Origin of the sequence: Mesorhizobium sp. B3-2-1 (genome assembly GCF_006439515.1) — a bacterium.
In the GTDB taxonomy this organism is placed as follows: domain Bacteria; phylum Pseudomonadota; class Alphaproteobacteria; order Rhizobiales; family Rhizobiaceae; genus Mesorhizobium.
The window spans coordinates 57,495-115,165 of the sequence record NZ_VFTI01000020.1; the positions used below are offsets into that span (position 1 = coordinate 57,495).

The following is a 57,671-nucleotide window of genomic DNA, read 5'->3' on the forward strand; positions in this document are numbered from 1 at the left end:
GACTCGCTCCTCGTCGGCCTCGTCGAGCGCACGCCGGATGCTCGGGGCGCGGCGAGCCCATGCCCGGATCGCGAAATCCAGCCGGGGGTCGAACAGCTTTTCGTCCACCCAGCATTCGAAAATGCTCATCACCCCGCGTATGACCGTCGCGGAAGGGCGTTGGGCGCGCTCGACGATGAATCGGGTATTGGTCTGCCGCCAGTGGTCCAGCAACTGGTCGAGCAGGTCCTGGCGGCTCTTGAAATACCAGTAGAAGCTCGAGCGCGAGACGTCGAGCTGCTGGCCTAGCGTCAGCACGCGGACGCGTTCGACGCCGTCCGAGATCAGGGTTTCAAGCGCAAGCTTCAGCCAGTCTTCGCGCGTGGCCTTGATGTTGCCGGTGGCGCCGGCGCGCTGGATCGTCGTCTCGAGTGCTGCCATCTAGACGACGCATGACACGCCGCACGAGCCAAAGCAAGATTGTGGACATATCTGTACAGGGCAATTCGACCTTGACCCGGAGAGCTATCCACCGATGTTAGCTGGATTGGTCGTCGACGCGGCACAGTCGCCGCTGCAGCGAAAGCATGAGCGCAGGCCCGGGGACTTTTGTCGCGGCCTTCGAGCCCAGTGCGTGCTTTCCCGCAAGGCAATTGTCTGGCAAATACCACTTCAGACAGATGCCGCCGCGCGGCCAGCAGCCAGGGAAGGCAAGGACATGACAGCGTTTCGAAAGAACCTCATCGATGGCGAGTGGGTTGGCGATGCCGGCTCCCGCAACGTCAACCCCTCGGATACCGGCGATGTCGTCGGCGAATATGCCTCGGCGGGTGTCGAACAGGCGGGCCAGGCGATCGCGGCTGCCAAGGCGGCGTTTCCGGCATGGTCCCGCTCAGGCCCGCTGGCGCGCCACGCGGTGCTGAAGAAGGCGGCCGACGAGATCATGGCACGCAAGGACGAACTTGGCCGCAACCTGGCGCGGGAGGAAGGCAAGACGCTGGCCGAGGGCATTGGCGAGACCATCCGTGCCGCCCAGATATTCGATTTCTTTGCCGGCGAAACATTGCGCCTGTCGGGGGAAGTGGTGCCAAGCGTGCGGCCGGGCGTCGGCGTCGAGATCACGCGCGAAGCGGTCGGCGTGGTCGGCATCATCACGCCATGGAATTTCCCGATCGCCATTCCAGCTTGGAAGATCGCTCCGGCGCTTGCCCACGGCAACACCATCGTCTTCAAGCCGGCCGAACTCGTTCCCGAAAGCGCCTGGTCCATCGTCGACATCCTGCATCGCGCCGGCCTGCCCAAGGGCGTGCTGAACCTCGTCATGGGCAAGGGCTCGGTGGTCGGCCAGGCAATGCTCGACAGCCCCGACGTCAACGCCATCTCCTTCACCGGCTCGGTGGGAACCGGCAAGCGCGTCGCCGCGGCAAGTGTCGAGCACATGCGCAAGTTCCAGCTCGAAATGGGCGGCAAGAACCCGCTGGTCGTGCTCGACGATGCCGATCTCGCGGTCGCCGTCGATTGCGCGCTGAACGGTGCCTTCTTCTCGACGGGCCAGCGCTGCACGGCCTCGTCGCGTTTGATCGTCACCAACGGCATCCACGACCGTTTCGTCGACGCGCTCAAGGAGCGCATGGAAAAGCTGGTGATCGGCGATGCGCTCGATGCGCAGACCCAGATCGGCCCGGTGGTCGACGCGACCCAGCTCAAGCAGGACGAGGACTATATCGCCATCGGCGTCCGGGAAGGCGCCACGCTCGCCTTCGGCGGCGAACGGCTGGACCGCAAGACCCCGGGTTTCTATCTCAAGCCGGCGCTGCTGACCGGGGCCACCAACGCCATGCGCAGCTCGCGCGAGGAGATTTTCGGGCCCGTCGCCAGCGTCATCCGCGTCCAGGACTATGACGAAGCGCTGGCCGTCGCCAACGACACGCCCTTCGGCCTGACCTCGGGCATCTGCACCACCAGCCTCAAGCACGCCACGCATTTCAAGCGCAACTCCGAAGCCGGCATGGTGATGGTCAACCTGCCGACAGCGGGTGTGGACTTCCATGTTCCCTTTGGCGGGCGCAAGGGCTCGAGCTTCGGTCCGCGCGAGCAGGGCCGCTACGCCATGGAGTTCTACACTACGGTAAAGACCGCTTATACGTTCGCGGGATGAACTGGCGCGCCGGCTGACCGGCCGGCGAGCCGTCACCAGCAATCGGACCGGTGCAAGGGATGACATTGCAGGACCTGACCTGGCTCAACCCGCCGCCGCACCACGCCACCGAAGGTGATGCCGTGCGCGTGCGCACCGGCAAGGAGACCGATTTCTGGCGCGAGACTTTCTATGGTTTTTGGCGCGACAACGGCCACTTCCTGTCTCGGCAGGTCGAGGGCGACTTCACCGCGGAGGTCACCGTCAAGGGCGACTACAAGGTGCTTTACGACCAGGCCGGGCTGATGGTTCGGCTGAGCGAAACACACTGGATCAAGGCCGGCATCGAATACACCGACGGCCTTGCCTATGTCTCCGTCGTCGTCACCAACGACACCTCGGACTGGTCTCTGGTGGCGATTGCCGCCGGCCCGGACGGCGTCAGGATCCGCCTGACCCGCCACGGCGAAGCGATCCGTGTCCAGTATCTCGACGCTTCCGACGGTCATTGGAAGCCGGTGCGGCTCGCCTATTTCCCGATCTCGAAGATGGTCGACGTCGGCATGATGTGCTGTTCGCCGCAGCGTGAGGGTTTCGAGGTCACGTTCTCCGGATTCTCGGTCGGTCCGCCGATTGCGCGGGACCTGCACGACTGACGTCTGGCTGGAGCCTCTGCGCGAGGAGCTTCGCCGGGCGGTCGCCTCGCCAGGGGACGTGTAGGATTTCCAGCTTGGGCAGGCCCACCGGCGGGATGCCGAGGTCGTTGGCAAGGAGGCGCCTCATCGGCGGCTCATGGGATGATGGGAAATGACCGGTCGTCGTCGCCGTTGTCCAATGCAAGTCCGGCGCGGACAGCATCGCGGATGGCTTGCGGGCCAAACTTGGCCCATACGGCCTGATGCGCGCGAAAGCGCTGCCTTGCCCGGCGCTCGGCGTCGAGAGAAAGGTCGACGGCCATGGCGGCCAGTCCTTCGTCGCTGGCCGACAGAAGCACCTGGTCATTCTCGACCAGGCCTAGGCCCTCGGCCGCGAGCGGTGTCGCGATCACCGGCACCCCCCAGGCCATCGCCTCCAGAATCTTGATACGCGTGCCCCCGCCGGCCCCGAGCGGGATGATGCTGAGATGCGCGCCGGACAGGAGCGACGCCACGCTTTCGGGATTTTCGACGAGCTCGACGCCAGGCAATCCGGCCAGCGCCCGCACGGTTGTCTTCGGGCTGCGCCCGGCGAGAACGAGTTTGGCGTCGGGCAAAGTCTGCCGGATACGAGGCAATATGGCATGAGCCAATCGCTCGGCGGCATCGACGTTTGGCGGATAGCCGAGATGCCCGATGAACAGGATCACCGGATAGCCGCTGTCGGCCGGTGCTTCCGCCGGTAGCACATCGGGAATGGCCTCGACGCTGGGAATCCCATTGGGGACGACATCGACGGGCATCGTGCGCCCGGCAAGCGCCATCAGCCTCTCGCGATCCTCGTTCGAGCAGACCCAGACCCTGTCGACGATGGATTGTGCTTTTCTCTCCAGCCGCCGGATGCCAAGAACCGCCGGAGATCGCGCTGGACGGATATGGCGCAGCTGTGCCGCCAGTTCGGATTCGACATTGTGCATGTCGAGGATGAGCTGTTTCGTCAGGGGGCGCAAAGGTCGCAACAGCTTGAAAAGGCCGATACCCTCGACGACGATCGTGTCGGGTTTGAAGGTTTGCACCAAGCTCCGCAGCCGCACCAGTGCCGTGCGGGGAATACGGTTCTCCTCCGCGATCCTCCACCAGCCGAGAGAGGCCGAACGCGGTTCTCCATCGATCGTCAGGCCAACCGCATTGATGCGCGCATCGGACGGCTGTGACGGGTTGCCTGGGGGCCTGACCGAGACAAGCCGGACCGGGCCATACTCGGCCGCTAGGCTGGCATTGTTGAAATTTCTCAGGTCCGCTCCGGAAACCGGCGGAAACGCCGGGTCGAAGGACACGATCAGCGTGCGTCTTTCCGTGTCCGCGCCAGCGCGCGACGGGTAGTCAGGCCTTTCCATCATGGCTCCGAAGCGAATTCGAATACGATATTGCGTTGCCTTCCAGCTCCGCCCCAGACTCTTGTGGGCGCGAACGGCACGCATCATGCTCATCGCATAGCTGTATCGGTTGTGCTTGATAAGCTGCCTTGAAATCCGCAGAGCTATCCAGGCCTTCCGCCACTGCAGAACTTCCTTGGCAATGCCTGAATCGGCAAGCTTGTCCAACTCGACAGCTATCGCGAGAAAAGTGGCGCGCGGAGCCAGAACGAACCGCCGCGCCATCCTTTCTTCGTCATGGTGATAGAGAAGCACCGGAGCGGGAATTGTTGCCACCTGGGCGCGGGCGAGCAGGGCCGCCCAGTAGCACGTGTCCTCATCCAGGCTGGTGGTCTCCGGAAAGCGCACGGTGGCCGTTGCCGAGGTTGCGACCAATGCGCTGCCCATGGCGATCGGCCATGCCTCGTTGAGGAGATACCGGCGGGCGTTCGACGCCCGGTCGCTCGTGTACCCATGTGGAGTCTTGAGCTTGTCCGGCCGGCCCCTGGCACGTCGAATGCTGGCCCCTACCGACAGGCCGGCCTCCGGATGGCGCAGGAGCGCATCATGCAATAGCCCCAACCCTCCCGCCATCACCTCGTCGTCGGCATCGAGGAAGAATATGAACTTGCCCTTGGCCCGCGCAATTCCGGCGTTCCGGGCAGCACCCGCGCTGCCCAGCCGCACGGCCAGGATCTCCAGCGGCAATCCATACCGCAGGGCGCTTTGCACCGAGATCGCTGCGGTTTGATCGCTGGAGCCATCTTCGACCAGAAGAACCTCACCGATCAGGCTCCTTTCGGGCAGAAGGCTTCGCAACGTGGCGTCGATCGTCACCGCGGCATTTCTTGCCGGGATGATGATGCTGATGTCGGGTTGCGCTCGCCCCGGGATGCTCATTGTGGCAAGAAAAAGCCGCGCTTCAGAACGCGGTCATAGCAATGTTTGAATGGCGAGACCGCGCGAAGTGAAAGACTGGCCAGGCTTTCGACTGGCTGCGGGTCGACGTCGAACGGCGACTGGTCCTTCAACCAGCTGTAGCAGGAGCCGTCCTTGAGGACGGAAGGACTTCCAACGATGTAACCGCCAAGCGCCTTGACGTGGCCGACACGCCGCACGCCGCTATAGAGGCTGGACGAAACCGCCGGTTCGCGGGTCCTGAGATAGACGTGGAATCCATTCGGCGATCTTGCGACCGGCGTGCAACTCGAAAGGCGTGCGTACTTACAGGACCAGGCCAGATAGCCCGCTGAATCATCGAAATCCAAGATGAGAAGGTTGCCGTGTCCCGCTACGATCCCGACATTTCCGGCAAATTCACGAAACCAGCGCCGGGTTTCCTCACGTGTCGGTGGCTTCTGCGAAAGCTGAAAGGCAATCGAGCGGAACGCCAATTCTTTGAGGTCTTTTCGACGGCCCTGCAAATGTAGCGGGTGATATTCCATCGCCTGAAGATCGAGATGCTTGCCACCTTCTCGCAGCGGCACACAGATGTACCCCTTAGCCAAGAGCTCGATTGCGTATTCCGTTTCGACTAGAGGCTGCATCCACGAATGTTCCGCGGCCGAAGACGTCGTCTCAATCTCATTAGCCTCGCAGGGTTCCGTCAAGCGCCGCCGCGCACTTGGTCGTGTATTTGTGAGCATTTCGGCATATATACTGGGTCTTGGGCGGGTTATCGCCTTGACCAGGCCAGCCAGCGCGCCGCCAGGCGCCTGCGCAACGAGGTGAGCCGTGTCCGCCTATAGGCGTCGCCGGCCATCTTGATGCCTTGCGCCTGTGTCGGGAAGGGATGGATGACGTCGGCCAACGCATGCAATCCCATGCCCGATCGAATGGCGAGAGTCACCGTGTTGATCATCTCGCCGGCATGGCTGGCGACGACCGTCGCCCCCAGGATGCGGTCGGACCCCTCCCTGACATGGATCTTGACGAACCCTTCCTCCTCGCCGTCCATTACGGCGCGGGCGACATCGTGCATCAGCACGGTGTAGGTCTTGACCGGAATGCCGTTGCTGCGCGCCTCCAGGGGATAGAGGCCGACATGGGCGATCTCCGGATCGGTATAGGTGCACCAGGGGACGACGAGTTCACTGAGCCTTTCGCGGCCGCGAAACAAGGCATTGCGCACGACAATGCGCGCCGTTGCCTCGGCGGTGTGGGTGAACTTGTATTCGAGGCAGACGTCGCCCGCCGCGTAGATGTGCGGGTTGCTGGTTCGCAGATAATCATCCACCTTGATGCCGCTGGCGTCATACGCCACGCCAGCCTCTTCGAGGTCGAGACCGGCGACATTGGGTGAACGGCCGACGCCGGTGATGATCTCGTCCACCGAAATCGTCGTCGTGTCGCCATCCCGCATCAGGTCGGCGAGCTTGTTTGCGCCTTCCCTGCGCACCGCCACCACTTCGGTGTTCAGGCGCACCTCCACCCCTTCGCGCGCCAGCGCATCCGAAAGGATCTGCGCGGCGTCGCGCTCCTCGCCGGGCAGGAACATCGGATCGCTCTGCGCCAGGATGACCTTCGCGCCGAGCAGGCAGAAGGCTTGCGCCGTCTCGCAGCCAAGCGGCCCGCCGCCGATGACGAGGAGGCGTGGCGGGCATTGCGTAAGATCGAACATCGTCTCGTTGCTGAGATAGCCGGCTTCGACCAGCCCCGGAATGGCAGGGAAGGCCGGATGTGCGCCTGTTGCAATCAGCGCCTTTTTGAAATGCAGCGTCTTGTCCGCGACCGTGATCGTATCGTGTCCGGCAAATCGCGCCTCGCCGAAATAGAGATCGATCCCTTCCGAAACCAGGCTCGCGGCGGAATCGGCACGGCTGATCCGCTGCCGGATCTGCCTCATTCGTGTCATTGCGCGTTGAAAATCGACACGAAGATGGTCTGGCGGGTCGCCGCCGAAACTCTCGGCATCGCGCATGTCGGCATAGAGCCTGGCTGTGCGGATGATCGACTTCGACGGAACGCAGCCGACATTGATACACGCACCGCCAATCAGCCCACGCTCGATCAGCGCGACTTTCGCACCAAGGCTCGCCGCGTCACGCGCGGCGGCCAACCCGGCCGGCCCGGCGCCGATGACGACGAGATTGTAGGGGCCGTTCGGGGTCGGATTCTTCCAGTGCGGGGGATGCGCGCCCCTGATCAGTTCGACGTCGTTGCGGTCGACAGGGAAGGCGGCGGTTCTCGTCGGTTCACGTGACATCGCGTCCCCCGGATGCCGGCGTTGCCGGCCGCGACAACCATCCGCCGGTGAAGCCGGCCTTGCCCAGGCCGCGACGGATATGGGGATTGGAACGCATGAGCTCCCAGATCAGGCCGGAACGGTGGTTTTCGATCATCATCACCGCGATGCCCTGGTCCAGTCCGAAATGGCCTTCCGACACCCAGCCATTGCGGCCGAATTTTCGCCGATTGGCCAATGTCGGGTTGAAACCGCTAGGCAGCCGGAAATTGTCGAGCACTTCCGGGTAACGATCGACGAGGTGACGCAGCGCCGCCAGGCAGATGTCCGGCGCGAACGGCAGCGACGCCGAATAGGACCAGGGCGCGATCGTGCCGTCATCCGGACCAAAAGGCGCGCCACGCGCCGCATAACCGGAAAACCGGTGGCGCCGTCGCTCCACGCTGGCGCGGAAGCTGCCTGGCCCGTCGCCGGCCGAAAGACCCCACAGATTCTCGCCATAGCCGTCAAAGCCGTAAGGGTTGTGCCGGGCGTAGTCGCGGTGAAGATATGTCGAGCGGCGGCTGTTTTCGAAATAGTCCGAATTCTTCTCGCGCATGAAAGCGTCGCGGATGCCGGCGAAATCGATCCAGGCATGCGAGAACTGGTGCATGAACAGCGGCCCGCCATAGAGCACGTCGCGGCCGTAGATATTTTCCCATTGATAGGTCGCCGTCCAGGCCTCGTAGCTGTCGTCGGAGCTCGGTCGGCCCGGCGAGGCCATGGACAGCACATAGAGGATCGTCGCCTCGTTGTAGCCTTCCCAGCCATAGTGCAGAAAGCCGGTCCTGGCCTTCCAGCCCTGGCGGAGCGTCGGGCTGCTGCCTTGCGCCCATCGCCAGTCGACTCGCCTGTAGAGCGCCTCGGCCAGTTGGCGGATTTCGGCCTCATCGTCATTGTCACCGGAAAAATAGGCGCCCGCCACCAGCATGCCGGCGATCAGTAAGGCGGTATCCACCATCGACAGCTCGCAGCGCCAGACGCGCAAACCGGTCCGCATGTCGAGGAAGTGATAGTAAAAACCCTTGTGGCCGGTAACGTCCGGGCCGCTGCCTTGCGTGCTGGTCTGGAAAAAGCGTAGCGCCGCAAGGGTCAGCCTGGCAGCCGCGTCGCGCGCCACCCAGCCACGTTCGACGCCGATCGGATAGCAGGACAGGGCGAAACCGACGACAGCGATGCTGCACGGTGAATTCGGCCGCGACGTGTCGGCGACCAGCCCGTTGCCGGGGTTCACATTCTCCAGGAAATAGCCGAAGGCGGCGCTTTGATAGCGGTCCAGAAGCTCGTCGTCGGCCAGCGCGGCGGGATCTGCTCTAAGCAAACGACGCAAACTCCAACATGATGTTCGCGGCGCCCGTCGATCGCACGCCACCGGCACGGTGGCCGCAGGGCATCGCAGCTGTCGGGCTCTCTCGTCGTGTCATGGCATACCCCTGTTATGGCATTCAGACGTCAGCTACCATAAGCCTTTCCAGCACCAATCGTTGCTTCGTCACGCGGAATTGTAGTTGGCTCGGGCCAACTCGGATCTGCCTCGATCCGGCTCAATAAGTGGCGCGGCCGCCCGAAACGTCGAACACGGCGGCCGTGGTGAACGAGCATTCCTCCGAGGCGATCCATGAGATCAACGCCGCCACCTCCTCGACTTCGCCGAAGCGCGCCATCGGTATCTTGGACAGCATGAAGTCGATGTGCTCCTGGCTCATCTGCTTGAAGATCGCGGTGCGCACGGCGGCCGGCGTTACGCAATTGACCGTCACCTTGGTCTTGGCGAGCTCCTTGCCGAGCGACTTGGTCAGGCCGATCACCGCCGCCTTCGAGGTGCTGTAGGCGGAAGCGTTGGGATTGCCTTCCTTGCCGGCGATCGAGGCAATGTTGACGATGCGACCATAGTTGCGCTCGAGCATGTGCGGCACCAGCGCCTTGTTGCAGTAGAAGACGCCGTTGATGTTGATGTCGATGACCCTTTGCCAGTCCTCGGTCGAATAGGACCAGGTCGTCATGTTCGGGCCGGTGATGGCCGCGCTGGTGACCAGTATGTCGACGCCGCCAAGGGCTTCGATCGTCGATTGTGCGGCGGCCTCCACACTTGCCGCATCCGCAACGTCCACCATCACCCCATACAGGCTGGGAACAATGGCTTTCGCCTGTTCGATCTGCGCGGCATCGCGGTCCCAGACGCTGACGCGCCCGCCTTCGTTGACGATCCTCTGCGCGACGGCCAAGCCGATGCCCGAGGCGCCACCGGTAATCACCGCCGACCGGCCGGCGAATCGTCCCGCGAAGTTCATCGGCATGTCATTCCCCCTGTCCATCCTGGCTGAAGTCGGCCTATGTAATGGCCGTGTTCGGGGACTGTGAGGTTACCGCAGGCCGAGTTCAAGCCCGCATGCGGCCGGATCGTCTGGGCCAAAACCGGCTGGACTACGGCGTGCGATCTCTCGGCGATAGCCGCGCTGTAAGACAAGGTGACCGGATTTGCCATTGAGCATGGGGTGCGATAGGTTATATTGCACTGCACAATGGAGATGCCGTTTCTTGTACGCCCCTGTTTGCGGATATGCCGGCCGGTTTGCGGCCTGCCGGTCTGGGGTCGTGTCGACGGGACCCTGAGATGAAAATTCCCAAATCCCTGCTCGTCGATCCCGAAAGGAATTCGGTCTATGGCAGCTTTGCCGTTGCCGTCTCGATCTGGGCGTTCTCCTATTCCGTCATTTTCGGCCAGGTGCTGATCCTGGCCTACTACGCCGTCTGGCTTCCACTTATTCTGGTCGACTACCGGCGGTTCCTGCGGCAACTATCCAGTGCCTGGCTGCCGCTGTTGTTCGCGGCCTATGTCTGCTTCTCCGTGTTCTGGTCGCAGGCTCCCGGCATCACCGCCAGAACGGCGGTTCAGTACCTTTCCCATATCACCTGCGCCTATGTCGCGGCACGCACCGTCAGTGTGCGCACCCTGACGATAGGCGCCCTGGTCGGCATATTCTTCGTCCTGCTGTATTCGATGAAAGTCGACGGCTATTCCGAGGACGTCCTCGACGGCACCTATAATTTCGTCGGCGCCTTCGCCTCCAAGAACCAGATCGGCTTCGTCGGCTCGCTCGGCATCTATTTCTCCGTCGTGTTTCTTGCTTTCCTTCGGCGTGGCCGGCTGAGCTTCATGCTGACCGTGCCGGTCGTGCTGTTGTCGGTCTATGTACTGATCGTATCGCATTCCGCCACCTCGATAGCCTCGATACCGGCGGTTCTGGCGCTGGTGGCGCTTCTTGCGATGAGCAAGCTTTTGTCGCGGCGCTACCGTCGGGTGATCTTCGTGATCGGCACCGGCATGATCGTCGTGGTGGCCATTGTCGCCCTCAATCTCGGGCTCATGGATTTCGTGCTTGGCCTATTCGGCAAGGATTCGACGCTTACCGGGCGCACCTATCTTTGGGAGCAGGGCTGGGACGCCGCGATGCGGTCGCCGATCCTCGGCGTCGGCTATGCCGCCTATTGGGTACAGGGTTTTGCCGAGGCCGAGCGGCTGTGGAACGAATTCTACATCACCACCCGCACCGGCTTCCATTTCCACAACACCTATGTCGAAGCCCTTGTCGAACTCGGCTTCACCGGGGTGGTGCTGATATCGCTGATCATGCTGCGTACGCTCTTAGGCCATATCGCGGCGGTGGTCTTCAAGACATGGCAGGCCGAATCGGTGGTCCTTATCGGCGTGATGGTGCTGCTGCTCATCCGCTCCTTCGTCGAGGTCGAGATTCTCAACCCCTACATCATGGGCTCCTTCCTGATGTATTTCAGCTTCTTCAAGCTGGCGCGGTTGCCGGTCACCCGCACGCGATGGTCGCCGGCCTTCGAGCCTGCGGATGCGAAGGGGGGAGAGGCAGCCTGGCCCCATCGTCCAGCGGCGGCCGAGTAATGACGAGGGCCCGCTGGAGCCCTTCCAGGAAAAGTGCTTAGCGGTTTTTCGTCCGGTGCTGCGCAAGTTGGAGCGGGCCGGAGCCATTCCAGGAAAAGAAAGTGGGACGGTTCTCCGTCCCGTGTCCCGTGCTGGAAATCCCAATGCATGTCGCCCGGAAGTGTCCTCGGTTCCGGTATCAGCAAAAACCTCCGCCGGCAGGCCAGCGGAGGTTCAAAGTCTTTGCGCCATGGGTTTCGAAAGCGGCAGGCAGGCCGCGCGAACTTCTGCGTCCTACTGGCTGGCCAGCGGTGCCAGCTTGACCTTGATCACATCGCCAGGCAGCACCAGCGTGTCTTCCTTGGCGGTGATTTCGCTGGTCTTGCCGTCGACTTCGCGCACCAGCGAATAGAGCAAGGTAGGCTGCTGGTCGTTGGTGATGGCGGCCGTCGTCGCCGGATCGGTGGCCTGGGCGATCAGGCCCTTCTGCATATTCGCCTTCAGCGCGGCCTCGTTCAGGTCGGCTTCGGTCTGCTGTCGGTCGGAGGCGAGCCTCGAGCTCAAGGTGTTCTGGGCGTCGATGGCGTCCTGCGTCGCCTTGCTGATTGCCTGCTTGGCGGTGAGGATGGCCGTCTCGTAGTCCAGGATCTTGCCCTGCAGGTCGGTCACGGACTGCTGCGAATCCAGAAGTCTGGCATTGGCGACCAGGCCCTTCTGCGCCAGCGGACCGATGCTGGCCAGCTGTTGCTGCGCCAGGTCGACCTGCTTCTGCTGGTTGACGATCTTCTTCTGCAGCGATTCGATTTCCGCCTGCAGCACGCCCTTGAGATCGTCGAGCGCCTCGAGCTTCAGCTTCAGCGCCTTCTGGTCGGCGGTCAGGATCGTCATCTCGTCGTTGACGATGGTCGGCAGCCGCGGATCGCCCTCGACCTCTTTCGGCGCTTCGAAGCTCGTCTTGCCGGCCATATCGGCGTCGATACGGGCGCGCTTGACGATCAGCCGCACGCGCAGGTCGTCGGAAATATCGAAATTTCCCTTGGCGGTGACCAGGTCCTTGCCGAGCTGCGGGCCGTAGTCGGCGTTGCGCCTGATGCCGCCGGCGACGCTGATCGCCTTCAGCACGGTAAGTTCGGGCACATAGGGAAACTGGCCGGGATTCTGCACTTCGCCCGAAATGTAGAACGGCCGGAATTGCGCCATTTCGACCGAGGCTTCAGGCTTGTCCGACAAAGCGAGCTTGTGCTGCAGCGCCTCGCCGATCGCCGCGGCGACCTCCGCCGTGGTCTTGCCCGCCGCCGGCAATTCGCCGACGAAAGGCACCGACAGCGTGCCGGCCGGACCGACCGTGTATTGGCCATTGACCGACGACCAGTCGCGGAACGCGCTTTCGACGGTCTGCCATTCGGCGATGCGGATGGTGAGCTTGTCCTGGGAGCCCAGACGGTAATCGTCGGCGGCGGCCAGCTGGGGAAAAGCGAGCGACATCGTAAGGCACGCCGCCAAGAGCCGCGAGCGGCCGGAAAACGGGCCGCTGCCAAAGACTTCGAACATGTCTGTTTTCAACTGAGCGTTCCGATCCGTTATAGCCCCCATCGCCCGATGAGCTTGCCGCCGGATGCCTGAGTCAGGCGGGCCTATCAGTAAGACCCGCGTGACATCCAGACGGCCGGCACGGTCCTGATGATGATGCGAACGTCCTCGAACAGAGACCAGTTCTCGACATAGTGTCGATCGAACGCGACGCGGCTGTCATAAGAAACGTCGTTGCGACCGCTGACCTGCCACAGGCCGGTCAGGCCGGGCCGGGACTTCAGATAATAGACGGCTGCGCTGCCGTAGATTTCCAGTTCGTCGCGTACCACCGGGCGAGGCCCGACGAGGCTCATATCGCCCTGGAGGATGTTGATGATCTGCGGCAACTCATCGAGGCTGAGCTTGCGCAGGACCGCTCCGACGCGGGTGACGCGTGGATCGTTCTTCAGCTTGCGGGTCGCCATCCATTCCGCATTGGCGTCTGGATTGGTCGCAAGATAGGCGGCCAGCACCTTGTCCCCGTTCGGAACCATGGTGCGGAACTTGAGGCAGGAGAAGAGCCGTCCGCCGCGCCCGATTCGCCGATGACCGTAGAAAATCGATCCGCCATCGGAGAATTTGACGAGCAACGCTATCATGATGAACAGCGGGCCGAGCGCGATCAGTCCGGCCAGCGAACCGGCGATGTCGAAGCTCCGCTTGATGAGGCCGCCGATCGGCGGCGGGAAGTCGGTGTCAGCCTGCGAAAAGCCCGCCGTGGCTGACTTGGCAATGTCCCTCATGCGGAAAACTCCATGCGTTGAACGAATGGTTTACCGCACGATATCAAAAAAATGTTGCAGCGCAACACACAATTTTCCATATCCTTGAAATAGTCGCGTCATGAATTGACTAAATAATAAGCTCGTTTTGCACAAATTTCAGGATGTTTAGCACATTTGTGACAATAAATGGGCAAGGACAAAAAAATCTGGACATTTTTGGGGCGGTTCCTGGGCGGCGCGTTCCTCGCGCAGGGGTCCGGAGCATATTAGTGCTTTAGGAGGACGCCACATTGGAAACTATTCACCTAAAATACTACTTAATATTATAAGTATACTCGAATTTTTTTGGCGGCTGCAGGTAGAGTGAAATGCCGGCGTGTGCATTGCAGCATGGCAGAGTCGAACGCGTAAGCTCAATCAAAAATTTGTGCGGTTGCCCTTGCCGCCTTCCGCCCGCCTTAATAGAATTGCAAATTATACCTGTCATGGTCGCGACAGGTTGAAAGGCCGGAAGCAACCGGTCGAGAGCGGGCGACTTAACAAGCCCGCATCACAAGGGACGGCGCTCGGGTGGGGCTATCGTTGGATATAACCCGAGCCGGTTTATGGGCTGTTGGGTATGTCGCTTCCAAAATTCATCGTTGGGATGCTTTTCGCGCTCGCGATCGTCGTAGCCTGGTCCTGGCTGGGTGGAGCTTCGTTCGGCACGACGCTGCTGCGCGTCATCATCTGCGCCGTGGTCATCCAGGCTGGTTATTTCGCGGTTGTCTACGCCATGATCGTCAGGAGCGCGCCGACGCCAGCCGACAGGCTGCGCGAAGCCGAGAGAAAGCAGAACTCCACCGAAGTGCCCGAGGGCGAGAAGCTCGGCAGCGCCCGGCGGGGCCTGCATTAGGTCCCGCGAGGACATCACCGTCCTCAGGCCACATCGGCGGGTTCGGTCTCAGACTGTTCTCCCGATAGCATCCTGGACAGCCGGCTCCCCGGCTTCGCCTTCAGGCGCTGATATTGCCCGACTTCCACGACACGGCCGTCTTCCATCGCCACCACCCAGTCGGCGAAGGCGATCATCGACGGCCGGTGCGCGATGGTCAGGATCGTCATTGCGCCGCGCAGGCCATCGATCGACCTGGCGATAAGCGACTGGTTCTGCCAGTCGAGCGCGCTTGTTGCCTCGTCCAGGATGAGCAGTGAGGGCTTGCGCAGCAGCGCGCGTGCCAGCGCGATGCGCTGACGCTCGCCGCCCGAAAGGCGCACGCCACGGTCGCCGACCACCGTCTCCAGTTCGAGGTCGAGCCGTTCTACGAATTCGCCGGCATGCGCGGCGCGCAACGCCGTCCACAATTCGTCGTTGCTGGCCCGTGGGGCTGCAAGCCGCAGGTTCGCCGCGATCGTGTCATGCAGCAGGAACACGTCCTGCGGCACATAGGCCACCTGATCGCGCCACAGGCGGCGATTGCCGGCATCGATCTCGATGCCATCGACGAGGATCTTGCCTGCGGTCGGCTCGAGCAGCCCGAGCAGCATGTCGGCGATCGTGCTCTTGCCTGATCCGGACGGGCCGATCAGGGCGGTGACCTTGCCGGCCGGAAGGCCGAAGGTGATGTCGCTCACCACCGCCTTGCCGGCGCCGTCGTCATAGTCAAAGGAGACGTCACGAATGTTCAGCCCCGTATCGAGGGTCAGCTTGCGGGCATCCCTGGGTTCGACATGGCCGGGCTCCCGCTCGGCGTCGAAACGTGCCTGCAGGCTGCGCATTGCCGTATAGGCGGGCAGGTTGATCAGCACCTGCTGGGCCTGCGTCTGCATGTCCATGAAGCGCGGCGCGATTCGCATGAAGACCAGGAGCAACACGACGATCTCGGCCAGTGACAGGTGGAAGCGGACCAGCGCCACATAGATGAACAGGCTCAGGCCCACGACGCTCGCCACCTGGAAGACGGCGGTGCCGATCGAGCTGTTGCGCACATAAGCGATGTTGTCGGCCTTCATCTTTCCGAGCGTGGCCTGCAGCTGCGCGAAATAGCTGGCCTCGACATTGAGGCTCTTGGCCACCTTGATGCCGCCGAGAAATTCCGAGACCGTGCGGTACTGGTCCTGGCGATTGGTCGTCAGAATCCGGCCGAAGGCGGTGGCCCGTGAGCGAAAAGGCTGCAGCGCTATGAACATCACGATGCCGATGATGACGGCAAACGCCGTCATGACCGGCGAGATGAACATGGAAATCACGAGATAGCCCACCAGCAGCACGGTGATCTGCACCAGCATCAGGAGGGAAAAAGCCGCCCCCTGGACGCGGTCGATGTCACCGGTCAAAGCATGGTCGAGATCGGAGCCGCGCATGCGCGTGAACACGCCCCACCGCGCCTTGCCGATGCTCTCGAACAGGTTCATGCGCAAGCGGTTGATGAAATCGAAGAGCAGCCTTGCCATATAGACCGACTTGAAGCGGTTGAAGGCTGCCTGCACGGCAACAAGCCCGACCAGCGCGCAAAGCACGGTGGTCAACTGCAGCGTTCCGCCGGGCACCAGCCAGCGCACGAAATCAATGTTCGGCAGCCTGACCGCGAAATCCTGGTCGGCACGCCCGACCAGATGCAGCAGCGGCACCAGCAGCAGAATCGAGATGCCTTCCGTCAGGCTGCCGAGGATCAGGAACAGCAGCGCCGTCCAGGTTCGCCGCCCGCCGATCTGGGCAATGACGGCGCCGAACGCCGCGACATCGCGAAACAGCGACAGGCTGAAGACCGATGACCTAGGCATCTCCAGCCAGCTCCTTTTCGATCAGCGCCACAGCCTCGCCGATCCTGTCGATGCCCGTCGGAACGTCCAGCCGGCACACGCCGACATGGTTAGCGATTGCTGAACAGTGGTGAAGATGCATCGCCGCGAAATCGCCGGAGAGTGCGGCGCGGCCGAAACGCGTCACGTAGGAGAATTTGATGATGGCCGGCAAGGCGGCGATGTGAGGCAAGGGGGTGATCCCAGCCCTTTCGCCACGCTCAAGAATGTAGATCCTGGCCGCCGGCACCCTGTTGCCGGCGAAGGCGCCGTGCAGGCGATGCTGCATCTTCTCGATCGCGGGATGCACCTGCGGCCGCACTTGCGCCTGCCCAAGCGAGATCGCCGCCGCGGCATCGGCCGCAAGCTTGATCTGCGGAAACCCCGGAACGATCATCGGTTGGTCCGGGTCTGCCAGGTCAAACGCCACGACGTCGTCGGTGAGCAGATCGTGCCCGGCCCGGATCAGCGCGCTTGCCGTCGTCGATTTGCCGGCGCCCTTGTCGCCCATGAAGATGGCGCCCCTGCCGGTCACGGCTATGGCGCTGGCGTGCAGGACGAGCAGGCCGCGCTGGTGCAAAAGCAGCGCCAGCACTGGTCCCAGCAATGGGAAGGCAAGCAAGGCGTCGCCGACGCCGGGTGCCGGCTGGACATCGATGCGGCGGGCGTCGCTGATCAGGAATGCGCCGACGGCCTCCCAGGCTAGATACTGCCGGCCAGGCTCGAAGCGGAAGACGGTAGTTGCCTCCGCCGACGGCTTGGGCATATCGATCGGGCCGATGGCGATCTCGATGTCGGCCGCCGCCGGCTCCGCCGGCTCCAGTTCGGGCAGTGATATTTCGGACGCGATGATCAGGCCATAGGCGCGGTAGTAACGCCGTTCTCCGGCGATCCTGCCGCGCCGGAAAGGATGGTCGAGATCGCCGGCGAACGGCTCATGGCGGGACATCATGCGGGGCTCCCCCCATGCTGGACCTGCCGCAGCCACAACGACAGTGACGCCGAGCGCCAGACATATTGGACATCGAGCGGCGCCGCCTGGTCCGGCTGGTGCAGCAGCCGCGCATAGGCGGCGTTTACTTCCGGCAGGTTGACATAGGGCGCGATGCGTCCCGCATCGCCAACCAGCAACTGCTCCAGCAGGCCGCGATGGTTGCGCACCATGCCGTTGACGAGATTGGCGGTGAAATCGATCTTGTCACGCCGCCACTGGACCGCCGCCGGCAGGATACCCTCCATGGCTCGGCGCAGCACGTAGCGGCCAAAGCCGTGACTGAGCTTCTGCTCGCCCGGCAGCCCCAGGCAGAATTCGACCAGCGGCTTGTCCCAGAACGGATAACGTGGTTCGACGCCGAAATTGGCGGCGACCTTGTCCAGAACCTCGAAAGAGTGCGGCACATAGCCGTTGGACAGGATCCAGCGGTGGCTGAGCGCATCGCTGGCCCGGACGCCGGGCGGCATATAGCCGGCTCGGTGGAACCGGTCGATGATCTCGGTTCGCCTGGCAAGGTCCGGGTTGATCAGGTCGCGCCAACTCCGGCCACGCTGCGATCGGGCAGGCCCGCGTATCCTGCTCAGGGCGCGGTTCCCCAAACGCCGCAGCTTGGCGATGCGCCAGGCCGGCCCGTAAATGGTGAGGAACTGGAAATAGAGGCCGAGCGTGCTGTCGCCATAGGTGTTGGAGGCGCTGCGCACCTCGCGCCAGAGGTCCAGCCATCGGCCGCCATTGGCAAGCTCGTGCAAATGGCCATGTCCCTGCGAAACGACCTCGTCGCCGCCATGGCCGTCGAGCAGCACCTTGATGCCCTTGGCGCCCGCCGTCCGGTAGATGCCGCGGGTCAGCGTCAGGCCCGGCGCCAGGAAAGTGCCTTCCTGCTCCTCCAGCACCCGTTCGAATTCAGCGAAGGGCGCATAATTGCCGACATGGATCAGCGTCGGGTCGGCCTTCTGCTGATCCAGCACGGCATCGATGAAGGAGCGCTCGTCCATCGATGAACCCTTCTCGAAAACCAGTGAGAAGGTCGGCAGCTTCGGCTTGCGCCCGGCCGCATTCTGCAGCCCGGCCACGCAGGCGATCGAGGAGGAATCGAGGCCGCCGCTCAGCATAGCGCCGACCGACGGACTCCCCCGCATGCGATTGCGGACCGATTGCGAGAACAGATGGGCGAATTCCTCCGCGGCGTCCGACCGCGGCGCCCGCTGCGACGGCTCTATCTGCCAGTACCGGCGCAGCACCAGACGTTGCGCGGTGACGGTGAGGCTGTGACGCGCCGGCAGGCCGAAAATGTCGCTGTAGGGCGTGGACTGCGGGTCGTCGGGCAGGCCGGCCAGGAATCCGGAAATCCGGTGCTCGCTGAGGCGTGCATCGACCCCCTCGAGGCCGAGCATTGGCCCGATCTCGGAGGCAAAGGCAAAGCGTCGTTCCGCCGCGTGGTAGTAGAATGGCTTCACTCCGAAATGGTCTCGCGCGCAGAACAAGAGCTGCCGTTCGGCATCCCAGACGGCAAAGGCGAAATCGCCTTGCAGATGCACGGGACAGGCTTCACCCCAGCGCAGATAGGCCCGCATCAGCAATGCCGCATCGGCGACTGAACTGTCCCTGATACCGAGCCTGGCGAGCAGTTCGTCGCGGTTGTCGAGCCTGCAGTCGGCGGTGATGGCCAGCTTGCCTCCGGCCATGGTTAGTGGGCCGGGGCCGGCTTCGTCGGTCGTGTTGAACCAGGCGTGGCCAAGCGCGATGCCACTGTCGAGCCACCACGAGCTTCCGTCGGGACCACGATGGCGCATGCGCGCCAGCATCTGCTGGATGCCGCTCGCCGCTTCAGCCGGTGCGGGGTCCTGTCGCAGCAGGATTCCGGCCACGCCGCTCATCGGCTGCCGTGGTCGATCAGGTGGGCGAAGCCATCGACGGATCCGCCGAGCACGATGTGGTTGTCGCTGACCAACCAGGCATGCGCCTTCAATTGCTCGCCTGTGCCGCGCTCGATGCCGATGCGGATATTCGACGCATTGCCCTTGCGCGCGAGGAGGTATTGGCCCGAAAGCGCCTGGGTCAGGCATGTGGCGCCCGGCACGAACCGTGCGGCTGCTGCAACCCCCCAGGCGACGAGCCGCAACTCGCCCATGCTGGCACATTGGCGCGCGTTGAGCCGGGTCACCATCGCGCGGACGCGGTTGTAGGAGAACACTGTCAGCCCGACCCGGACGGTCGCGACCACCAGCAGGCAACGGCACAGGAAAAGCGCTTCGGAGCCGCTCAAGGACAAAATTCTGGTCAGGCTCCGCCTGCCAGGCCGCTGCTTCATCGGCGTGGGGGTTCTCTGCGTCACAGGTCTTTGCCGCGCAACCATGGCCTCTTGCGACACCTGCTTAGACGAGTGCCTCATGCTCAAGCCTCGCAAGCCCGTTTTCCGCCAGTCCTTTCAGCAATGCGTCGACGTCGGCCTTGCAGCGCTCGGCGTCGACAGTGTAGCGCGCGAGGACGGCGCTGCGGATATCGGCGATCGGCTTGGGTTCCTGGATCAGTTCCCAGATGAAAGCGCCGACACCGTTGAGGCTGTAATAAATATTGGATCTCAGGTTGAGAAGCGCGAGACCATCGCCGAATTCGCAAGCAACGGCGTCCTTGGTGGCCTTCACGCAATCGTGCTCGGTTGGGTTCCAGTTCATTCTAAAACCTCGTTTGCAACACACCGTCCACGCGTCATCAGTTCGACGGGGAAAGTCGGGGATTTTCGTCCCCGGCTCCATTTCATTGTCTTCGATCCTGGAGGCCCAACGTCATTCCTCCAGAAACAGGCTGGTCTCAGGAGAACGTCAGGTCGCCGATCGGGGTGTGTGCGGGAAACGACGCATCGGTCGCCGTGCTGCCGCCGCCGCCTTGGGTGATGGTCTCGATCGAACCATGTACCGTCAGGTTTGGCGTTTCATACTCATGCTTTTCAACATTCTGTTCCATTTTACTCTCCATAAGGACTTGAAACGGCCTGTCGATTGCCGTCAGCACTTAAATGCTGCATTGCAATAGCTGCACGGCAACATTTATGAGTCAAGTCTCATTTACCTGGCGTTAATCAATTGTGGGTTGCGAACGTCATTCGACGTGGCGATCCGCCTCTCGTGAGGTGAAGCCGCATGAAATCGGCGATTGCTTCCGGAAACCATGTAGGATTTTGCTATTTTGAGGGAAATTCACGCAGGCGATTGATTTTAGATGACGCTAAACTATATCCCTCTTTCAGTTGACCATCGCCGATAGCTCGGCTAACGCGCCGCGACAGGGTTGGAATTGAGTCCATGCACCTCGTCACTTTCGCGGGAAGCTGGCAAACGTTATGGTTGCAAAATCTTGCACTGCGAAAGGAAGGGCTTTACGACGCCGCGGTTTTTAAGGATGCTTTGCTTCGCACTTGCAGCATACGCGACGCGCAAACCGTTTTTTGGAGACTGTGCGCTCAATGGCCTTGCCGGAAAGCTCTTATGAACGACTGCGCGCAACCGACTGCGCCGACGAGATCGCCTATGTGCAGGCCTGCTTACGGTTGTATTTTGCTGCGCCGGGCGCCTCGGTCGGCGAGATGTCGCCGCCGGGCCTTTCAGTCGCTGCCGTCACCGACATCGCCAGGCTGAACAAGGTCGGAACCTTCGTTCTGAAGGCGCTGTCGCGTGCGCCGGCGCATGAGAGGCCGGCCGAGCTCTTCCAGTGGCTCGAAACCTATCGCAGAAGGACGGTTTCGATGAACGCCGCCTGCCTGATGGATTCGATGGCCATCAACGAGGCGCTGCTCGACAGGCGGATCGACTTCGTCTTCCTGAAAGGGCCGTTCCAGCAGCATCTGCTTTACGACGATCACTTCATGAAGCCTGCCGGCGATGTCGACATCCTGGTCTCGCCGGCCGGGTTCTTGAAGGCACGCGAAGCGTTGCGCGCGATCGGCTACGAGGTGTCGGGCAAGTCGCGTTCGGTCTGGTGGGTCCGCTTCCTCGGCGAACAGCACATGGTTCGCGGCCATGGGCCGAAATCATCCACGGTCGATCTTCATTACCGGCTCCAGCAGCCCGGCTCGCCCAGCCCGCGCGATGCCGACGGGTTCCTGCGGCGAAAACGGCTGGTCGAGATCACCGGCGTCGAAGTCCCCTTCACTTCGGCGGCCGACACTTTGATGCTGTCCTGCATCAGCGTCGCCAAGGCCCTGTTCAACCGCGAACCCTGCGCCGGCTATGTCTGCGATATCAGGGCCAGCTCCAGCCGCCTCGACGAGGCCGATCAGCAGCGTGTGCTCGATGCCGCGGTGAGCCAGGGACTGGACGACACCTTGCTGCTCGGCCTGCGCGCCGCCGATGTGCTGCTGGGCGGCACCGGCACGCTTCTATCGGAGCGGGCCAAGCCGATCCTGTCGCGCATCGGCAATGAGGACCTGCTCAACATGGTCATCGCGCCATGGCTGTCGTCGCTGCGCTGGCCGCAGCGGCGGACAGTTTTGTGGGAATTGTGCGGCCGGGCTCCCGTCCGCTACCTGGCCGAGGCTGGCTGGGCCGCCTCGGCGGACATCAGCCGCCGCATCTTCGAACGGCCGGCCAGTCCGTGAGGGCGATGGATATCGAACGCGTACAGGGCGAGGGCAGAACGAAACCTGTGCAAGAGGCAAATTCCATGTCGATGACGAAATCCGAGGTTTGCGTGATCATCGCGGCCAAAAACGCGGCGCGCACGATCGCGGTTGCCATCGCATCCGCGCTGCGCGAACCGGAAGTGACGGAGGTCGTCGTCGTCGATGATGGCTCTACAGACACTACCGCCGAGGTCGCCCGCTCCGCAAACGATGGCAGCGGCCGGCTTACAGTCATGCGCCTCGACGTCAATCGCGGCCCATCCTTTGCCCGCAATGCCGCGATCGCCGGCTCACGAGCGCCGTTCGTCAGCATTCTGGACGCCGACGATTTCTTCCTCAAGGGCCGGTTTCGCAACCTGTTTGCCGGCGCCGATTGGGATTTCGCCGCCGACAACATCATGCTCATCAGGGATGACGCGACCGGCGACGCGACAAAAATCGTCGCCCCGGATTTTGCCGCCGATCCGGAATTCCTCGATCTCGAACGGTTCGTGGAAGGCAACATCTCCAGGCGCCGCGTGCAAAGAGGCGAACTCGGCTTCCTGAAGCCCGTGATCAGCCGCGCCTTCCTCGACCGCCACGGATTGCGCTACGACGAAAGCCTGCGACTGGGTGAGGACTATGAACTTTACGCGCGGGCGGTTGCCCACGGGGCACGGTTCAAGGTCATCCGTTCCTGCGGTTACGGCGCCATCGTGCGTGCCGATTCGCTCAGCGGCCGCCACAAGACGCAGGACCTGAAGCGGCTGGCCGATGCAGATCTGGCGCTGCTGGCCATCGACAGCCTGCCGGAAGGGTCCAAGGCGGTGCTGCGGCGGCACGAGAGGCATGTGCGCGACAAATACCGGCTGCGCAATTTCCTCGATGTGAAGGCCGAGCGGGGCCTGGCTTCAGCCGCGGCCTATGCCTTCGAAAGCCAATCCAACCTCGTTCCCATCGTCCAGGGCGTGGCATCCGACAAGCTCGAGGCGTTGTTTCGCAATATTGGCCTCGTGTCCAGGAACAAGCATGTGCCACCGCTGCGTTTCCTGATGGCCGGAACTAGCGCGGGCAAGGCACAGTAAAGCGCGGGAACGTTCCGTCTTGCCTGCCGGCCGCGGGCCCAGCACGCAACCATTTCGATCGGATTTATGAGTTTACGAATTGGGTGGTTGCCTCGCGGCTCCGGGGATGGCAGTCTATGTTGCGCTGCAGCAAACTGAACGACCAGCCGAACTAGCCCCCGATCGGACTGGTCCGAAGTCCCTCTTCGTCAGAGGAGTAGACGACGCGGTACGAGTTTTCAGCCCCGGTTGCGGGGATCGGCAGTGGCCCGGCCGGAAGCCGGCCCAGAAAGCCGACCCAGAAAGCCGACGATGACGGGAGTTTGAGTTCATGGCCTCGATATTCGGCTTCAGATCAAGGGATCCGGCCCGCGACATGCAGACGGACGTTGCGCGTCTGGACCGGCTGGCGAAGCTGTTCGAGCAGATCGCGGCCGAAATCGATGCCGAGAAAACCGGCCTGGAAAGCCGCTACCGCAAGGAGGCGACCAACGCGGCCTTCCTCGTCGAAGCCATGGAAAACGGTTCGGCCTCCGACCGTCGCTCGTCCGAGGTCAGCGCATTGACGCAGTCCATCTTGAACAGCGAGCGTCGCATCGCGGCACTGTCGCGCCAGGACGGCATGATGCGCGAGCTTCGACATTCGCTGGATGTGGTCTTCCACGAGAATGGGGCCGCCGATTCACCGGCCACGGTCGAATCGGCCAGGCAGACAGGAGCCGGCCGAGGGTGAAGGTGGCGGCGCGGGACCGTTACGACGGAGGTGATGCAAGGGGTGGTCAAGATTGGCCCGTTTGGAAGCGGTTCAAACGTCGACTTTGGGTTGGGAACGCACAGCGCAAAGGTGAGTTTGTCATGAATTCGGATCCCAAAATCATGTCCACGACAGCAATCGACGCCGCCCTGCATTTCGGCTGGCGGTCCGGCCTGGCGGTCGCCTTGCTGCTTGCCGTTTTTGGCAGCCTGCCGGCAACCCCGTCTCATGCGCAGGATATCCAGTCCTCGCCCTCCTTCGTCGACGATTTCAAGAGTTTCGACCGTGAGCGCTGGTACGTTTCGGACGGCTGGACAAACGGCAGCCATCAGAATTGCACCTGGTCGAAAGGCCTGGTCGAGCTTTCCGATGGCGTTCTTTCGCTCGGTTTCGCGAAGCAGAAGACCAAGGATCGTGAGTTCGCCTGCGGCGAGATCCAGACCAAGCAGCGCTTCGGCTATGGGACCTATGAGGCGCGGATGAAAACCGATACGGGCCCCGGCCTCAACGCGGCTTTCTTTTCCTATATCGGCCCGTCCGACAAGCAGCCCTGGGACGAGATCGATTTCGAGATCCTCACCAAGGACACGTCCAAGGTGCAGGTCAACGCCTACATCGCCGGCAAGGGCAAGAACGAAAAGCTGGTCGACGTGCCCGGAGGCACCGACAGTGCCTTCAACGACTACGCCTTCGTCTGGGAGAAGGATAGTCTGCGCTGGTACCTCAACGGTCAGCTGGTGAACACCATCACTGATCCTGCGAAGCTGCCCAGCCATGCTCAGAAGATTTTCTTCAGCCTTTGGGGCAGCGACACGATGAAGAGCTGGATGGGAGCGTTCGCCGATCCGGGCCGCAGGCTTTCGCTGCAGGTCGAGCGTGTCGCCTTCACCGCGCTCGGTCAGCCCTGCCAGTTTCCGGAATCGCTGGTATGCAGCGTAAAAGAGTTGGGAAAGACGAATTGAACCGGCCGGACCGAAAGCGGCTCCAGGCCCTGGATGGGAATGAAACCGAATGAACTTGACGGTGTTTGGAATTGGCTATGTCGGCCTCGTGCAGGCGGCGGTGCTTGCCGAAGTTGGCCACCAGGTTGTCTGCGTCGATATCGACGCAAGCAAGGTGGAGCGGCTCAACCAGGGCTTTGTCCCGATCTTCGAGCCAGGCCTTGAAAGCATCGTCAGGGAGAATCACGCCGCTGGCCGCATCAAGTTCACCACCGATGCGGCGGCTGCCGTCAGGCATGGCGAAATCCAGATGATCGCGGTCGGCACGCCGCCCGGCGAGGACGGTTCGGCCGACCTCAAATATGTGCTGGCGGTCGCCGAGACCATCGGCCGCGAGATGGATACCGCCAAGATCGTCGTCGGCAAATCGACAGTGCCGGTCGGCACCTGCGAAAAGGTGAAGGCCAGGATCGCCGAGACGCTGAAGAAGCGCGGGCGCGAGGATTTGAGCTTCGACGTCGCCTCCAATCCAGAATTCCTCAAGGAGGGCTCTGCCGTCGCCGACTGCATGAAGCCGGATCGCATCATCGTCGGCACCGACAGCGAGGACACCGAGGCGGTGATGCGCGAACTCTACGCGCCCTTCAACCGCAACCACGAGAAGATGATCGTGATGGACGTGCGCAGCGCCGAATTCACGAAATACGCCGCCAATTGCATGCTGGCGACCAAGATCAGCTTCATGAACGAGATGGCGAACCTTGCCGAGCAGCTCGGCGCGGACATCGAGGAGGTGCGCAAAGGCATCGGTAGCGATCCGCGCATCGGCTACCATTTCATCTATCCGGGTCTCGGCTATGGCGGCTCGTGCTTTCCCAAGGATGTCCGTGCCCTGATCAAGACCGCCGAGGGCGTCAAATTCGATGCCAAGCTGCTGCGCGCCGTCGAGGAACGCAACAACGACCAGAAATCCGTCCTGTTCGACAAGGTGCATCGCTATTTCAAGGGCAACCTCGAGGGCAAGACCTTCGCGCTGTGGGGCTTGGCCTTCAAGCCCAACACCGACGACATGCGCGAGGCGCCCGCGCGTGTGCTGATGGAAGCGCTCTGGAACGCCGGCGCGACCGTGCAGGCCTATGACCCCGAGGCCATGCAGGAATGCCAGGCCGTCTACGGGCTGCGCGACGACCTGATGCTGTGCGGCACCAAGGAAGCGGCATTGCGCGGCGCCGACGCGCTGCTGATCGCCACCGAATGGAAGAGTTTCCGCGCACCGTCCTTCGATGCGCTGAAGGATGCACTGACCACGCCGGTCATCTTCGATGGCCGCAACCTCTACGATCCCAAGGTCGTGGCGCGCCACGGCATCGAATATCATTCGATCGGCAGAATGGCGGCATGAGATCGGGTGCGGATAAGCTCGAAACAGGGGCGGATGGCAACCAAGACGAGCGCGCCAGGCGCGGAAGGGAATTGCGGCCGACGGTGCTGTAAAGGCCGGGCAATCACCAGGGACGATTTCGAAAGCGAGGCGGCGGCCTTGGCCTGTTGCGTCGGAAAGGAGACCCCATGAAAGTTCTTTTTGCAGGCGGCAGTGGCTACCCACCGGAGTTCAGCGGCGGCGTCCAGTCGAGCACCCACCATCTGACCGAGCAGTTGATCGAGCATGGGCATGAGGCCGCGGTGCTCGCCGCCCTGTTTGGTGACGGTGTCTTCGGCTTCAAGGCGCGTGCCAAGATGAAGCTCTTGCGCCAGCCCGCGGTCGTCGACAGTTTTCCCGGCTACCCGGTGATCCGGGCATGGTTCCCCTGGGAGGCGGCGGCCTTCGCCGTCGAGAGGGTGAAGCCGGATGTGGCGGTGGTCCAGTGTCACAAGTCGGTTCCGCTCGGCAAGGCGTTGCAGGTCAAGGGCGTGCCGCTGGTCGTCTATCTCCGCAATGTCGAGTTTCACGAGCTGGGGGGCGACCTGCGCGACTTGCGCTCGGCGCTCTACATCGCCAATTCGGAGTTCACCGCGCGCACCTACGCCAGGGAGTTCGGCATCGAGGCAACGGTGATCCCGCCGACTATCAACCCAACGCACTACAGCACGCCGACGACGGGCCAGTTCGTCACCCTGATCAACCCCTATGAGGAAAAGGGTTTCGAGCTTGCGGTGCGCATCGCCGGCGCGTGCCCCGAAATCCCCTTCCTCTTCGTCGAGAGCTGGAAGCTGGAGGAAGATCATCGGGCGCGCATCGAGGAAACGATCGCACCGCTTGGCAATGTCACGCTGGAGAGCCGGACCTCCGACATGAAGACTGTCTATGGCCGCACCAGAATCCTGCTGGCGCCCAGCAAATGGGAAGAGGCCTGGGGGCGAGTGGCATCGGAGGCCCATTGCTGCGGCATTCCTGTCGTTGGCTCGCGGCGTGGCGGCCTGCCGGAGGCGATCGGGCCTGGCGGCGCGGTGCTGGACTATGACGCCCCGCTTTCCGACTGGGTCGCGGCTGTCAGGCTTCTGTGGAACGACAACCAGGAATATGATCGGATCTCAGGCCTCGCGCGTAGCTTTGCAGCGCGTCCGGAGCTCGATCCTGACCGTCAGTTCGTTACCTTCTTCTCGATATTGAACAAGGCAGTGCGGCAGCGCGCACGGCAAGCTGCTTAGACCTGTGCGCGCCAGCCGATCGCTCACTTATTGGGCATTTGCCCGACCGCGGCATTTGGCGCTCGACCGGATCTCGACATAGCGCCCGAAGGATAAGTATGGCCGAAAAGCACAAGTTTGTAATGTTGGATGGCCTCAGAGGCATCGCGGCGATCGCTGTCGTTCTGTTCCATCGGCGCTGGTGGTTCGCGGACGATGGTAACTTTCTGCAACACGCACCCTTGGCAGTGGATTTCTTTTTTCTCCTGAGCGGGTTTGTGATCGCCTACGCCTATGAGCCCAAACTAATCGCTGGAATGAGCCTCCGCCGGTTTCTGATAAAACGCCTGATAAGGTTGTATCCGCTGATACTCCTCGGGGCGTTCCTCGGCGGTGCGTTCATTTTGTTGAAGGAAATAAGAACTGAAGGCAGAATAACGGACGCGATAGAGATTACACTCTTCGGGATGGCAGCAATTCCGATGCCATTTCCAAACTCCATAGCCAGTCAGCCATTTTATGCCGATCAGCCTCTTTGGTCGATATTCTTTGAGATTCTGGTGAATATAGGGTTCGCTGCTTTTTTATATAAGCTCACAAACGCTTCATTGAAACTAATTGTGATGTTTACTGCAGTGGCCTACCTGATTGCGGTTGCTGTCAAAGGGGATGTCGGTCTCATCGGAAACCAATATGGTCCGTATGGATGGATGCTTATCGCCGGGTTACCCCGCACCGTATGTTCCTTTTTTCTCGGCGTTATCATCTTTCGGTGTCTGGGGGACCGCTGGATCAGTCGCGTAAGGGCGCCGGCATGGACCCTTCCAGTGATCTTGATGGCGATTTTTGCTGTGCCTGACTTGGGAAATATTGGAAATACAATCATGGCTGCTCTGTCTGTCCTGATTGTTTTCCCGTTAATTGTGATTGCAGGAGCCAACGCGCAGCTGGATGGGGTTGGGGCAAAAATCGCCGCGACTTCAGGCGCGGTATCCTTCCCTTTATACGTGCTGCATGAGCCGATGTATGCTTGGTCAGAGCCGATTATGTACCGGCTTGGTCTGTTTAATCAAGTAGTTCCCTCTGTGTGGGCTTGCGCGCTTGTTTTTGGAATAGCGTTTTTTTCTCTCCTAATGTACAAGATTTACGATATCCCGATCCGTCGTTTCCTTACGCGTACTTTCGATGCCTCCAAGCAAGCTGCTCCGGCCCTGCGATGGGAGTCTCCATGATCCTGCGAGACGACTCATTGTGCGGTGCACAAATCGATATTGCGCCTGCGAACAATTCCCTTTACGTTTTGCAACGGTCGATGGTCTTGGATCGGACTTGGATGTGATGGCCGGGCGCCAAGCGGAAAGCGGCACAGAAAGCCGTCCTGAACGAGCGATAAGGCGTTTGCGCCATGCTGCCGGCTGGCGGCTTGCGATGCTGCGCCGGACTGCGTCGGGTCTCTTCTCGCAGGCGATGGCACGCTCCGCGCTTTTCCTCAGGTGGAAACTGTCGCGGCCAGGCCGAGCGCATCAACTGCAGGGAGAATTGATAGTTTCCTTGACATCCTATCCTGCACGATTTCCGACATTGTCGTTGACGCTGAAATGTCTGTTGGCTCAGTCGATCAAGGCCGACAGGACGATTCTTTGGATCGCGCATGAGGACATGGCCTCACTGCCAAGATCGGTCACGGAACTCCAAGCTCACGGACTGGAAATACGCTCCTGCAAAAACAGCAGATCGTATAAGAAGATTATTCCGACTCTGGCGACATTTCCCGAGGCTTTCATCGCGACAGCCGATGATGACGTCTATTACTCCAGCCATTGGCTGGAAGAGATGGCTTTGCTTGCGGGCAACAACACAATCGTATGCCACCGGGCGCATATGGTGAACTTCGATGAATCCGGAAATCTGAAACCGTACGACGAATGGCATTTTGACGAGGCGGCGATCTCTCCGATCCTGTTTCCGACGGGGGTAGGCGGCGTGCTTTATGCCCCGCATTCACTTGCGCCGGAGGTGCTGGACGAAGCCGAATTCGCGAGGCTTTGTCCAAGCGCCGACGACGTCTGGCTGTTCTGGATGGGTCGTCGCGCGGGGAGTTCCTACGTCGCTGTCGGCACCAACTGGTTTCCCGTCCCGTGGAAGGGAACGCAGGCTTCGGCCCTTTATCTTACCAATGTGGGGCAAAGCGCCAATGACGAGCAGATCAAGGGCATGATCAAGGAGTACGGCAATCCGTTTGATGACCCTGTTTGCAACAAGGCGGCCTGACAAACGGAAGTGGATTGAGATGGAAAACAAGGTAACCCCCGCCGTCGGGCGCAACGATGTTTCCGTGTTGATCGCGGCTTTCAACGCATCTCCATTCCTGGAGCGCGCTGTGAGTTCTGCGATGAACCAAGGAAGCTCGGTGCTTGAGATTATTGTCGTTGACGACTGTTCGACAGATGCAACGCTCGACATCGCCAGGAGGATCGCAAAGCAAGATGAACGCGTGAAGGTCGTTCACCTATCCAAGAATGTAGGCCCTTCCGGTGCTCGTAACGCGGGCCTGCATGTTGCCAGAGGCGATTGGGTGGCAGTCCTGGATGCTGATGACGCCTACGCACCAGGGCGCCTTGAGCGCTTAATCCAGACAGGTGCTTCCGAAAAGGCTGACATAGTCGCGGACAATTTCGCTTTCTATGATCCGACCAGCGGAACGTCGGGTTCTTCGGCCGCCGCTTTGACCAGCGAGATAACGCCGGTCAGCACCGAGGCGTTCCTGATACACGCACGGCCATTCGGGCCGGACATCGACTGGGGTCTGCTCAAGCCAGCTTTCAGAAGGCAGTTCCTGATCGACAGATCGCTGCGCTATCCGGAGGATTCCCGACATGGCGAGGATTTCCTCCTGGTCATGGGAGCACTGCTTGCAGGTGCCAAATACGTCGTGGCCAACTTCCCGGGTTATCTTTATACCCACCGCGGCTCAGGCTGGAGCAGAACCCAGATAAACTATGACGGCCAGGTAAAGCAGTCCAGCAAGCTGTTGCTTGACCCACGAGTCGCAAACGATCGAAAGCTGGTGCATTTGCTGAACGCCAGGATACGCTCGATCAAGCGTCTGTCCGCCGAAAGAAGCACCCAGTCGCTCATAAAAGATAGGCGACCCTTCAGACTTCTCGCAGCTGCAACAACAGATTGGCGAATCGCCCTGTCGGTACTCAGAAAATTCAAAAACAAGGCTGCGAGTGTTCGCATTGGTTAGGATGCCATTGAAAAAACCGTTTTCCCTGCTGGAAAGCAAGGTATCTCGAGCCGATCTCAAGGTCGCTTCGGTCAATGGGGCCGCTGTCAATTTCAGTTCACAGGTGCTCAAGCTTGTACTGCAATTCTGCTACCAGATCATCATTGCCCGCCTTCTGATCCCTGAAGATTTTGGCATTGTCGCCATGGCTGCGCCGTTGTTTGCGTTCGCGGCGCTCTTCACTGATTTCGGCCTGACGCAAGCGACGGTTCAGAGAGAAGAAATCACGCAGGAGCAGGTAAGCTTCATCTTCTGGGTTAATATTGGTCTTAGCGCCGCGATCTGTCTGGCGGTTGCTGCCCTGGCACCACTCGCCGGCGTGTTTTTCAGCGAGCCTCGCGTCGTTCCCATTGTCGTGGCACTCAGCGCAACCTTCATTTTGAGCGGGCTGTGCGCGCAGCACATGGCCTTGTTGAACCGGCATCTGCTGTTTTTCAAGATCGCGGTCATAGAGATTTTGAGTTTTCTGCTCGGTTCTGCCGTTGGCCTTGTCCTAGCGTGGAAAGGGTTCGGCTATTGGTCGCTTGTCTACAACCAGATAGCAATCTCCTTCAGCACGCTTCTTATGAGCTGGGCCATGGTGAGGTGGGTTCCAAGCAAACCCGTGCTGTACGGCGACGGTTTCAAAATTCTGAATTTCGGCGCCAACATCACGTCGTTCAACGTGCTGAATTTTTTCGCCAGGAACTTCGACAATATACTGATAGGCCGCTATCTAGGTGAGGCGCCGCTCGGCATATATGACAGGGCGTACAAGTTGCTCTTATTGCCGTTGAGCCAGATAACTGGGCCCATATCCAAGGTAGCCCTCCCATCCTTGGCGCGAACTATGGGGGAACCTGAGGTCTATCGGCGGTTCTATTTCAGGATGCTGGAACTTATAATCATCGGCACGTATCCAGCCGTCATTTTCGCAATGATAAACAGCCAACTGCTGATTTTGACGTTGCTGGGGCCGAAATGGCTGGAGGTCTCCCACGTATTCACCATTTTGGCGTTCGGGGCGATTTTTGCCCCTATCAGTAGCAGCACGGGTTGGCTGTTTATAAGCCAGGACAGGACAAGGGAGATGAGAAATTGGGGTGCGCTGAGCTCCGCCTTGTTCGTCGCTGCCTTTATTTGTGGATTGCCATGGGGGATTGCCGGGGTCGCCGCGTTCTACATAGGCGTGGGCACGGTTCAGGGCCCCATTCTCTGGTGGGGCGCAACAAGGAGGGGACCGCTCTCATTCGGCCAGTTGCTGGCGACCCTCGGACCCTATTTTTTCGCTGCAGTCGTAACCGCCTTCCTGGAGTGGATGTTGAGAACTTGGTTGCCCGACAATTTCTGTGGGCTGATTATATCCGGGGTTGCGTCCTATGTCGGGTTCCTGGGGGTTGTCTTGGCCTTTGGCTCCAGCCGGAAAGGCATCGTCGAACTGGCTATCGAGGCTTTGGTTTTGTCCAGGCGCTTCTATGGCAAGGTCGTTGCTCGTTTCGCATAGGCAATGACCGCCCGTTAACTGTTACGAATCGGGCCGGTACCGACGTTGCCGCAAGACTGCGATCAGTCATCAGGCAGTCACTCTGATGTTTCGAGCAGTGCAATCCGGTAACCGATTGCAGTACGTCTATTTTGCAGTGCAACAGAAAACGTGGAGCGCCGCGCCAATATTGTTGCGATGCAGCATTCCCGGCGCCTATGCCTTGATGCTCGACAAAGCAGCCTTGGCGCCGTGAAGGTTCAGCTCATTGGCTGACGTCACTGCGCCTGTATCCGTGGAGTGTCATGACCAGTCTCTCCGAGGCGGCCATTGGCTCCCATTTGCCGGCCCAGCGCGGATCCATGGTCGCGCCTGCCGCCACCCACAGGTCGAAATACGGCTGCATGGGCTTGTTCGGAAACGCTCCGCCGGGGGTGTCGGCCGGCGTTACGACGGCCACTTCCTTGCCGTCGATGAAGAAGGCAACTCTTTTCCCCGCCTCATATTGCATGCCGAGGTGATATCGTTTGCCCGAGAGGTCGCCAGGCTGGATCAATTTGACCCAAACGGTCTTGTGCTTGTTGTCGACGTTCGCCCAGACAGTAATCTGCATCCCCTTGGTGCCGACGATCTCAAAGTCGACTTCCTCATGGGCCTTGTCGTTGAAAATCCAAAGCGGCGCCGCGATTAGCCCCGGCTTCATCGTGGGAAGCGTTACGTCCACTTCCCATTTTGCCGACGAGGAAGCGGAGTTGGCGCCGGACATTACCTCTGCGGATGCCTTCTCGCTGACGGTAAGCTGTAGCGCGCCGTCGACGATTTTGACGTTAGCGGCTTTCCAGTCGTAACCTCCAAGCTTGGGTTCGCTCCACTGCGACGGCACGAAGGGATTGTTGTATTTCCAAAGTTGCAGCTTGACACCCGACCAGTCGGGAAGCTTGTCGAGGGCAACATTCCCGCTTCCCGCCGTGGCGCTCTCGGCCAATGCATGGCCGGCGACCCATTGCATGGCGGAGGAGGCCGCCAGAAGCATGAGGAATTGTCTGCGTGTGGAATTCATCGCTAGCCTCCATTGGGTCGCCTTGACCTTGTCAGCGGCGACGATGCCAAAGCCGGCCATTCTACGCGGCCGTGGCGTTCCAGTGCCATGGGCGCCACTTCGGTGATTGAGCCATACACCAATGATAAGGCGATTTTTTGCTGCATTGCATCAAAAATATTGCAATGCAGAAAAAGGCCTTTCGTGTCAGGAGATTGCCGGCGGGCGCAGGCCAAGAGCAGCGCTGCAACTCCTGGAGAGGCGCTCAAGCCGCAGAGGCTATCGGGGGGTGGGTCCGTCCCACTGTATTTTGCTCGCCGGGTTCAAACTGCGATGGACCGAATCGAACGCTTTCAAGCTGCAAGGACTGGGGAGACGCAACATCGAGGGCAGGATCGAGTTGCACAGGCTCGCGCACTCTTTCCAATGCGACACGATCGTAAAGCGCATCGAGAAACGCGCCTGCGGGTTCTGCCCCGAACATGGTCTCCGCGGTCCTGCGGGCATCGCGCCGGAGCAGCGCCATCAAGGCGGGTTGCCCAATATACGGCTTCAATCGGTAGATGGCCAAACTGGCGAGCCGTTCGACCTCATCACGGAAATATTCGGCATATTTCGCCTCCCCCCGCGAGTCGTATCCCGGACTCCACCAATCGCCGATGTCGTCGAGCCTGACAGGCAAGGCAATCCCGTTGATGCCGTCCTCGAGGAATTCCGGCAAGGCGCAGACCTTTGTTCCAAGAACAGGGGTGTGCTCTGACATCGATTCCAGCGCTGAATAGCCGAAAGTGTCGCCAAACGTGGCGAGGATGCCGAAATGCGAGTTGCGCAGCAATTGTCGGACCGATTGGTTAGGCAACACCCCGTAATGCTGTACGTTTTTCAGTTCGAGCAGCTTGATATAGGGGTCGAAGAATCCCGGACTTGTCGGATCCGTCCATATATGGCCGCCAACCTGGAGACTTGAGACAACGTTCACCCGAATTGGCAATTTCTGCTGGGTGGCTTTTTCGGCGATCTTGACCGCAACGCATCCGCCCTTGCGGCCAAAGTGAGCGCCGACAAATGTCAGCACCAGTTCCTCGGCGCTGTTTTCGGACATCGCGTCTTCCGTCGCCGGCACCACGACGTTCGGGTGGCGGACCAACAGCTTCTCCATCAGGAGGCCGACTTCCGGATTGTCGCTGTGCTGGGCCAGAAAACTTCTGCGGGCAAAATGCGACAGTGCGATGATGCGACGGCAGCTTGTGCTGGCAATTCGCGACCTGAGATAGCGGGCCATCAACCCGCGTTTGCGAAGGGCAAACTGTCGCGGCAAATGGGATTCAAATGACATGATGTACTTGGAGGAATTGATCGGTATCCGGTTAAATGCATGCACCATGTCGACAGACAAGGCAGGCTCGATCAGCGTCACGCCTTCCAGCTTGGACGAGACCAGATTCAATGGCAGAAATCGCTGTCGCAGGATCGTATGCCTGGACGCTCGCGGCGTAACGAAGCTGGTCGGATACTTGTCGTCATAGACGGCGATGCGAAGAGATTTGCCCATACGGAACCACTCGTCTTCAAGCAGCGGCATCGGGGATATTCGCAAGCTATTCCAAAGATGCAGAAAAGCATGCTGCCGCGCTGCAACAGAATGCAGCCAGCGGATCCCTGGCCAAACTCGAGGCCCAACTTCCCTGACAAGAATTCAACACCATTTTTTGTTGCGGTGCAATATGATTTTAGCAATTGATTAACTGTTAGCTCTTTTGCCGGGTGGGGAGCGATTTGGCCTGACGTGGCCGTCATGTTGCGGGCTTTGCAAGCGAAACCCCCGATTTCCTGGCGCGGCAGGCCATGTCGCCTCCGATGGTTCGATTGTATGGGCGCCCCAGCGCTGTCAAAAAATTGGATCATGTGTTTTGTGCGGTGCGGTAGAGATGGCTATTTTGCTACGGCGCACCAAAAATGTTGCGATGCAGCAAGAGCTGTACTAGGCTTCCCTTCGGGTGGGCCAACAGCGATCGAGTTTTCATGCTGCATGTCTTGTACCTGGTGCACGATGTTTCCGACCCGGCGGTTCGCCGGCGGACCACGATGCTCAGGGCAGGTGGCGCCAGGGTCACCCTGGCGGGCTTCCGCCGCACCGTGAATCCGATTGCCGACGTTGAAGGATTGCGGCCGATCGACCTTGGCGCGACGCGCGACGGCCGATTCCCCCACCGCCTGGCGGCGGTGGCGAAGGCGGCGGTTTCGCTTCGCACGAAGCTGAGGGGCACGCCGAGGCCCGATCTCATCATCGCGCGCAATCTGGAAATGCTGGCGCTGGCCCGCCGTGCAAGGTCGGCTTTCGGCGCCGCTGTCCCGATCGTCTATGAATGCCTGGACATTCACCGCCTGGTGCTCCGCGACGATGCCCTGGGCAAGACGCTGCGCGCCACCGAGCGCCATCTGGCGCGGGATGTGAAGCTGCTGGTGACGAGTTCGCCGGCCTTCATCGCCAATTATTTCAAACCGTTCCGCCAGGTCGCGGCACCGGTGGAACTGGTCGAGAACAAGTATTTCGAGGCAGCGGCTGTTCTGCCTGGTGAACGCGAGGCGGTGGAAGGACCTGTCGCCCCGCCATGGCGGATCGGCTGGTTCGGGGCGCTTCGGTGCCGCCGCTCGCTCGAACTGCTGGCCGGTTTCACGCGCCGCATGGAGGGTCGATTCGAGATCGTGCTGCGCGGCCGTCCGGCACTTTCCGAATTTCCGGATTTCCATGCCTTCGTCGATGCCGAACCTTACCTGTCGTTTTGCGGGCCGTATCGCAACCCGGAGGACATGGCGGCGATCTATCAGGACGTCCATTTCTCCTGGGCGATCGATTTCTTCGAGGAGGGACAGAACTCCGAATGGCTGCTGCCCAACCGCCTTTATGAAGGCTGCCGCTTCGGCGCGGTGCCGATCTCGATGGACAACACCGAGACCGGACGGTTCCTGCGGCAGCGGGATATCGGCGTTTTGTTGCCGCAGGCCACGCCCGAGGCGCTCGAAACCGCACTTGGCAGGATGGAACAGCACCGCTTCGGCAGGCTGAAGGCGCGCGTGCTGGCGCACAATCCGAGGATGTGGAGCTACGATCGCAGCGATTGCAGCGCCCTGGTCGAAAAACTGCGCCGGCTGACCACCGTGCGCGAACCCGTCGCGACTGAGGCCTTGGCATAGGATGGACATCGCCCGATGACGCAAGCGCTTGCCCCCAGCCTGATCGTAATCCCATGTCTCAACGAGGCAACCCATATTGGTGCGCTGCTCGACCGGCTCTGCCCGGCGGCGGAACGGCTTGGCGCGCGGATCGTCGTTGCCGACGGCGGCAGCACCGACGGTACGCTGGCCATCGTCGGCGAGCGCCAGAGGAACGATCCGCGCATCATCCTGCTTCACAATGAAAAGCGCATCCAGAGTGCCGCGATCAACCTGGCGGTGGCCAAATTCGGCGAGGGCGCGCAATATCTGATCCGCATCGATGCCCATGGCGGTTATCCCGACGACTATTGCGACCGGCTGGTCGAGGAGGCGTCGGCCACCGGCGCCGATTCGGTCGTGGTTTCGATGCTGACCAGCGGCAGCGGCACCGTGCAGAAAGCGGTGGCGGCGGCGCAGAACTCCAAGCTCGGCACCGGCGGCTCCAAGCACCGCCACCTCTCCGCCGGGGGATGGGTCGACCACGGCCATCACGCGCTGATGCGGATTTCGGCCTTCCAGGCCGTCGGCGGCTATGACGAGACGTTCAGCCACAACGAGGATGCGGAACTCGACTATCGGCTGAGGCAGGCCGGCTACAGGATCTGGATGAGCGGCAGGACGCATATGGTCTACTATCCGCGCACCTCGCTGCGCGGCCTCTATTTCCAGTATCTCGGCTATGGCCGTGGCCGGGCCAAGAATGTGCTGAAACACCGCGTGATCCCGAAGGTTAGGCAGATGGTGCCGCTGGCGGTCTTCCCGGTGGTTCTGCTGGCCGCCTTCTCCTTCGTGCACTGGATCGCGGCGCTGCCGCTGTTGCTGTGGGCGGCGGTGTGCCTGGGCTATGGCCTGGTGACGGCCATCGGCCAGCGCAATGCCGATATCGCGCTTGCCGGCGTCTCGGCTATGGTGATGCATTTCGGCTGGTCCGTCGGTTTCTGGCTGCAGCTTCTCGGCCTCGGCGCATGGCGGAGGGCGACGTGATGGCGGTCGAGGCCAGGAGCCGCAGCATCGACATCGGCGTGTGCACGTTCCGGCGTCCGGAACTGGCCGATACGCTGCGCTCGCTCGCCGCTCTTGCCGTGCCTGACGGCTTCGAGGTCGGCGTCATCGTCGCCGACAATGACGACATGCCGAGCGCCAGGGAGTTGGTGACGGTGCTGTCGCAGGAATTGAAGCTGCCGGTCCGCTACCGGCATTGCCCGGCGCGTAACATCTCGATTGCCCGCAACGCTTGCCTCGACGCCAGCGAGGCGGATTTCCTGGCCTTTATCGACGACGACGAGACCGCCACCGCCCACTGGCTCGCCGAACTGGTGGCGGCGGCCGAGACGAGCGGCGCCGCCGCGGTTCTCGGCCCGGTACGCGCGCTCTATCGCCCGGATGCGCCGGACTGGATGCGCCGCGGCGATTTCCATTCCACCTTGCCGGTCCGCGTGCGCGGCGAAATCCGCACCGGTTACACCTGCAACGTCCTGCTGCGCATGGGATCGGACAGCCTGCGCGGCCGTCGCTTCAGCCTGGCGCGCGGCCAGACTGGCGGCGAGGACACCGAATTCTTCGACCAGATGCACAAGGCAGGCGGCCGGATCGCCTTTGCCCCGGAGGCATGGGTGGACGAGGCGGTGCCGCGGGCCAGGGCCGCGTTCGACTGGCTCAGCCGTCGCCGTTTCCGGGTCGGCCAGACGCACGGCCACCTCCTGGGCCGCAACGCCAGCGGCATCGCGCGGGCGAAGCAGGCCGGCCTTGCGGCGGCAAAGGCCGCTTATTGCTTCGCCGCCGCACTTCCGGTTGCCGCCAGCCCGATACGCAGGAACCGCAGCGTACTGCGCGGCATCATGCATGTCGGCGTCGTCAGCGGCCTTGTCGGTGTCCGAGAACTGCGCCTCTACGGCCAGCCAGCAGGGGAAGGAGGCAAGCGTGCAGCCTGATATTGCCTTCGTCCCCGATGTTTCTTTTGTGATTGCCGCCTTCAACGCCGAGGCAACCCTCGATCGGGCGATCACCAGCGCCATCGCCCAGAAGGGTGTCAGCCTCGAGATCATCGTCGTCGACGACAAGTCGCGTGACGGCACACTCGATGTGGCGCGGGCCTATCCCGAGCACATCGTGCGCGTCGTGGCGCTGGAAAAGAACAGGGGTCCCGGAGGGGCCAGGAATGCCGGGCTCGACGCCGCGCGCGGCAGGTGGATCGCGGTTCTCGATTCCGACGACGCTGTCTTTCCCGGCCGCATCGCCGCCATGATCGGCCGCGCCGAAAAGGCGAAGGCCCAGATCGCTGTCGACAATCTCCAGGTCGTCCGCGAGGACGGCGTGGTCGAGGACGCGATGTTCCCGCGCCAGTATCTGGAAGACCTGCGCGAGATTTCGCTGGCCACCTACATCGCCGGCAATGTCGTCTTCGAATCGAAATTCAATCTCGGCTACCTCAAGCCGATCTTCCTGCGCAGTTTCCTCGACGAAAACCGGCTGCGCTATGACGAGAAACTGAGGATCGGCGAGGACTACATCCTGTTTGCCGAAGCCCTGGCCGTGGGTGGCAGATGCGTGGTCGAGCCCGATATCGGCTATGCCTATCATATCCGCGGCGGCTCCATCTCGCGCGTGCTCAAGCCTCATCATGTCGAGGCGATGCGCAAGGCGGATGCCGAATTCGCTCAAACCCATCGGATGGACGAGGCGGCCCAGGCAGCCTTCGCCCGGCGCGGCCGCAGCCTGCGCAAGGCGGCCTCGTTCCTGGCGATGGTCCAGCACATCAAGGCGCGGTCCCCGTTCAAGGCGATCCGGACGGCGCTCAGCGACCCGGCGGCGGTCAGGCATATGGGCATGCCGATCGCCGTGCGGTTGCGAAGAGTAGCGGCACAGTTTGCCGTGGGGGTGGGGAGGTGAAGATGCAGGCACATGGAGGGATTTTTCGTGGCCTGTGAATGGACTGAAGTCGATCTCCTCAGAAGGAATTTGCGATGAAGAAAATCAGGAAGGCCGTGATACCGGTGGCGGGGCTTGGAACACGGTTCCTGCCGGCGACCAAGTCGATGCCGAAGGAAATGCTTCCCGTGGTCGACAGGCCCGTCGTGCAATATGCGGTGGACGAGGCCTTCGAGGCCGGCATCGAGCACATCGTCTTCGTCACCGGCCGCAACAAAGCGGTCATCGAGGACTATTTCGACCTCCATCCCGAACTGATCGGAACCCTGGAGCAGACCGGCAAGAAGGCGCAACTGCAGTCGCTGGAAAGCCTGCTTCCGGTGGCCGGCGCCACTTCCTTCATCCGCCAGCAATCGCCGCAAGGCCTCGGCCATGCCGTCTGGTGCGCGCGCGAGGTCATCGGCAACGAGCCCTTCGCCCTGCTTTTGCCCGACATGGTCTCCTTCGGCGGGCGCGGATGCCTGGCCGAGATCACCGACCTGTATGCCGAGACCGGCGGCAACGTCATCGCCGTCGAGCGCTGCGACCCGAGCGAGACCAACAAATATGGCATCGTCGGCCGTGGCGCCGACATCGGCGGCGGCTTCGAGGTGACGGCCATGGTCGAAAAGCCTGCGCCGGCCAACGCGCCGTCGAACTTCTACATCAACGGCCGCTACATCCTGCAGCCCGAGATTTTCCAGCTTCTGGGCAACCAGCAACGCGGCGCCGGCAATGAGATCCAGCTGACCGACGCCATGGTCCGCCTGTCGCAGGAGCAGTCATTCTTTGCCCAGCCTTTCAAGGGCCGCATGTTCGACTGCGGTTCCAAGGAAGGGTTCATCCAGGCCAATGTCGCCTTCGCGCTGGCGCGCGACGACATGAAGGGCCCGGTCTTCGAGATGCTCCGGGAGTGCGTCCGGACGCATGAACGCCAGGAAGAAGCCGCATAATGCCCATCTTTCGGGAGCATTGTCGGGCGGCTGACGGCGGAGGGGCCGGCCGGCTCCGCGCCATCCGGCACCAAGTGTGTGTCGCGCCCGCCAATGCTCCCGATCTTCCCGGGGCCTGCGAGCGAGACAAGCCAGAATTGGACCGAAGATGAATTATGCCAACTTTCCTCTCGACAAGAGGATGCCATTGCCGAATCCGGACGCAGGAAACGGCGAAGACTTCATCGACGTGGAGCGGCTGCTTGGCATGGCCGCGCGGCAGGCCAAGGTGGTTGGCGTGTGCGCCATCATCGGTCTTTTCCTGGGCTTGCTCTATCTGCAGACGACGCCGCCCAAATACCAGTCGGTCGCCAGCGTGCTGATCGACGAGGGGCTGAACAAGATCGTCGACGACATCTCGGCGGCGTCGACAACCATGCAGACCGATTCCGCCATCCTCAGCCAGATCGAAATCCTGACCTCGACTCGGCTTGCCGCCGTGGTCGTCGACAAGCTGAAACTCGACCAGAACGACGCGTTCATGAACCCGCCGCAGTCGGCCCTTGCCCAGGGCGTCGGCTTGGTCCGCGGTCTGATCCAGTATGTCCGTCCGAGCCCGGTCATGCCGGGCGTCGGCGATATCTCCAAGCTCGACCCCGCCACGCGCGATGCGCTGATCGCCACGTCGCGACGCGACTATGCCATCCTCAAGCTGCAGAACGAGATCCGGGCCGATCGCGTCGGGCGAAGCTACGTCATCGCGCTTGGCTACCAGGCGACGGATCCGGGTTTGGCGAAAGCCATCACCAAGGCCTATGCCGACGCCTATCTCGCCGACCAGCTCGATGCCAGCTTCGATGCCACCGAGCGCGCGGCGGTCTGGCTGCAGGGTCGGCTGACCGAACTGCGCGAAAGCTCGCGGCAGGCATCGCTCGCGGTCGAGAAATTCAGGGCCGAGCATGGTCTTTCCGCCAACAGCGACGGCCAGCTGATGAGCGACAAGCAGCTTGCCGACCTGAACGCGCAGCTCATCGTGGCGCAGGCCGACACGGCACGTGCCAGCGCCCGCTACCAGCAGTACAAGTCGATCGTCGACAGCGGCTCGGACAACGCTTTCAAGGACGCAGCAATATCGAGCGACCAGCCAAGCAGCTCGGTCATCGCGGCGCTGAAGACGCGCTATCTCGCGGTCGCCAAACGGCAGCAGGATGTCGAGGCGAATTTCGGCGCCCAGCATCCCCAAGCCGTGGCGCTCGCCAAGGAAAAGGCAGACATTTCGGCCCAGATATTCGGCGAGCTGAAGCAACTCACCGAAAGCTACCGCAACGAGTATGAGGTGGCTCTGGCGCGCGAGACAGCGCTCAGGGCCAATGTCGCTGCCGCACAAGGCAAGAGCTCCATCGACAACCAGTCGCAAGTCAAGCTGCGTGAACTCGACCAGAAGGCGACGGCGCTGACGACGCTCTACCAGACTTTCCTCGGCCGTTATGAGGAAGCCGCGCAGCAGCAATCCTTCCCTGTCGGCAAGATCCGCATCATCTCGGATGCGTCGACGCCGCTTGCCGCCTCGAGCCCCCGCACCATGGTCGTGCTCGGTCTTTCGCTGGTGCTCGGCGTTCTGATGGGCGCCGGCTTCGGCGGCCTCAACGAGTTCAACGAACGGTTCTTCAGGACCGGCGAGGAGGTGCGCGACCGCGTCGGCCTCAAATTCCTCGGTTACCTGCCCACCATCGGCGGCAAACCGACGAAGGAAGACAAGCCGGGCGAGCCAGATCTCAAGGTTGCCAGAACGCCGGCTGCCATCGAAAGGCGCGCGCGAATGCGGGTGAGCGTCGACGCTCCGGCATCGATGTTCTCCGAAACGCTGCGCAGCGCCAAGATCGCCTTCGACGTGGTATTGGAAGGGCAAGCCAGTCGCGTCATTGGCGTGATCTCGGTCCTGCCCGGCGAAGGCAAGTCGACGGTCGCGGCCAATCTCGCCGGGCTGCTGGCCGCCAACGGCGCCAGGACGCTGCTCATCGACGGCGACCTGCGCAATCCGGGCCTTAGCCGCAGCCTCGGCATGGAAGCCGAGCAAGGGTTGATGGAAGCGGTGGTGAGCGGCCAGACCTGGCAGTCCGTCGGCAAGATCGACAGGCAGACCAAGCTGGCGATCATCCCGGCCGTGTCGCGCGGGCATTTCTCGCACACCAGCGAGCTTCTCTCTTCGGCCGGCATGCGCCGCTTCATCGAGAACGCCAAGGAGACGTTCGAATACATCGTCGTCGATCTGCCGCCGCTCGGGCCGGTGGTCGACGCCAAGGCCTTCGCACCGCTCGTCGACGGCTTCGTGCTGGTCACCGAATGGGGCCGCACGCCGCGCGCCATGGTGCGCTCGATGCTGGAATCCGAACCCTATGTCGCCAACAAGATCGTCGGCGCGGTGCTGAACAAGGTCGACCTGAAGAAGCTCGCCAAATACGGATCGATCGGGGCCTCGGAGAAATTCTTCGACAAGTACTCGACCTACTATCTCGACAAGTCGGAAGTGCGGTCGAAGGCAACGGTCTGAGGTAGGTCGTCACCCACTATTCTCTTGCAGCATGTCGCGGCGAATAGGATTCGCCCGACCTGCTGTAAGCTTTCTCATTTTATGCATGTCGTTGTCCCGGAACCGAGGACACTTCCGGGCGACATGCATTAGAGCAATTCCAGGAAAAGTGCGTAGCGGTTTTCCCGGGAAAAGCGCGTAGCGCTTTCCCTAGGGAATTGCGTGAAAACAAAGAGTTAGAGCGGTTCGGCGATTCCAACAAACACTGAACCGCTAGGAGTGGGCTGCGGTTCTCATTCGAAATTGCGCAAAGCTTCGGCCGTCCCGCCACCGTTCATGCGGCCGGACATGAAGCGGAGCGTCGTATCGCCCGAAGCTGATGGCTCGCCTACGCCGCCTTGAGCCGGTAGCGGAAGAGCGTGTAATCGAGCAGCAGCCGGATGCGCGGTTCGGCCTCGGTTGCCACCAGCCAGCTTGCCGCGATCATGGTCGCGCCGACGATTGCCATCGACGGGAGATATGGCAGCCCGGCGCGCACCATGGCGCCGAGCATCGACGCGCCGATGACGTCGTGGATCAGATAGAGCGGATAGGTCATCAGCCCGATCCGGCGCCAGCCGCTCCAACTGAGATCGAGCCGCAGCGACCATGCCATCAGGGCGATGGCTGCGAGGAACATCAGGATCGGCGGCGCGTAGGGCATGGCGGCTGCGACCTTGATGCTGTGGACGTCGACGGAACTCGCGATCTGCAGCACGCCGCCGCCGAGGAACAGCAGGCAGAAAGCAAGGCGGGGAGGCGTCATCGCCTTGAACCGCATCAGCCAGATGAGCACGCCGACGGCGAAGAAGCAGCCATGATGCACCAGGATGAGTTGCAGCCAGCGCGTCTCGGCGAAGTCCGACCAGCCGAGCGGATAATAGAGGCACCAGAACGACGTGCTGACCAGACCGATGACGATGGCAACCCTCTCCATCAGATGGAAGCGGCCGAGCCGCAGCAGGATCCAGACGATGGCATAGAAAGCGATTTCGATGCCGAGCGTCCAGTAGACGCTGTCCACCCAGGGACCATAGGGTGCGAACAGGGCCGTTCGGGCGAGCCTGACCACCGCGTCGGTCGGCCAGCTCGAGCCAATGAGCAGCAGCAGTGCCGCGGTGATCGGCGCGCAGATCCAGACCGCCGGCGCCAGTCTTTTGACCCTTGCCTCGAAGAACCGCAGCGGTGTCGAATTCTCGGCGCTGAAGGCAATGACGAAACCGCTGATGACGAAGAAGATCTCAACGCCGACCCAGCCGGACTCGACCCAGGCGCCTATACCGGGCTGCGCCGGAACGCCGCCCGTGGCTTGCGCCGAGATACCGTCGGGATAGGCCCACACCCAGAAACCGTAGTGGTAGACCATGACCAGCACGGCGGCGAGAAACCGCAGGATATCGATACCGCCAAACGTTGTCTTTTGTTGAGCCATGCGATCCCGTCGAATGGCCCCCCGCGGGAAGTTTAAGGTGGAATATTGCATTGCACAATCAACGATTGCTCCCTGCGGTCATCACAAAGTTCGCCGTGCCGCAACATCGCGGAACGTTGGCTCCACTCAGGGTCGGGCACTGCTCCCTACACGCCGATGCCGCGCGCCTTCAGCGCCGCCGTGATTTCCTCGAGGATGGCGGGGTCGTCGATGGTCGCTGGCATCGTCCACACTTCCTTGTCGGCGATCTTCTGCATGGTGCCGCGCAGGATCTTGCCGGACCGCGTCTTGGGCAGGCGCTTGATCGTCACCACGGTCTTGAAGGCGGCGACCGGGCCGATGCGCTCGCGCACCAGCGCGACCACCTCCTTCTCGATGGCGCCGCCGTCTCGTGCGACACCGGCGTTCAGCACCACGAAGCCCAGCGGAATCTGGCCCTTCATCGCATCGGCGATGCCGACGACGGCGCATTCGGCGACGTCGGGATGGGCGGCCAGCACCTCTTCCATCGCGCCGGTCGACAGCCGATGCCCGGCGACGTTGATGATGTCGTCGGTGCGGGCCATCACGTAGAGATAGCCGTCCTCGTCGATCATGCCGGCATCGGCCGTCTTGTAGAAGCCGGGGAACTCATCGAGATAGGCTTGGCGGAAGCGGGCGTCGGCGTTCCATAGCGTTGGCAGGCAGCCCGCCGGCAGCGGCAGCTTGACCACGACATTGCCCAGCGTGCCGCGCGGCACCTCGTGGCCGGCATCGTCGAGCACGCGGATGTCGTAGCCCGGCATAGGCACCCCGGGCGAGCCGTATTTCACCGGCAGCAGGCCGAGCCCGGCAGGGTTGATCGTCATCGGCGAGCCGGTCTCGGTCTGCCACCAATGGTCGACCACCGGCACGTTGAGCTTCTGCTCCGCCCATTTGATGGTTTCGGGGTCGGCGCGCTCGCCGGCGAGGAACAGCGTGCGGAATTTCGACAGATCGTATTTCGGTACGAACTCGCCCTTGGGGTCCTGCCCCTTGATGGCGCGGAAGGCGGTCGGCGCGGTGAACAGGGCGACCACGCCGTGCTCCGAGATCACCCGCCAGTAGGTGCCGGCATCGGGCGTGCCGATCGGCTTGCCTTCGAACAAGATGCTGGTGCAGCCATGCAGCAGCGGGCCGTAGACGATGTAGGAATGGCCGACCACCCAGCCGACGTCGGACGCGGCCCAGAACACTTCTCCCGGCTTCACACCGAACTCGTTGTCCATCGTCCATTTCAGCGCGACCATGTGGCCGCCATTGTCGCGCACGATGCCCTTGGGCTGGCCGGTCGTGCCCGAGGTGTAGATGATGTAGAGCGGGTCGGTGGCCAACACCGGCACGCAGTCGACATTGGCGCCGGCCGCCCGCTCGCGGGCGACCGCGTCGGCATAGTCGATGTCGAAATGATCCTTCAGATCGCAGCGCAACTGGTCGCGCTGCAGGATCAGGCAGGCGTCCGGCTTGTGCCGGGACATCTCGATGGCCTTGTCGAGCAGCGGCTTGTAGGCAACCACCCGGCCCGGCTCCAGGCCGCAGGAGGCCGAGATGATCAGTTTCGGCCTCGCATCGTCGATGCGGGTGGCAAGCTCGTGCGAGGCAAAGCCGCCGAACACGACCGAATGCACGGCGCCGATGCGGGCGCAGGCGAGCATGGCGATGGCCGCTTCCGCCACCATCGGCATGTAGATGATGACGCGGTCGCCCTTGCCGATGCCGCGATTCTTCAGGACCGAGGTCAGCGCCACCACTTCGCGTTTGAGTTCGGCATAGGTGAACTTCTTCACCGTTCCGGTGATGGCGCTGTCATGGATCAGTGCGATCTGGTCGGCCCGCCCGCCAGCAACATGCCGGTCAAGGGCATTGTAGCAGGTGTTGCAGGTCGCTCCGGTGAACCAGCGGCCATAGACGCCGGCGGCGGCATCGAACACCTTGTCCCACGGCGAATACCAGTCGATGCCGCCGGCCGCGTCGGCCCAGAATTTCTCCGGGTCGCGCTTCCAGCCGTCATAGACCTCGTGATAGCGTGAAGCCATCCACATCCTCCCCAGGATCGATTTGCCGTCTTGCCAACAGCCTATGCTGTTTTTTCCAGCGCTGTCTTCCCTGATTTTCGTCTGAGATGCCCTATCGTGACCTACGGTATCGAGGGGGAGGACGTGAGCGCATGCGCCATAGATGATCGATCGAGTCGAGGAACTGCCTGAACTCCTACAGCCTGCCGGAAGCCAACGAATTCAAGCCGGCGGTGATAGTCGTGCTGGTACAGCGCTTCAGCCGGGGCTTTGAAGGGCGCGGTCGCCGCGTCATCGCGGTGATCGGAAAACCTCGCTGCGCAACCCGTCGATAGCCGTCTAAAGAATCGGATTCACTGGACAGATGTTGATTGCGCTAGATCGGCAAGGCCACCAGCATGAGGCCGATGCCGCCAAAGATCAAAATGGCTGTCGCAAGAGCTTTTCGATGGCGTTCGAAAGGCGTCGGACCCCTCTCCCAGTTGTAACGCATACGCTTATCTCCCCAAGACCCGGGGGAGTTCTTACCTTACCTTAGGGAAGAAAAGCAACGGTCATGCCGGTCAACGCACCTGCCCTGCGCGTCATTCCGGCGACTATTTCTGGGACGATTTCTGCTGTGGATGGATGTTGCGGCCCGGCGAGAGCCTGCCGCAACACGGGCTGCGGTGCTGTCCCCCAGCCGGCCGGATAGACAGCGCCCCACCACCGCGCTATCTCATTTCGGGGTTTTGCATGGCTTTTGGGGTTTGTGATGGAAATAGCCGCTGGAACCGTTCTGCGATTGACGGACGATGCCTCGGTTCAGCATGTCGGCGACGGCGCGGTCGTGCTGTTGGCGCGCAGCGGCCAGCTTTATACCTGCAACGGCACGACCGAAGCTTTTCTCGACAAGGTGGATGGCGCGCGCAGCCTCGGCCAGATCGTCGGCCTGCTTTGCGAGGAGTTCGAGGTGGACAAGGGCACACTTGACGAGGACATGGCGGCGCTGGCCGCCGACCTTGTGTCGGAAGGCATCCTCGCCGCGCCAGGGCTCGATGGCTGAAGGGCTGCTTGATGGCGGACAGTCCTCTCCTGCGCGCCTTGTTCCGCTGCCATCTCTGGGCAAGCGCGCGGCTGATGCCGGTCCTCATCGCCAACCGCAGTTTCGAGGAGGTGCTGAAATGGGCGCCGCTCGCCTCGCCGACGCCCTATCGCGGTCTGCCAGCCCCCTACATTGTCGCCTGCGTCAACCGTGCCGTGCGCCGTCCCTGGCTGATGCGCGATCGCAGATGCCTGCGGGAAGGACTGCTCGGCCATCGTTTCCTGCGCCTCGCCGGCTTCGATCCGGAGTTGCGTTTCGGCGTCGATCCGAAGTCGCTGCAAGCGTCGCGGCTGTCGGCGCATTGCTGGGTCTGCCTCGACGGCATGCCGGTGGTCAGCGACAGCCTTCCCGGCATGGTCGAGATCTATCGCCATCATGACCGTGCCTCGAAAGTGCGCCCCGCTTGACCAGACCTTGCGCCTTCTATGATCTCAACGGCCAGGTCCTCGGCATTTCGGCCGACCGCGCCGAGCTATGGCGGGACTTCGACAGGATGCTCGCCAGCCTGCGCGTCGAAGGTTCGACCGAAGCGGATTTCCATCTCGACATCGTCGAGGCGGAAGCGCTGGACGAGACCCCCGCCGGATCCCTGGTCTTCGACGGCGAGATACCGGACGACGGCCATTGCCGGATGATCGCGGACGGCGCCAGCGTCCATCTGGTCTTGCCGGGACGTCAGACCGTCGAGATCAACGAGAAGGGCTGGGCTCGACTCCGCATCGTGCCCGACAGCAAGGCCGCCTGGACGCCGTCAATGCTGATGCTGGACGCGGCACTCGACGCCGGCGGCCAACATATGCTGCACACCGCTGGCCTGACGCTGCCGGGCAGCGACGCCGTCGTGCTGGTCCATGCCCCGAGCGGCACCGGCAAGACCACCATATCGCTGGCCTTGGCAACGCAAGGATTCGGCCTGTGCTCCGACGATGCCATGATCCTGAATGTCGCGTCCGCCACGCCCGTTGCCTGGGGTTTGCCCCGCCACGTCAAGATCCATGAGAAGACCGCGCGGATGATCCCGCTTGTGGCGCCATGCCTCGGGCCATCCTGGGATCGCAACGGCGAACAGGCTGTTTCGCTGGAAAAGCTGGGCGGGATCGTAAAAATCGAAAGCCCGACCGCCCGTCCGGTAGCCACGCTCCTGCACCTTGCGCGATCCGCCGATGAAGAGACCCGGCTCGCGCCCATGGCCCGGACCGACGCCATGGTGGCGCTGGCGATGGACAATGTCCGAACCGGCATGACCGGCCTGCTGCCGCTGCAGAAGCGCCGGCTGGCGACGATCGCCAAGCTGGTCTCCTCGGTGCCGACCTTCACCCTGGAAGTGGGCGCGCGTCCGGCCGATGCGGCGGCGCTGATAAGCGCCACATTGAAGTCATGGGATTGACGGCCACTTCAAGCGGCGTATGGCCTGGCTTTGGCCAGCCGCTGAATCCAGCGGAAGGCGTCGCGGCGCAGGCGCGAGCCGATCTTCTCCCGGGAATTGACCCTGAGCAGCGTATTCGTCGTGATCAGCTTTTTGGCCAGCCGTATCGACAGATCGGGCTTGATCCGCCCGGCGAGTTCGAGCGCATGCGGTTCGTCGAACAACTGGCCGGTCACGTTGAGTACGATCGCCAGTTCGAGTTCGATGCTGGTCATCCGGGCGGCGTCGAGCAGGCGTTCCTCGGCTTTCGGCGACTGCAGCGCCCGCACGCCTTGCAGCACGTCGACGCAAAGCTGCAGCCGGTGGAATTTATGCCCCCCGGCCGCATGCACGATGGCGATCGTCAAAAGGGCCGCCGGCGTGTTCGTCGCCTCGCCATCGATGATGCCCAACTCGCGAAAACCCAGCGACAGGCGCCGCCGCATGCCGGTGTCATGCACAAGGTCGCCATGCAGCTCGACCAGCAGGCTGGAGTTCTCCTTTTCCAGCCATTTGAACTCCTGCAACTGGTAGGATTCGGCTTCGTTGCTGCCAAGCTTGAAGCCTGACGCCGCGATCACCTGGTTTGCCCGCGCGAGGTTGGCGGGCTCGACGAGGATGTCGATGTCGGTGAACGGCCGGTCGGAAACGTTGCGGTAGAGTTTGCGCGCGAAGACCGGTCCCTTGACGATCCGCGCCGGAATGCCTCCCGCCGCCATCCCCTTCATGATGCGGTCGCCATGATACTGCAGCAGCATCGACTGGCCGGTGGCGATCGTCGCCTTCTGGCGCAGGTCGTCGAGTTTGTCCGGCAAGCCAGCGTCCAACGGCAGGCGCGCGTCGCCGCGCTCCCTGAGCTTGCGCAGCATGATCGGCAGGACGCCGTGGAATTCGGCATTGTCGAGCAGCGCCGACAGGGCTTTCGCCGACAAATTGTCCTCGACCGCCGCGGCCTCCGGATCGGCGAAGCGCAGCAGCAGTCTTTCTTCGGCGGAAGTGAGGGACGGCAGCATCGATCCGGGCAAATCCATCGCTAAGTGGATAGTCCAGAATGGTTGCAGAAAAGCACGGACGAAGCCAGCCTCATAGGCCCCAGCGCAGCGCGGCCGTGTGGACAGGTGCGTCCCACCAGCCCGTCAATTCGTCGTCGAGCAGGGTCAGCGTGATCGAGCAGCCGGCCATGTCGAGAGAGGTGACATAGGTGCCGACCAGCGAGCGGGTTATCGTCACGCCATGTTGCTCGAATATCCGGCGGGCGCTGTTGTACATCAAATAGAGCTCCATCAGCGGGGTGCCGCCGAAGCCGTTGACGAACAGCAGCGCGGGTCCCTTCGCCTTGTCACCGAGATCCCCAAGGATCGCGGCGCAGATCTCCTGCGCGATCGCATCGGCGCTCATCAAGGTGTCGCGGCGGCGGCCGGGCTCGCCATGGATGCCGACGCCGAATTCCATCTCGCCGTCGCCGATGTCGAAGGTCGGCTTGCCGGCCGCCGGCACGGTGCCACTGGTCAGCGCCACACCCATCGAGCGGGTCGCGTCGTTGACGCGGTCGCCCAGCGCCTTCAACGCCGGCAATGCCAGGCCGTGCTCGGCGGCGGCACCGACGATCTTTTCAACCACCAGCGTGCCGGCGACGCCGCGCCGGCCGGTCGTGTAGGAAGAATTCTCGACGGCGACGTCGTCATTCGTCACCACCTGAAGCACGCCTTCCGACATTTCCGCCGCCATGTCGAAGTTCATCACGTCGCCTTCATAGTTCTTGACGATGAACAGGCAGCCGGCGCCGGTGTCGACAGCTTGCGCGGCCGCCAGCATCTGGTCCGGCGTCGGCGAGGTGAACACCTGGCCGGGGCAGGCGGCGTCCAGCATGCCATGGCCGACAAAGCCGCCATGCAGCGGCTCGTGGCCGGAGCCGCCGCCGGAGATCAGCGCCACTTTGCCCGGCTTGAGCACCTTGCGGCGGATGAATTTGTGCTCCTCGCCAAGCACCAGGATGCCGGCATGGGCGGCCACGAAACCGTCGAGGCTCTCTGTCAGCACCGTATCCACCGAGTTCATGAATTTCTTCACGGCCGTCTCCTCCCGAAATAGCCTGACATCAAGGGTCACTCAGCCACTCTTGCCGGTGATGATGGTGACCTTCTGGATGAATTCGTTGATCGCGCGGTCGAGCGCCGCATTCTGCTTGTCGTCGCCGAAATCCGGCACGATGAGCGAAACGTGCCTTGTCTTGCGCGCGCCCGCGGCGACCGAGATCTTGCCTGGATGTGCCTGATGATAGGCGGCGAGAAACTGGTCGCGCTCGGCCTGGCTGAAATGGCAGACGGAAAAGATGGCGGGCAGATGCTTTGACGGTATCGGGATCGAATAGGCGGGGCTCGAAATCTGCGTGACGAAACTGCGGTGCTTGCCGAGCGCGTCGGCAAGGCGCTGGCGCATACCGGACGGGCGCTGGTCGATGACCTGTGACAGGATCGTCTTGTAGGCGCGGATCGCCTCTTCGGAACCGGGTTCGGGTTTGATATCGATCATGCCTGCCGCCTAGACCGGGACGTTCGCGATGGCCGCCTTGGCCATGGCGAGTTGCGCCGGCGCGACGGAGAGATCGCGCAGGCCAGCCTCCAGCAGCGAGGGGATCGCGGCGGGGTCGCCGCCGGCATCCCCGCACAGGCTGACGGGAATCCCGTTTTCCCGTCCGAAGGCCGCGACCGAGCCGATCAGCCTCAGCACTGCGGGATGACGGACAGAATTCAGCTTGGCCACAGCGGCATTGTCGCGCGCGGCCGCCATCACATATTGCGTCAAATCGTTGGAACCGATCGACAGGAAGGCGACGCCGGCGAACGCCTCCGGCGCGATGGCCACCGAAGGCACTTCGACCATGATGCCGAGCGGCGGCATTTCGTGCGCGATGCCGCGCGTGGCAAGGGCTACCCGTTCCTCGGCGAACAGGGCGGCGGCGCGTTCATACTCTTCCGGTGTGGCGATCATCGGAAACATGACTTTGAGATTGCCGTGTGGTGCGGCGCGCAGCAATGCCCTTATTTGAACACGGAATATGTCGAGCCTGGCCAGCGACAGCCTGATGCCGCGCAGGCCGAGGAACGGATTGCCTTCCTCGACGGTGAAGCCCGGCACCGGCTTGTCGCCGCCGGCATCGACGGTACGGATCGTCACCGGTTTTGTGCCGGCCCATTCCAGCACCTTGCGATAGGCGCGATACTGGGTCTCTTCATCCGGCAGCGTCTTGCCGAACAGGAATTCGGTGCGCATCAGGCCGACACCGTCGCAAGTGGCGATGTCGATGGCATCGACATCCCTGGGGTCGGCGATATTGACCTGCACGCGCACCTCGGTGCCGCGCTTCGTCGCCGCCGGCCGTGCCAGAAAGGTCTGTGCATCGCCTTGGCGGGCCGCGAAGGCCGAGGATGACTGCCGGAACGAGCCGATCTCCGTGGGCGAGGGCGCCAGAACGATATTGCCGTGCTCAGCGTCGAGCAGCGCGATGCCGGCAACAGCGGTGAGCGGCTCGCGCAGACCCACGACCATCGGCACGCCACGCGAGCGCGCCAGCATGGCGACGTGACTTGCGGTGCTGCCCGCCTTCAGCGCGATGCCGCCGCCATGGCTCCAGTCGGTTTCGAGAAAGCGCGTCGGCGCGATATCCTCGCCGTAGAGGATGGCGCCGGCCGGTGCCGCGCTGTCACCGTCCTCGGTCAGGACGCGCAGCACCTGGTCCCTGATATCGCGCAGGTCCGTGGCGCGGGCGCGGAAATAATCCTGGTCCGAGGCCTCGTAGCCGGCGATCTCGGCATCGAGTGCCTGCCGCCAGGCCGCGTCGGCGGTTTTTCCGGAAGCGATCGATGCGAAAGCCGGCCCGCTTAGCGCGTCGTCTTCGAGCATCGCGATGTGGAATTCGAGTATGTCGGCGGCATCGCTGTCGGCGGTCCCGACCATGGCCGCGAGCCGGTTCACCGCCTTGCCGATCGCGGCCTCCAGTGACGTCTTCTCCTCGGCGGGGCTTGCCTTGCTCGCGTAGATGCCCGCTGGCCGGCCGAGGTCGAACAAAGGCCCCTCGGCATAGCCGGCCGAGGCCGGAACACCCTCAATACGCATGGCCCGCATTCCCCGCGGGCCGGCCAAGGCACGCATCGGCCTCAAGCCGAGCGGACATGGCCGGCATCCTCGTCGAAATCGCGCTGCACCAATTCGATCAGCGCGCGGATAGCGTCATCGGCGCCATCGCCATTGGCCCTGATGTGCAGCACCGTGCCCTTCGGCGCCTTGGCCGCCATCACCTTGACAATGCTCTTGGCATCGAACCATGGGCCGTTGGCGGCGAGTGCAATTTCCACGTCGGCGGCAAAGCTCTTGGCCAGCTTGGTGAACTTCACCGAAGGACGCGCGTGCAGGCCCACATCGTGAGTGATCAGGACGGTCGCTTCGGCGGTTGCGGACATGTCTTCAAAAATCCCGTTCACTCACGACGGCGACAATTCATGCGCCGTCGCCACCACTTCCCGGAGCGAGGCGCCGCCGGATGCCTCGGTCGCCGCCATCACCGCGCCCTCGACGATCGGCGCGTTGCAGACGATGATCTTCTGCGCCCGCGGCTCGCCGATCATCTCCACCGCCATTTCCGAATTGGTCTCGGCCCCGCCGAGATCGACCAGTATGGCGACGCCAGCGTCCGACCAGGCCCTCTCGATGGCGCCCATGATCGCCTCGACATTGGTGCCGAGCCCGCCATGGCCGTTTCCGCCGCACCATGCAAGCGGCACTTCGTCCCCCACCATCTGGCGCACCATGTCGGCCGTGCCTTCCGCGACCAGCGGCGAATGCGACACGATCACGATCCCGACATTGCTCATGCTTTGTCCCCGATGATCTGCGCCAGAGTGCGCACCAGCAGCGCGGTCGAGCGCGCGCCGGCATCCATATGGCCGATGGAGCGGTCGCCGAGGAACGAGGCACGGCCGCGCAGCGCCTTCATCGGCACGGTCGCTTTGGCGGCGGCGTCGGCGATGTCGGCTATTTCAGCCGCCGTCTTTTCCCCGGCCAACGCGTCACGCACCGGCTGCAGCACATCGAGCATGGTTTTCTGCCCGACTTGTGACTTGCCGCGCGCGGCCACGGCTTCGATCGCCTTGCCGAAGGCAGCCGTCAAATTGGCATTGTCGGGGCCCGCCGATATCTCCTTGCCGAGCGCGATGAACAATGTGCCGAACAGCGGACCGGAAGCGCCGCCCACGGTCATCACCAGCTTTGTGCCGATCGCCTTCAGGGCGTCGGGCAGCGGCTTTGCGGCGAACACATCGGCGTCGGACCGCAGGGCTTCGAAGCCGCGTTTCATGTTTAGCCCGTGGTCGCCATCGCCGATCGCCTGATCGAGCGCCGTCAATTCCTCGGCGTGGTCGGCAATCGTGTCAGCGGCAGCCGTGATCAGTCTCGAAAGGTCCAGCGCTCTCATGTCGCCCGAATTCCCGATTTCCACCTTGCCCGCAGTAGCGAAAGAACGGTCGTTCGACAACTGGAGCATGCGTCAGGCCGTGACAAGCAGCGTGGCGGCGGCTGCGAATACCTCTGCCACGGCATGGGCGCCGGGGTCGACCACACCCTGCAATTTGGCGCCGACATAGGCGGACCGTCCGGCCTTCGCCTTCTCCATCGCGGCCGTTGCCTCGGCGCCGCGCCGGGCCGCTATCGCGGCTTCCTCCAAGCCTTTGCCGTCGAGCGCCTTCAAGGCCGGCTCCAGCGCGTCGACCATGGTGCGATCGCCTGGATTGGCGCCACCGTAGAAGGTCATTCGTTCAAGCCCGGCAAGCAGCGCCTTGGATAGCTTCGCACCGCTGTCCATGGCCTGCGCCGCCGCTGTGAAGAAGATCGACAGCAGCACCCCACTGGAGCCGCCCATCGATGCGCTCAGAATATCGCCCATCGCGCCAAGGGTCGCCGCCGGGTCGGCAAGCGGCAGAGCATCAAGCCGTTCCAGCACGCTGCGCGCGCCGGTCGCCACCGTCGAGCCGGTGTCGCCGTCGCCCGCCTTGGCGTCGAGCCCATTCAATGTCGCTTCGAGCGAAATCAGCCTTTCGCAGACAGTGGCGATCAAGCGCCTGGTGCCTGCATCCTGGCTGGCCTTGCGCGCCGCGCCTTGTCCGGCTGCCTTGGTCATCGATACGACAGCAGGCGCAACGACCGGCTTTGCCGGCATCCAGGCGTGTGGGCCGTCAGGTTCCAGCAAGGCAGCTTCGCGCGCCGCGTCGAGCTTGATCAGCGACAGCGAGAAGCCATTCATGTTGAGCGCCGTCATCAGCGGCCCGGGGCCCATCGCCAGCTTGACGGTCTTGGCAAGCGGCGACACAAGCACCGCATTGGCGATAACAGACATTTCAAGCGGTGGCACGGAGCCCAGATTGTTGATCAGCAAGGCATAGGTGGCCTTCGGGTCGAGCCGCACCGCCAGGCGCTCCGCCATGACAGCCACCAGCCGGTCGGCGCTCTGCACCGCGATGCGTTCGACGCCGGGCTCGCCGTGGATGCCAAGGCCAAGCTCACCGTCATCGGCGCCGAACCGGTCCTCGTGCGGCTGGCCGGGGATGGAGCAAGATGACAGCGACATGCCGAGCGAGACGATGTCCTTCGCCGCCGCTCGCGCGGCTGTCGCAACGGATGCCAGGTCCTGGCCGGCTTCCGACAGATGTCCTGATATCTTGTGCACGAACAACGTGCCGGCTACACCGCGCGGCTGGGCGATGTCGGGCAGCGCGATGTCGTCGGCGACGATCACCATCTCGACGGCAAAACCTTCGGCGCGCGCTTTCTCGGCCGCCAGGCCGAAATTGAGCCGGTCACCGGTGTAATTCTTGACGATCAGCAGGCAGCCGGCCGGTCCGGTAACCGCGCGGATGGCCGCCAGCACCGCCTCGACGCTCGGTGAGGCAAAGATCTCGCCCGATACGGCAGCCGTCAGCATGCCCTTGCCGACGAAGCCGGCATGCGATGGCTCGTGCCCGGCGCCGCCGCCGGAGACGACGGCAACCTTGGACTTGTCCCAATCGGCGCGCAGCACGACCTTGATCTCGGGATAGCCGTCGAGGCGCGCGAGGTCGCCTGAGCCAATGGTGCGCAGCAATCCGTCCAGCGCCTCGGTGACGATCGTTTCCCTGCGGTTGAAAAAGTGCTTCATCGAATTCGTCCCGTATTTCGCAATCGTCAATCAGATGCCGGCGTCACCTTGGCGGGGATGCCGAAAACCATTCACATCAGTCGGTGTCCGTCGGCGCCGAAATAGAGCGGCGAGCGGTAGCGGATCATCACTCTGTCGCCCTGCGCCAGATCGGTGTCGGGATCGGTCAGTGTAACGAGTTTCTTCGGCCCCACCGTCACATGCAGATGGTTCTGGTCGCCGAGATGCTCGACCCAGTCGACGACGCCGTCGGCATGGCCATTTGGCGCCTTCTCGATCGCCAGGTGCTCGGTGCGTGCGCCGATGGTCTTGGTGCCGGCCGGCGCGCCGCCGTCAGGCAGCAACCCCGTCGGCAGAAGATTGATGGCCGGCTGGCCGAGCCTTGCCGCAACGTGCAGGTTTGCCGGCTCGGAATAGATCGTCCGCGGTGAGCCGATCTGCACCAGCACGCCGTCGGCGAGGATGCCGATGCGGTCTGCCATGGTCATGGCCTCGATCTGGTCGTGGGTGACGTAAAGCATGGTGGCACCGAGTTCGGACTGGATGCGCTTCAGCTCCAGGCGCAGATCCGCGCGCAGCTTGGCGTCGAGCGACGACAGCGGCTCGTCCATCAGATAGATGGACGGCTTGCGCACCAATGCGCGGCCGATGGCGACGCGCTGCATCTCGCCGCCCGACAATTTCGTCGACCGGTTGGCGAGCTTGTGATGGATGCGCACCATCTTCGCCACCTCCTCGACCCGGCGGCGGATCTGGTCTTCCGGTATTTTCCGCGCCGGCGAGCGCAGCGGGAAGGCGAGGTTGTCGAACACCGACAGGTGCGGATAGAGCGAATATTGCTGGAAGACGAAAGCGGTGTCGCGCTCGGCCGGCGACAGGGTCGTGGCATCGTGGCCGCCGATCTCGATCGTTCCGGCATCGGGCCGCTCCAGCCCGGCGATCAGCCGCAGCGTCGTCGTCTTGCCGGCCCCGGTCGGTCCGAGCAGCACGACGAATTCGCCGTCAGCTATATGGAGATTGAGACCGTTGACGGCGACATGCTCGCCAAAACTCTTGGTCACGCCCTTGATGTGCACGTCAGCCATGTTGCACTCTCCGCTCCGAGGCAGTGTCGTGGATCGCCGTTCTCACCGCGCGCCCGGAGCCTTTTTCGAACAGCGACAGCCGCGCGCTGTTCAGCGTCAGGCCGACATGGTCGCCGGTGTTGAGCCGGATTTCTGCCGGCACCCGCGCCTTGATGATGCCGTCCGCCGTCTCCACCGCGACGATCTGCGTCGTGCCGAGATATTCGGTGCCGTAGATGGCGCCGCGCAGCTTGGAGGCATCGTCGAAGCGGATGTGTTCGGGGCGGATGCCGAGTGCCATGTCGGCGGGCGCGATGTCCTCGCGCACCTCCGGTACCGCGACCTTGGCACCCTGCACGACGATCTCCTTCGCGCCTTTGGGAAGCCCGCCGCCAAAGCCCAGAAAATTCATCGGCGGCGAGCCGATGAAGTCGGCGACGAACATGGTAGCGGGGCGGTCGTAGATCTCGCGCGGTGTGCCGAACTGCTCGATGACGCCATGGTTCATGACCGCGATCTTGTCGGCCATCGACATCGCTTCCATCTGGTCATGCGTTACATAGACCGTGGTGGCGTGGATGCGGTTGTGCAGTTCGCGCAACTCATGGACCATCAGGTCACGGAATTCGGTGTCGAGCGTCCCCAGCGGTTCGTCCATCAGGAAGCATTTCGGCCGCCGCACGATGGCGCGGCCGAGCGCGACGCGCTGGCGGTCG

Annotated in this window: 51 protein-coding genes (2 of these 51 cut by a window edge); 23 read left to right on the top strand and 28 right to left on the bottom strand. The window is 62.5% G+C overall.

Translation table 11 applies throughout. The annotated features are described in order from the left end of the window. Positions 1–420, bottom strand: partial view of a TetR/AcrR family transcriptional regulator gene (locus FJW08_RS20555; RefSeq protein ID WP_140812058.1) — the 5' portion only. 240 nt of this gene lie to the left of the window's left edge; only the first 420 of its 660 coding nucleotides appear in the window; it begins with the start codon at positions 418–420; the stop codon falls past the left edge of the window. Between the two features lie 277 nt (positions 421–697). On the opposite strand from FJW08_RS20555, the gene FJW08_RS20560 reads away from it, so the two are divergent. Together FJW08_RS20560 and FJW08_RS20565 are read left to right on the top strand one after the other, a co-directional pair. Next, positions 698–2,137 carry an aldehyde dehydrogenase family protein gene (locus FJW08_RS20560; protein ID WP_140812059.1) on the top strand — a complete coding sequence of 480 codons (1,440 nt, stop codon included), beginning with the start codon at positions 698–700 and terminating at the stop codon, positions 2,135–2,137. A 59-nt stretch (positions 2,138–2,196) separates the two neighbouring features. Continuing rightward, on the top strand, positions 2,197–2,772 hold the full coding sequence (locus tag FJW08_RS20565; protein WP_140812060.1) for a DUF1349 domain-containing protein: 576 nt from the start codon (positions 2,197–2,199) through the stop codon (positions 2,770–2,772). A 134-nt stretch (positions 2,773–2,906) separates the two neighbouring features. Here FJW08_RS20565 and FJW08_RS20570 read toward each other — a convergent pair whose 3' ends face one another. The 5 genes from FJW08_RS20570 to FJW08_RS20590 all read right to left on the bottom strand — a co-directional run bounded on the left by FJW08_RS20570 (position 2,907) and on the right by FJW08_RS20590 (position 9,686). Further along, complete coding sequence (locus FJW08_RS20570) at positions 2,907–5,066, bottom strand: glycosyltransferase (protein ID WP_140812061.1); 2,160 nt, start codon at positions 5,064–5,066, stop codon at positions 2,907–2,909. After that, the gene (locus FJW08_RS20575) at positions 5,063–5,713 is read right to left on the bottom strand and encodes a bifunctional DNA primase/polymerase (RefSeq protein WP_246682459.1); all 651 of its coding nucleotides are present in this window, start codon (positions 5,711–5,713) and stop codon (positions 5,063–5,065) included. Before FJW08_RS20575 ends, FJW08_RS20570 begins: the two co-directional genes overlap by 4 nt. A 128-nt stretch (positions 5,714–5,841) precedes the next feature. After that, a complete protein-coding gene (locus FJW08_RS20580) occupies positions 5,842–7,371 on the bottom strand; it encodes a mercuric reductase (protein WP_140762731.1) in 1,530 nt (509 codons plus the stop codon). Continuing rightward, a complete protein-coding gene (locus tag FJW08_RS20585) occupies positions 7,361–8,710 on the bottom strand; it encodes a glucoamylase family protein (RefSeq protein ID WP_140762729.1) in 1,350 nt (449 codons plus the stop codon). The genes FJW08_RS20580 and FJW08_RS20585 overlap by 11 nt, the downstream gene beginning before the upstream one ends. Positions 8,711–8,933: 223 nt before the next feature. Next, positions 8,934–9,686: an SDR family NAD(P)-dependent oxidoreductase gene (locus FJW08_RS20590; protein ID WP_140812063.1), complete on the bottom strand. Its 753-nt coding sequence runs from the start codon at positions 9,684–9,686 to the stop codon at positions 8,934–8,936. Positions 9,687–10,003: 317 nt separating this feature from the next. Here FJW08_RS20590 and FJW08_RS20595 point away from each other — a divergent pair, with 317 nt between their 5' ends. Continuing rightward, entirely contained in the window at positions 10,004–11,302 is a 1,299-nt protein-coding gene (locus tag FJW08_RS20595) for an O-antigen ligase (protein WP_140812064.1), read from the top strand. Between the two features lie 273 nt (positions 11,303–11,575). On the opposite strand, the gene FJW08_RS20600 is transcribed toward FJW08_RS20595, so the two are convergent. Next, positions 11,576–12,832: a polysaccharide biosynthesis/export family protein gene (locus FJW08_RS20600; RefSeq protein ID WP_181182986.1), complete on the bottom strand. Its 1,257-nt coding sequence runs from the start codon at positions 12,830–12,832 to the stop codon at positions 11,576–11,578. Positions 12,833–12,918: 86 nt separating this feature from the next. Next, positions 12,919–13,596 carry a sugar transferase gene (locus FJW08_RS20605; protein ID WP_140762719.1) on the bottom strand — a complete coding sequence of 226 codons (678 nt, stop codon included), beginning with the start codon at positions 13,594–13,596 and terminating at the stop codon, positions 12,919–12,921. Between the two features lie 601 nt (positions 13,597–14,197). Here FJW08_RS20605 and FJW08_RS20610 point away from each other — a divergent pair. Next, complete coding sequence (locus FJW08_RS20610; protein ID WP_140812066.1) at positions 14,198–14,473, top strand: exopolysaccharide production repressor exox; 276 nt, start codon at positions 14,198–14,200, stop codon at positions 14,471–14,473. Between the two features lie 23 nt (positions 14,474–14,496). Here FJW08_RS20610 and FJW08_RS20615 read toward each other — a convergent pair whose 3' ends face one another. From FJW08_RS20615 to FJW08_RS20640, 6 genes are all read right to left on the bottom strand, one after another. Continuing rightward, positions 14,497–16,341, bottom strand: coding sequence for an ABC transporter ATP-binding protein (locus FJW08_RS20615; protein ID WP_140812067.1), 1,845 nt, complete (start codon positions 16,339–16,341; stop codon positions 14,497–14,499). After that, positions 16,334–17,311 carry a serine kinase gene (locus FJW08_RS20620; protein ID WP_140812068.1) on the bottom strand — a complete coding sequence of 326 codons (978 nt, stop codon included), beginning with the start codon at positions 17,309–17,311 and terminating at the stop codon, positions 16,334–16,336. The genes FJW08_RS20615 and FJW08_RS20620 overlap by 8 nt, the downstream gene beginning before the upstream one ends. Further along, positions 17,308–19,230 carry a lasso peptide isopeptide bond-forming cyclase gene (locus FJW08_RS20625; RefSeq protein ID WP_140812069.1) on the bottom strand — a complete coding sequence of 641 codons (1,923 nt, stop codon included), beginning with the start codon at positions 19,228–19,230 and terminating at the stop codon, positions 17,308–17,310. The genes FJW08_RS20620 and FJW08_RS20625 overlap by 4 nt, the downstream gene beginning before the upstream one ends. Then, positions 19,227–19,619, bottom strand: coding sequence for a lasso peptide biosynthesis B2 protein (locus FJW08_RS20630; protein WP_246682460.1), 393 nt, complete (start codon positions 19,617–19,619; stop codon positions 19,227–19,229). Before FJW08_RS20630 ends, FJW08_RS20625 begins: the two co-directional genes overlap by 4 nt. Positions 19,620–19,728: 109 nt before the next feature. Next, complete coding sequence (locus tag FJW08_RS20635; RefSeq protein WP_140812070.1) at positions 19,729–20,028, bottom strand: PqqD family protein; 300 nt, start codon at positions 20,026–20,028, stop codon at positions 19,729–19,731. A 136-nt stretch (positions 20,029–20,164) separates the two neighbouring features. Then, positions 20,165–20,317, bottom strand: coding sequence for a lasso peptide (locus FJW08_RS20640; RefSeq protein WP_140762699.1), 153 nt, complete (start codon positions 20,315–20,317; stop codon positions 20,165–20,167). Positions 20,318–20,816: 499 nt separating this feature from the next. On the opposite strand from FJW08_RS20640, the gene FJW08_RS20645 reads away from it, so the two are divergent. From FJW08_RS20645 to FJW08_RS20690, 10 genes are all read left to right on the top strand, one after another. Continuing rightward, positions 20,817–21,947 carry a nucleotidyltransferase family protein gene (locus tag FJW08_RS20645; RefSeq protein WP_140812071.1) on the top strand — a complete coding sequence of 377 codons (1,131 nt, stop codon included), beginning with the start codon at positions 20,817–20,819 and terminating at the stop codon, positions 21,945–21,947. A 65-nt stretch (positions 21,948–22,012) separates the two neighbouring features. Beyond that, positions 22,013–23,035, top strand: coding sequence for a glycosyltransferase family 2 protein (locus tag FJW08_RS20650; protein WP_140812072.1), 1,023 nt, complete (start codon positions 22,013–22,015; stop codon positions 23,033–23,035). A gap of 310 nt (positions 23,036–23,345) precedes the next feature. Next, on the top strand, positions 23,346–23,747 hold the full coding sequence (locus FJW08_RS20655) for a hypothetical protein (protein ID WP_140812073.1): 402 nt from the start codon (positions 23,346–23,348) through the stop codon (positions 23,745–23,747). Positions 23,748–23,869: 122 nt separating this feature from the next. Then, positions 23,870–24,730, top strand: a complete 861-nt coding sequence (locus FJW08_RS20660; protein WP_140812074.1) for a family 16 glycosylhydrolase — start codon at positions 23,870–23,872, stop codon at positions 24,728–24,730. Positions 24,731–24,779: 49 nt separating this feature from the next. Next, positions 24,780–26,111 (top strand): UDP-glucose/GDP-mannose dehydrogenase family protein, encoded by a 1,332-nt coding sequence (locus FJW08_RS20665; protein ID WP_140762687.1) that lies wholly within the window; start codon positions 24,780–24,782, stop codon positions 26,109–26,111. 167 nt (positions 26,112–26,278) lie between these two features. Then, a complete protein-coding gene (locus tag FJW08_RS20670; RefSeq protein ID WP_140812075.1) occupies positions 26,279–27,358 on the top strand; it encodes a glycosyltransferase in 1,080 nt (359 codons plus the stop codon). Between the two features lie 98 nt (positions 27,359–27,456). Then, complete coding sequence (locus FJW08_RS20675) at positions 27,457–28,569, top strand: acyltransferase (protein WP_140812076.1); 1,113 nt, start codon at positions 27,457–27,459, stop codon at positions 28,567–28,569. Positions 28,570–28,666: 97 nt separating this feature from the next. Further along, entirely contained in the window at positions 28,667–29,608 is a 942-nt protein-coding gene (locus tag FJW08_RS20680) for a glycosyltransferase family 2 protein (protein WP_140812077.1), read from the top strand. 19 nt (positions 29,609–29,627) lie between these two features. Next, positions 29,628–30,587 (top strand): glycosyltransferase family 2 protein, encoded by a 960-nt coding sequence (locus FJW08_RS20685; protein ID WP_181182987.1) that lies wholly within the window; start codon positions 29,628–29,630, stop codon positions 30,585–30,587. Between the two features lie 7 nt (positions 30,588–30,594). Further along, the gene (locus FJW08_RS20690; RefSeq protein ID WP_181182988.1) at positions 30,595–32,109 is read left to right on the top strand and encodes a lipopolysaccharide biosynthesis protein; all 1,515 of its coding nucleotides are present in this window, start codon (positions 30,595–30,597) and stop codon (positions 32,107–32,109) included. A gap of 244 nt (positions 32,110–32,353) precedes the next feature. On the opposite strand, the gene FJW08_RS20695 is transcribed toward FJW08_RS20690, so the two are convergent. Then, positions 32,354–33,208, bottom strand: coding sequence for a family 16 glycosylhydrolase (locus FJW08_RS20695; RefSeq protein ID WP_140812080.1), 855 nt, complete (start codon positions 33,206–33,208; stop codon positions 32,354–32,356). Between the two features lie 184 nt (positions 33,209–33,392). Continuing rightward, positions 33,393–34,709: a glycosyltransferase family 4 protein gene (locus tag FJW08_RS20700; RefSeq protein ID WP_140812081.1), complete on the bottom strand. Its 1,317-nt coding sequence runs from the start codon at positions 34,707–34,709 to the stop codon at positions 33,393–33,395. Positions 34,710–35,149: 440 nt separating this feature from the next. Between FJW08_RS20700 and FJW08_RS20705 the strand changes: the two genes are divergently transcribed. From FJW08_RS20705 to FJW08_RS20730, 6 genes are all read left to right on the top strand, one after another. After that, positions 35,150–36,322 carry a glycosyltransferase family 4 protein gene (locus tag FJW08_RS20705; RefSeq protein ID WP_140812082.1) on the top strand — a complete coding sequence of 391 codons (1,173 nt, stop codon included), beginning with the start codon at positions 35,150–35,152 and terminating at the stop codon, positions 36,320–36,322. A 15-nt stretch (positions 36,323–36,337) separates the two neighbouring features. After that, complete coding sequence (locus tag FJW08_RS20710) at positions 36,338–37,327, top strand: glycosyltransferase family 2 protein (protein WP_140812083.1); 990 nt, start codon at positions 36,338–36,340, stop codon at positions 37,325–37,327. Next, positions 37,327–38,274 (top strand): glycosyltransferase, encoded by a 948-nt coding sequence (locus FJW08_RS20715; protein ID WP_140760664.1) that lies wholly within the window; start codon positions 37,327–37,329, stop codon positions 38,272–38,274. The genes FJW08_RS20710 and FJW08_RS20715 overlap by 1 nt, the downstream gene beginning before the upstream one ends. Beyond that, a complete protein-coding gene (locus tag FJW08_RS20720; protein WP_140812084.1) occupies positions 38,264–39,232 on the top strand; it encodes a glycosyltransferase family 2 protein in 969 nt (322 codons plus the stop codon). Before FJW08_RS20715 ends, FJW08_RS20720 begins: the two co-directional genes overlap by 11 nt. 74 nt (positions 39,233–39,306) lie before the next feature. Continuing rightward, on the top strand, positions 39,307–40,203 hold the full coding sequence (locus FJW08_RS20725; RefSeq protein WP_140812085.1) for a UTP--glucose-1-phosphate uridylyltransferase: 897 nt from the start codon (positions 39,307–39,309) through the stop codon (positions 40,201–40,203). Between the two features lie 148 nt (positions 40,204–40,351). Beyond that, a complete protein-coding gene (locus FJW08_RS20730) occupies positions 40,352–42,733 on the top strand; it encodes a polysaccharide biosynthesis tyrosine autokinase (RefSeq protein WP_140812086.1) in 2,382 nt (793 codons plus the stop codon). Between the two features lie 367 nt (positions 42,734–43,100). On the opposite strand, the gene FJW08_RS20740 is transcribed toward FJW08_RS20730, so the two are convergent. Both FJW08_RS20740 and FJW08_RS20745 read right to left on the bottom strand, forming a co-directional pair. After that, on the bottom strand, positions 43,101–44,183 hold the full coding sequence (locus FJW08_RS20740) for an acyltransferase (protein WP_140812087.1): 1,083 nt from the start codon (positions 44,181–44,183) through the stop codon (positions 43,101–43,103). Positions 44,184–44,329: 146 nt separating this feature from the next. Next, positions 44,330–46,237, bottom strand: coding sequence for a propionyl-CoA synthetase (locus FJW08_RS20745; RefSeq protein ID WP_140812088.1), 1,908 nt, complete (start codon positions 46,235–46,237; stop codon positions 44,330–44,332). 733 nt (positions 46,238–46,970) lie between these two features. On the opposite strand from FJW08_RS20745, the gene FJW08_RS20750 reads away from it, so the two are divergent. Genes FJW08_RS20750 through FJW08_RS20760 form a run of 3 tightly spaced genes read left to right on the top strand, consistent with a single transcriptional unit; the run spans position 46,971 to position 48,687 of the window. Continuing rightward, positions 46,971–47,261 (top strand): PqqD family protein, encoded by a 291-nt coding sequence (locus FJW08_RS20750; protein WP_140812089.1) that lies wholly within the window; start codon positions 46,971–46,973, stop codon positions 47,259–47,261. An 11-nt stretch (positions 47,262–47,272) separates the two neighbouring features. Beyond that, positions 47,273–47,707 carry a lasso peptide biosynthesis B2 protein gene (locus tag FJW08_RS20755; RefSeq protein WP_140760677.1) on the top strand — a complete coding sequence of 145 codons (435 nt, stop codon included), beginning with the start codon at positions 47,273–47,275 and terminating at the stop codon, positions 47,705–47,707. Then, a complete protein-coding gene (locus FJW08_RS20760) occupies positions 47,704–48,687 on the top strand; it encodes a serine kinase (RefSeq protein ID WP_140812090.1) in 984 nt (327 codons plus the stop codon). The genes FJW08_RS20755 and FJW08_RS20760 overlap by 4 nt, the downstream gene beginning before the upstream one ends. An 8-nt stretch (positions 48,688–48,695) precedes the next feature. Here FJW08_RS20760 and FJW08_RS20765 read toward each other — a convergent pair whose 3' ends face one another. From FJW08_RS20765 to FJW08_RS20810, 10 genes are all read right to left on the bottom strand, one after another. Beyond that, a complete protein-coding gene (locus FJW08_RS20765) occupies positions 48,696–49,718 on the bottom strand; it encodes a nucleotidyltransferase family protein (RefSeq protein ID WP_140812091.1) in 1,023 nt (340 codons plus the stop codon). 70 nt (positions 49,719–49,788) lie between these two features. Continuing rightward, positions 49,789–50,775: a dihydroxyacetone kinase subunit DhaK gene (gene dhaK / locus FJW08_RS20770; protein ID WP_140760684.1), complete on the bottom strand. Its 987-nt coding sequence runs from the start codon at positions 50,773–50,775 to the stop codon at positions 49,789–49,791. Positions 50,776–50,814: 39 nt separating this feature from the next. Continuing rightward, entirely contained in the window at positions 50,815–51,237 is a 423-nt protein-coding gene (locus FJW08_RS20775; protein WP_140760686.1) for a hypothetical protein, read from the bottom strand. A 9-nt stretch (positions 51,238–51,246) separates the two neighbouring features. Beyond that, a complete protein-coding gene (gene ptsP / locus FJW08_RS20780) occupies positions 51,247–52,821 on the bottom strand; it encodes a phosphoenolpyruvate--protein phosphotransferase (protein WP_181182989.1) in 1,575 nt (524 codons plus the stop codon). A gap of 41 nt (positions 52,822–52,862) precedes the next feature. After that, complete coding sequence (locus FJW08_RS20785; protein WP_140760692.1) at positions 52,863–53,165, bottom strand: HPr family phosphocarrier protein; 303 nt, start codon at positions 53,163–53,165, stop codon at positions 52,863–52,865. A 21-nt stretch (positions 53,166–53,186) separates the two neighbouring features. Next, complete coding sequence (gene dhaM, locus FJW08_RS20790; RefSeq protein ID WP_140812093.1) at positions 53,187–53,576, bottom strand: dihydroxyacetone kinase phosphoryl donor subunit DhaM; 390 nt, start codon at positions 53,574–53,576, stop codon at positions 53,187–53,189. Then, on the bottom strand, positions 53,573–54,175 hold the full coding sequence (dhaL, locus tag FJW08_RS20795; RefSeq protein WP_140812094.1) for a dihydroxyacetone kinase subunit DhaL: 603 nt from the start codon (positions 54,173–54,175) through the stop codon (positions 53,573–53,575). Before dhaL ends, dhaM begins: the two co-directional genes overlap by 4 nt. A gap of 72 nt (positions 54,176–54,247) precedes the next feature. Continuing rightward, a complete protein-coding gene (locus FJW08_RS20800) occupies positions 54,248–55,891 on the bottom strand; it encodes a dihydroxyacetone kinase subunit DhaK (RefSeq protein WP_140812095.1) in 1,644 nt (547 codons plus the stop codon). Positions 55,892–55,962: 71 nt separating this feature from the next. Continuing rightward, positions 55,963–56,976, bottom strand: coding sequence for an ABC transporter ATP-binding protein (locus tag FJW08_RS20805; RefSeq protein ID WP_140760701.1), 1,014 nt, complete (start codon positions 56,974–56,976; stop codon positions 55,963–55,965). After that, positions 56,969–57,671: the 3' portion of an ABC transporter ATP-binding protein gene (locus FJW08_RS20810; RefSeq protein WP_140760704.1), read on the bottom strand. 410 nt of this gene lie beyond the right edge of the window; only the last 703 of its 1,113 coding nucleotides appear in the window; its start codon lies beyond the right edge, outside the window; its stop codon occupies positions 56,969–56,971. Before FJW08_RS20810 ends, FJW08_RS20805 begins: the two co-directional genes overlap by 8 nt.

Bases quoted from the DNA above. Each gene is read 5' to 3' on its own strand.
- FJW08_RS20600 (WP_181182986.1), bottom strand. From the start codon at position 12,832: ATGTTCGAAGTCTTTGGCAGCGGCCCGTTTTCCGGCCGCTCGCGGCTC.
- FJW08_RS20800 (WP_140812095.1), bottom strand. From the start codon at position 55,891: ATGAAGCACTTTTTCAACCGCAGGGAAACGATCGTCACCGAGGCGCTG.
- FJW08_RS20645 (WP_140812071.1), top strand. From the start codon at position 20,817: ATGGCCTTGCCGGAAAGCTCTTATGAACGACTGCGCGCAACCGACTGC.
- FJW08_RS20575 (WP_246682459.1), bottom strand. From the start codon at position 5,713: ATGCAGCCTCTAGTCGAAACGGAATACGCAATCGAGCTCTTGGCTAAG.
- FJW08_RS20665 (WP_140762687.1), top strand. From the start codon at position 24,780: ATGAACTTGACGGTGTTTGGAATTGGCTATGTCGGCCTCGTGCAGGCG.
- FJW08_RS20750 (WP_140812089.1), top strand. From the start codon at position 46,971: ATGGAAATAGCCGCTGGAACCGTTCTGCGATTGACGGACGATGCCTCG.
- FJW08_RS20785 (WP_140760692.1), bottom strand. From the start codon at position 53,165: ATGTCCGCAACCGCCGAAGCGACCGTCCTGATCACTCACGATGTGGGC.
- FJW08_RS20730 (WP_140812086.1), top strand. From the start codon at position 40,352: ATGAATTATGCCAACTTTCCTCTCGACAAGAGGATGCCATTGCCGAAT.
- FJW08_RS20605 (WP_140762719.1), bottom strand. From the start codon at position 13,596: ATGAGGGACATTGCCAAGTCAGCCACGGCGGGCTTTTCGCAGGCTGAC.
- FJW08_RS20695 (WP_140812080.1), bottom strand. From the start codon at position 33,208: ATGGCCGGCTTTGGCATCGTCGCCGCTGACAAGGTCAAGGCGACCCAA.
- FJW08_RS20655 (WP_140812073.1), top strand. From the start codon at position 23,346: ATGGCCTCGATATTCGGCTTCAGATCAAGGGATCCGGCCCGCGACATG.
- FJW08_RS20675 (WP_140812076.1), top strand. From the start codon at position 27,457: ATGGCCGAAAAGCACAAGTTTGTAATGTTGGATGGCCTCAGAGGCATC.
- FJW08_RS20595 (WP_140812064.1), top strand. From the start codon at position 10,004: ATGAAAATTCCCAAATCCCTGCTCGTCGATCCCGAAAGGAATTCGGTC.
- FJW08_RS20565 (WP_140812060.1), top strand. From the start codon at position 2,197: ATGACATTGCAGGACCTGACCTGGCTCAACCCGCCGCCGCACCACGCC.
- FJW08_RS20725 (WP_140812085.1), top strand. From the start codon at position 39,307: ATGAAGAAAATCAGGAAGGCCGTGATACCGGTGGCGGGGCTTGGAACA.
- FJW08_RS20650 (WP_140812072.1), top strand. From the start codon at position 22,013: ATGTCGATGACGAAATCCGAGGTTTGCGTGATCATCGCGGCCAAAAAC.
- dhaL (WP_140812094.1), bottom strand. From the start codon at position 54,175: ATGAGAGCGCTGGACCTTTCGAGACTGATCACGGCTGCCGCTGACACG.
- ptsP (WP_181182989.1), bottom strand. From the start codon at position 52,821: ATGCGTATTGAGGGTGTTCCGGCCTCGGCCGGCTATGCCGAGGGGCCT.
- FJW08_RS20640 (WP_140762699.1), bottom strand. From the start codon at position 20,317: ATGGAACAGAATGTTGAAAAGCATGAGTATGAAACGCCAAACCTGACG.
- FJW08_RS20635 (WP_140812070.1), bottom strand. From the start codon at position 20,028: ATGAACTGGAACCCAACCGAGCACGATTGCGTGAAGGCCACCAAGGAC.
- FJW08_RS20805 (WP_140760701.1), bottom strand. From the start codon at position 56,976: ATGGCTGACGTGCACATCAAGGGCGTGACCAAGAGTTTTGGCGAGCAT.
- FJW08_RS20615 (WP_140812067.1), bottom strand. From the start codon at position 16,341: ATGCCTAGGTCATCGGTCTTCAGCCTGTCGCTGTTTCGCGATGTCGCG.
- FJW08_RS20745 (WP_140812088.1), bottom strand. From the start codon at position 46,237: ATGGCTTCACGCTATCACGAGGTCTATGACGGCTGGAAGCGCGACCCG.
- FJW08_RS20705 (WP_140812082.1), top strand. From the start codon at position 35,150: ATGCTGCATGTCTTGTACCTGGTGCACGATGTTTCCGACCCGGCGGTT.
- FJW08_RS20755 (WP_140760677.1), top strand. From the start codon at position 47,273: ATGGCGGACAGTCCTCTCCTGCGCGCCTTGTTCCGCTGCCATCTCTGG.
- dhaM (WP_140812093.1), bottom strand. From the start codon at position 53,576: ATGAGCAATGTCGGGATCGTGATCGTGTCGCATTCGCCGCTGGTCGCG.
- FJW08_RS20700 (WP_140812081.1), bottom strand. From the start codon at position 34,709: ATGCCGCTGCTTGAAGACGAGTGGTTCCGTATGGGCAAATCTCTTCGC.
- FJW08_RS20740 (WP_140812087.1), bottom strand. From the start codon at position 44,183: ATGGCTCAACAAAAGACAACGTTTGGCGGTATCGATATCCTGCGGTTT.
- FJW08_RS20570 (WP_140812061.1), bottom strand. From the start codon at position 5,066: ATGAGCATCCCGGGGCGAGCGCAACCCGACATCAGCATCATCATCCCG.
- FJW08_RS20670 (WP_140812075.1), top strand. From the start codon at position 26,279: ATGAAAGTTCTTTTTGCAGGCGGCAGTGGCTACCCACCGGAGTTCAGC.
- FJW08_RS20765 (WP_140812091.1), bottom strand. From the start codon at position 49,718: ATGCTGCCGTCCCTCACTTCCGCCGAAGAAAGACTGCTGCTGCGCTTC.
- FJW08_RS20590 (WP_140812063.1), bottom strand. From the start codon at position 9,686: ATGCCGATGAACTTCGCGGGACGATTCGCCGGCCGGTCGGCGGTGATT.
- FJW08_RS20620 (WP_140812068.1), bottom strand. From the start codon at position 17,311: ATGATGTCCCGCCATGAGCCGTTCGCCGGCGATCTCGACCATCCTTTC.
- FJW08_RS20685 (WP_181182987.1), top strand. From the start codon at position 29,628: ATGGAAAACAAGGTAACCCCCGCCGTCGGGCGCAACGATGTTTCCGTG.
- FJW08_RS20715 (WP_140760664.1), top strand. From the start codon at position 37,327: ATGGCGGTCGAGGCCAGGAGCCGCAGCATCGACATCGGCGTGTGCACG.
- FJW08_RS20625 (WP_140812069.1), bottom strand. From the start codon at position 19,230: ATGAGCGGCGTGGCCGGAATCCTGCTGCGACAGGACCCCGCACCGGCT.
- FJW08_RS20560 (WP_140812059.1), top strand. From the start codon at position 698: ATGACAGCGTTTCGAAAGAACCTCATCGATGGCGAGTGGGTTGGCGAT.
- FJW08_RS20580 (WP_140762731.1), bottom strand. From the start codon at position 7,371: ATGTCACGTGAACCGACGAGAACCGCCGCCTTCCCTGTCGACCGCAAC.
- FJW08_RS20710 (WP_140812083.1), top strand. From the start codon at position 36,338: ATGACGCAAGCGCTTGCCCCCAGCCTGATCGTAATCCCATGTCTCAAC.
- FJW08_RS20610 (WP_140812066.1), top strand. From the start codon at position 14,198: ATGTCGCTTCCAAAATTCATCGTTGGGATGCTTTTCGCGCTCGCGATC.
- FJW08_RS20775 (WP_140760686.1), bottom strand. From the start codon at position 51,237: ATGATCGATATCAAACCCGAACCCGGTTCCGAAGAGGCGATCCGCGCC.
- FJW08_RS20660 (WP_140812074.1), top strand. From the start codon at position 23,870: ATGAATTCGGATCCCAAAATCATGTCCACGACAGCAATCGACGCCGCC.